51 protein-coding genes, 1 tRNA gene, 1 other RNA gene and 2 pseudogenes (1 of these 55 running past the window's edge) are annotated in these 54,247 nt (G+C 29.3%); 19 read left to right on the top strand and 36 right to left on the bottom strand.

Annotated elements, in window-relative coordinates; all coding sequences use genetic code 11:
• Positions 1-2,293 (top strand): hypothetical protein (locus CAMP5053_RS01180; RefSeq protein WP_337217123.1); only part of this gene is annotated, 2,293 nt, incomplete at its 5' end.
• 24 nt (positions 2,294-2,317) lie between these two features.
• Here CAMP5053_RS01180 and CAMP5053_RS01175 read toward each other — a convergent pair.
• Together CAMP5053_RS01175 and ruvB are read right to left on the bottom strand one after the other, a co-directional pair.
• Entirely contained in the window at positions 2,318-3,361 is a 1,044-nt protein-coding gene (locus CAMP5053_RS01175) for an AI-2E family transporter (RefSeq protein ID WP_337217122.1), read from the bottom strand.
• Complete coding sequence (gene ruvB, locus CAMP5053_RS01170; RefSeq protein ID WP_220566281.1) at positions 3,351-4,361, bottom strand: Holliday junction branch migration DNA helicase RuvB; 1,011 nt, start codon at positions 4,359-4,361, stop codon at positions 3,351-3,353. Before ruvB ends, CAMP5053_RS01175 begins: the two co-directional genes overlap by 11 nt.
• A gap of 87 nt (positions 4,362-4,448) precedes the next feature.
• Here ruvB and CAMP5053_RS01165 point away from each other — a divergent pair, with 87 nt between their 5' ends.
• Positions 4,449-4,859, top strand: coding sequence for a hypothetical protein (locus tag CAMP5053_RS01165; RefSeq protein ID WP_039619086.1), 411 nt, complete (start codon positions 4,449-4,451; stop codon positions 4,857-4,859).
• 1 nt (position 4,860) lies between these two features.
• Positions 4,861-5,219, top strand: a transfer-messenger RNA (tmRNA) gene (gene ssrA, locus CAMP5053_RS01160).
• A 196-nt stretch (positions 5,220-5,415) separates the two neighbouring features.
• Here ssrA and CAMP5053_RS01155 read toward each other — a convergent pair.
• The 3 genes from CAMP5053_RS01155 to CAMP5053_RS01145 all read right to left on the bottom strand — a co-directional run bounded on the left by CAMP5053_RS01155 (position 5,416) and on the right by CAMP5053_RS01145 (position 7,167).
• Complete coding sequence (locus CAMP5053_RS01155; RefSeq protein ID WP_337217121.1) at positions 5,416-5,652, bottom strand: hypothetical protein; 237 nt, start codon at positions 5,650-5,652, stop codon at positions 5,416-5,418.
• Positions 5,653-5,768: 116 nt separating this feature from the next.
• The gene (locus CAMP5053_RS01150) at positions 5,769-6,698 is read right to left on the bottom strand and encodes a ribose-phosphate pyrophosphokinase (protein WP_139470980.1); all 930 of its coding nucleotides are present in this window, start codon (positions 6,696-6,698) and stop codon (positions 5,769-5,771) included.
• Positions 6,699-6,762: 64 nt separating this feature from the next.
• Positions 6,763-7,167, bottom strand: coding sequence for an acyl-CoA thioesterase (locus CAMP5053_RS01145; protein WP_012661971.1), 405 nt, complete (start codon positions 7,165-7,167; stop codon positions 6,763-6,765).
• 64 nt (positions 7,168-7,231) lie between these two features.
• On the opposite strand from CAMP5053_RS01145, the gene ciaB reads away from it, so the two are divergent.
• Positions 7,232-9,067, top strand: coding sequence for an invasion protein CiaB (ciaB, locus tag CAMP5053_RS01140; protein WP_337217120.1), 1,836 nt, complete (start codon positions 7,232-7,234; stop codon positions 9,065-9,067).
• A 19-nt stretch (positions 9,068-9,086) separates the two neighbouring features.
• Here ciaB and CAMP5053_RS01135 read toward each other — a convergent pair whose 3' ends face one another.
• The 20 genes from CAMP5053_RS01135 to CAMP5053_RS01040 form a co-directional block, all read right to left on the bottom strand.
• Positions 9,087-9,281, bottom strand: a complete 195-nt coding sequence (locus CAMP5053_RS01135; RefSeq protein ID WP_337217119.1) for a hypothetical protein — start codon at positions 9,279-9,281, stop codon at positions 9,087-9,089.
• Positions 9,274-10,743: a Y-family DNA polymerase gene (locus CAMP5053_RS01130; RefSeq protein WP_337217118.1), complete on the bottom strand. Its 1,470-nt coding sequence runs from the start codon at positions 10,741-10,743 to the stop codon at positions 9,274-9,276. The genes CAMP5053_RS01135 and CAMP5053_RS01130 overlap by 8 nt, the downstream gene beginning before the upstream one ends.
• Before the next feature lie 85 nt (positions 10,744-10,828).
• Positions 10,829-10,918: transfer RNA gene (locus tag CAMP5053_RS01125), tRNA-Ser, on the bottom strand.
• A gap of 49 nt (positions 10,919-10,967) precedes the next feature.
• Positions 10,968-11,522, bottom strand: a complete 555-nt coding sequence (locus CAMP5053_RS01120) for a membrane protein (RefSeq protein ID WP_039619073.1) — start codon at positions 11,520-11,522, stop codon at positions 10,968-10,970.
• Positions 11,523-11,585: 63 nt separating this feature from the next.
• Positions 11,586-12,296, bottom strand: coding sequence for a CDP-diacylglycerol--serine O-phosphatidyltransferase (gene pssA, locus CAMP5053_RS01115; RefSeq protein WP_039628865.1), 711 nt, complete (start codon positions 12,294-12,296; stop codon positions 11,586-11,588).
• On the bottom strand, positions 12,293-12,910 hold the full coding sequence (locus CAMP5053_RS01110) for a phosphatidylserine decarboxylase (protein ID WP_337217117.1): 618 nt from the start codon (positions 12,908-12,910) through the stop codon (positions 12,293-12,295). The genes pssA and CAMP5053_RS01110 overlap by 4 nt, the downstream gene beginning before the upstream one ends.
• Positions 12,910-14,832: an ATP-dependent zinc metalloprotease FtsH gene (gene ftsH, locus CAMP5053_RS01105; protein WP_337217116.1), complete on the bottom strand. Its 1,923-nt coding sequence runs from the start codon at positions 14,830-14,832 to the stop codon at positions 12,910-12,912. The genes CAMP5053_RS01110 and ftsH overlap by 1 nt, the downstream gene beginning before the upstream one ends.
• The gene (locus CAMP5053_RS01100) at positions 14,832-15,668 is read right to left on the bottom strand and encodes a 50S ribosomal protein L11 methyltransferase (RefSeq protein WP_337217115.1); all 837 of its coding nucleotides are present in this window, start codon (positions 15,666-15,668) and stop codon (positions 14,832-14,834) included. Before CAMP5053_RS01100 ends, ftsH begins: the two co-directional genes overlap by 1 nt.
• 12 nt (positions 15,669-15,680) lie before the next feature.
• Entirely contained in the window at positions 15,681-16,058 is a 378-nt protein-coding gene (locus tag CAMP5053_RS01095; protein WP_039619063.1) for a chemotaxis response regulator CheY, read from the bottom strand.
• Between the two features lie 113 nt (positions 16,059-16,171).
• Positions 16,172-17,935, bottom strand: a complete 1,764-nt coding sequence (gene pglF / locus CAMP5053_RS01090; RefSeq protein WP_337217114.1) for a UDP-N-acetylglucosamine 4,6-dehydratase (configuration-retaining) — start codon at positions 17,933-17,935, stop codon at positions 16,172-16,174.
• A gap of 1 nt (position 17,936) precedes the next feature.
• Positions 17,937-19,097 (bottom strand): UDP-N-acetylbacillosamine transaminase, encoded by a 1,161-nt coding sequence (gene pglE, locus CAMP5053_RS01085; RefSeq protein ID WP_133319738.1) that lies wholly within the window; start codon positions 19,095-19,097, stop codon positions 17,937-17,939.
• On the bottom strand, positions 19,094-19,690 hold the full coding sequence (pglD, locus tag CAMP5053_RS01080; protein WP_337217113.1) for a UDP-N-acetylbacillosamine N-acetyltransferase: 597 nt from the start codon (positions 19,688-19,690) through the stop codon (positions 19,094-19,096). The genes pglE and pglD overlap by 4 nt, the downstream gene beginning before the upstream one ends.
• Positions 19,677-20,279: an undecaprenyl phosphate N,N'-diacetylbacillosamine 1-phosphate transferase gene (pglC, locus tag CAMP5053_RS01075; RefSeq protein WP_047208557.1), complete on the bottom strand. Its 603-nt coding sequence runs from the start codon at positions 20,277-20,279 to the stop codon at positions 19,677-19,679. Before pglC ends, pglD begins: the two co-directional genes overlap by 14 nt.
• Positions 20,272-21,399 (bottom strand): N,N'-diacetylbacillosaminyl-diphospho-undecaprenol alpha-1,3-N-acetylgalactosaminyltransferase, encoded by a 1,128-nt coding sequence (pglA, locus tag CAMP5053_RS01070; protein WP_337217112.1) that lies wholly within the window; start codon positions 21,397-21,399, stop codon positions 20,272-20,274. The genes pglC and pglA overlap by 8 nt, the downstream gene beginning before the upstream one ends.
• Complete coding sequence (gene pglB, locus CAMP5053_RS01065; protein ID WP_337217111.1) at positions 21,396-23,534, bottom strand: undecaprenyl-diphosphooligosaccharide--protein glycotransferase; 2,139 nt, start codon at positions 23,532-23,534, stop codon at positions 21,396-21,398. The genes pglA and pglB overlap by 4 nt, the downstream gene beginning before the upstream one ends.
• 1 nt (position 23,535) lies before the next feature.
• A complete protein-coding gene (pglJ, locus tag CAMP5053_RS01060; RefSeq protein WP_337217110.1) occupies positions 23,536-24,636 on the bottom strand; it encodes an N-acetylgalactosamine-N,N'-diacetylbacillosaminyl-diphospho-undecaprenol 4-alpha-N-acetylgalactosaminyltransferase in 1,101 nt (366 codons plus the stop codon).
• A gap of 1 nt (position 24,637) precedes the next feature.
• On the bottom strand, positions 24,638-25,702 hold the full coding sequence (gene pglH, locus CAMP5053_RS01055) for a GalNAc-alpha-(1->4)-GalNAc-alpha-(1->3)-diNAcBac-PP-undecaprenol alpha-1,4-N-acetyl-D-galactosaminyltransferase (RefSeq protein WP_214135956.1): 1,065 nt from the start codon (positions 25,700-25,702) through the stop codon (positions 24,638-24,640).
• On the bottom strand, positions 25,699-27,393 hold the full coding sequence (pglK, locus tag CAMP5053_RS01050) for a BC-type lipopolysaccharide transporter PglK (protein WP_133319731.1): 1,695 nt from the start codon (positions 27,391-27,393) through the stop codon (positions 25,699-25,701). Before pglK ends, pglH begins: the two co-directional genes overlap by 4 nt.
• On the bottom strand, positions 27,387-28,373 hold the full coding sequence (gene galE, locus CAMP5053_RS01045) for a UDP-glucose 4-epimerase GalE (RefSeq protein WP_039626879.1): 987 nt from the start codon (positions 28,371-28,373) through the stop codon (positions 27,387-27,389). Before galE ends, pglK begins: the two co-directional genes overlap by 7 nt.
• Positions 28,374-28,431: 58 nt before the next feature.
• Complete coding sequence (locus tag CAMP5053_RS01040) at positions 28,432-29,211, bottom strand: 3'-5' exonuclease (RefSeq protein ID WP_337217109.1); 780 nt, start codon at positions 29,209-29,211, stop codon at positions 28,432-28,434.
• A 65-nt stretch (positions 29,212-29,276) separates the two neighbouring features.
• Between CAMP5053_RS01040 and waaC the strand changes: the two genes are divergently transcribed.
• The 4 genes and pseudogenes from waaC to CAMP5053_RS01020 all read left to right on the top strand — a co-directional run bounded on the left by waaC (position 29,277) and on the right by CAMP5053_RS01020 (position 33,928).
• Positions 29,277-30,296, top strand: a complete 1,020-nt coding sequence (gene waaC, locus CAMP5053_RS01035; protein WP_337217108.1) for a lipopolysaccharide heptosyltransferase I — start codon at positions 29,277-29,279, stop codon at positions 30,294-30,296.
• Entirely contained in the window at positions 30,293-31,165 is an 873-nt protein-coding gene (locus CAMP5053_RS01030) for a lipid A biosynthesis lauroyl acyltransferase (protein ID WP_337217107.1), read from the top strand. Before waaC ends, CAMP5053_RS01030 begins: the two co-directional genes overlap by 4 nt.
• An 8-nt stretch (positions 31,166-31,173) precedes the next feature.
• On the top strand, positions 31,174-32,721 hold the full coding sequence (locus tag CAMP5053_RS01025) for a glycosyltransferase family 2 protein (protein ID WP_337217106.1): 1,548 nt from the start codon (positions 31,174-31,176) through the stop codon (positions 32,719-32,721).
• A gap of 3 nt (positions 32,722-32,724) precedes the next feature.
• Positions 32,725-33,928 (top strand): annotated as a pseudogene (locus tag CAMP5053_RS01020) (glycosyltransferase family 2 protein).
• Here the strand turns inward: CAMP5053_RS01020 and CAMP5053_RS01015 are convergent.
• Complete coding sequence (locus CAMP5053_RS01015) at positions 33,882-34,877, bottom strand: capsular polysaccharide synthesis protein (RefSeq protein WP_337217105.1); 996 nt, start codon at positions 34,875-34,877, stop codon at positions 33,882-33,884. The pseudogene CAMP5053_RS01020 and the gene CAMP5053_RS01015 sit on opposite strands and share 47 nt — an antisense overlap.
• A gap of 58 nt (positions 34,878-34,935) precedes the next feature.
• Here CAMP5053_RS01015 and yibB point away from each other — a divergent pair, with 58 nt between their 5' ends.
• Positions 34,936-35,874, top strand: coding sequence for a protein YibB (gene yibB, locus CAMP5053_RS01010; RefSeq protein WP_337217104.1), 939 nt, complete (start codon positions 34,936-34,938; stop codon positions 35,872-35,874).
• Here the strand turns inward: yibB and CAMP5053_RS01005 are convergent.
• Positions 35,869-36,777 carry a glycosyltransferase family 2 protein gene (locus CAMP5053_RS01005; protein WP_337217103.1) on the bottom strand — a complete coding sequence of 303 codons (909 nt, stop codon included), beginning with the start codon at positions 36,775-36,777 and terminating at the stop codon, positions 35,869-35,871. The two genes, yibB and CAMP5053_RS01005, sit on opposite strands and share 6 nt — an antisense overlap.
• Positions 36,778-36,865: 88 nt before the next feature.
• On the opposite strand from CAMP5053_RS01005, the gene CAMP5053_RS01000 reads away from it, so the two are divergent.
• Positions 36,866-37,978, top strand: a complete 1,113-nt coding sequence (locus CAMP5053_RS01000) for a hypothetical protein (RefSeq protein ID WP_337217102.1) — start codon at positions 36,866-36,868, stop codon at positions 37,976-37,978.
• Here the strand turns inward: CAMP5053_RS01000 and CAMP5053_RS08590 are convergent.
• Together CAMP5053_RS08590 and CAMP5053_RS00985 are read right to left on the bottom strand one after the other, a co-directional pair.
• A pseudogene (locus tag CAMP5053_RS08590) lies at positions 37,971-38,714 on the bottom strand (glycosyltransferase family 25 protein). The gene CAMP5053_RS01000 and the pseudogene CAMP5053_RS08590 overlap by 8 nt on opposite strands.
• Entirely contained in the window at positions 38,711-39,526 is an 816-nt protein-coding gene (locus CAMP5053_RS00985) for a glycosyltransferase family 2 protein (RefSeq protein WP_337217100.1), read from the bottom strand. The pseudogene CAMP5053_RS08590 and the gene CAMP5053_RS00985 overlap by 4 nt, the downstream one beginning before the upstream one ends.
• 52 nt (positions 39,527-39,578) lie before the next feature.
• On the opposite strand from CAMP5053_RS00985, the gene waaF reads away from it, so the two are divergent.
• The 4 genes from waaF to CAMP5053_RS00965 all read left to right on the top strand — a co-directional run bounded on the left by waaF (position 39,579) and on the right by CAMP5053_RS00965 (position 43,284).
• Positions 39,579-40,493, top strand: coding sequence for a lipopolysaccharide heptosyltransferase II (waaF, locus tag CAMP5053_RS00980; protein WP_337217099.1), 915 nt, complete (start codon positions 39,579-39,581; stop codon positions 40,491-40,493).
• 92 nt (positions 40,494-40,585) lie between these two features.
• Positions 40,586-40,888 carry an HU family DNA-binding protein gene (locus tag CAMP5053_RS00975; protein WP_039619003.1) on the top strand — a complete coding sequence of 101 codons (303 nt, stop codon included), beginning with the start codon at positions 40,586-40,588 and terminating at the stop codon, positions 40,886-40,888.
• Positions 40,889-40,983: 95 nt separating this feature from the next.
• Complete coding sequence (cysK, locus tag CAMP5053_RS00970; RefSeq protein WP_337217098.1) at positions 40,984-41,886, top strand: cysteine synthase A; 903 nt, start codon at positions 40,984-40,986, stop codon at positions 41,884-41,886.
• 12 nt (positions 41,887-41,898) lie between these two features.
• Positions 41,899-43,284, top strand: coding sequence for a replicative DNA helicase (locus tag CAMP5053_RS00965; RefSeq protein WP_087699265.1), 1,386 nt, complete (start codon positions 41,899-41,901; stop codon positions 43,282-43,284).
• On the opposite strand, the gene tpx is transcribed toward CAMP5053_RS00965, so the two are convergent.
• The 3 genes from tpx to CAMP5053_RS00950 are packed head-to-tail and all read right to left on the bottom strand — an operon-like array spanning position 43,281 to position 46,314.
• Positions 43,281-43,799, bottom strand: coding sequence for a thiol peroxidase (gene tpx, locus CAMP5053_RS00960; protein ID WP_337217097.1), 519 nt, complete (start codon positions 43,797-43,799; stop codon positions 43,281-43,283). The genes CAMP5053_RS00965 and tpx overlap by 4 nt on opposite strands.
• A 12-nt stretch (positions 43,800-43,811) precedes the next feature.
• Positions 43,812-45,155, bottom strand: a complete 1,344-nt coding sequence (gene mgtE / locus CAMP5053_RS00955; RefSeq protein WP_337217096.1) for a magnesium transporter — start codon at positions 45,153-45,155, stop codon at positions 43,812-43,814.
• A 1-nt stretch (position 45,156) separates the two neighbouring features.
• Positions 45,157-46,314, bottom strand: coding sequence for a peptidoglycan DD-metalloendopeptidase family protein (locus CAMP5053_RS00950; protein WP_263726870.1), 1,158 nt, complete (start codon positions 46,312-46,314; stop codon positions 45,157-45,159).
• Positions 46,315-46,440: 126 nt separating this feature from the next.
• Here CAMP5053_RS00950 and CAMP5053_RS00945 point away from each other — a divergent pair, with 126 nt between their 5' ends.
• Genes CAMP5053_RS00945 through CAMP5053_RS00935 form a run of 3 tightly spaced genes read left to right on the top strand, consistent with a single transcriptional unit; the run spans position 46,441 to position 49,345 of the window.
• Positions 46,441-47,151: a plasminogen-binding N-terminal domain-containing protein gene (locus CAMP5053_RS00945; protein ID WP_337217124.1), complete on the top strand. Its 711-nt coding sequence runs from the start codon at positions 46,441-46,443 to the stop codon at positions 47,149-47,151.
• Entirely contained in the window at positions 47,151-48,533 is a 1,383-nt protein-coding gene (locus CAMP5053_RS00940; protein WP_337217095.1) for an FAD-linked oxidase C-terminal domain-containing protein, read from the top strand. The genes CAMP5053_RS00945 and CAMP5053_RS00940 overlap by 1 nt, the downstream gene beginning before the upstream one ends.
• The gene (locus CAMP5053_RS00935; RefSeq protein WP_087685400.1) at positions 48,533-49,345 is read left to right on the top strand and encodes a YihY/virulence factor BrkB family protein; all 813 of its coding nucleotides are present in this window, start codon (positions 48,533-48,535) and stop codon (positions 49,343-49,345) included. Before CAMP5053_RS00940 ends, CAMP5053_RS00935 begins: the two co-directional genes overlap by 1 nt.
• Here CAMP5053_RS00935 and CAMP5053_RS00930 read toward each other — a convergent pair.
• Genes CAMP5053_RS00930 through CAMP5053_RS00915 form a run of 4 tightly spaced genes read right to left on the bottom strand, consistent with a single transcriptional unit; the run spans position 49,292 to position 53,223 of the window.
• Positions 49,292-50,548, bottom strand: a complete 1,257-nt coding sequence (locus CAMP5053_RS00930) for a ComEC/Rec2 family competence protein (RefSeq protein WP_337217094.1) — start codon at positions 50,546-50,548, stop codon at positions 49,292-49,294. The genes CAMP5053_RS00935 and CAMP5053_RS00930 overlap by 54 nt on opposite strands.
• Positions 50,545-51,108, bottom strand: a complete 564-nt coding sequence (locus CAMP5053_RS00925) for a DedA family protein (RefSeq protein ID WP_261545193.1) — start codon at positions 51,106-51,108, stop codon at positions 50,545-50,547. Before CAMP5053_RS00925 ends, CAMP5053_RS00930 begins: the two co-directional genes overlap by 4 nt.
• 8 nt (positions 51,109-51,116) lie before the next feature.
• A complete protein-coding gene (gene rny / locus CAMP5053_RS00920; RefSeq protein WP_263667240.1) occupies positions 51,117-52,670 on the bottom strand; it encodes a ribonuclease Y in 1,554 nt (517 codons plus the stop codon).
• Entirely contained in the window at positions 52,594-53,223 is a 630-nt protein-coding gene (locus tag CAMP5053_RS00915; RefSeq protein WP_337217093.1) for a 5-formyltetrahydrofolate cyclo-ligase, read from the bottom strand. The genes rny and CAMP5053_RS00915 overlap by 77 nt, the downstream gene beginning before the upstream one ends.
• A 67-nt stretch (positions 53,224-53,290) precedes the next feature.
• Between CAMP5053_RS00915 and CAMP5053_RS00910 the strand changes: the two genes are divergently transcribed.
• Both CAMP5053_RS00910 and ftsY read left to right on the top strand, forming a co-directional pair.
• Positions 53,291-53,836 carry a TlpA family protein disulfide reductase gene (locus CAMP5053_RS00910; RefSeq protein ID WP_337217092.1) on the top strand — a complete coding sequence of 182 codons (546 nt, stop codon included), beginning with the start codon at positions 53,291-53,293 and terminating at the stop codon, positions 53,834-53,836.
• On the top strand, positions 53,836-54,247 hold the 5' end (the start) of the coding sequence (gene ftsY, locus CAMP5053_RS00905) for a signal recognition particle-docking protein FtsY (protein WP_261545191.1). The gene runs 455 nt beyond the window's last position; only the first 412 of its 867 coding nucleotides appear in the window; it begins with the start codon at positions 53,836-53,838; the stop codon falls past the right edge of the window. Before CAMP5053_RS00910 ends, ftsY begins: the two co-directional genes overlap by 1 nt.

The raw sequence follows: 54,247 nt of genomic DNA, 5'->3' as shown, positions 1-54,247 counted from the left end.
TAATGTAGTTAATATGGGTAATATTAATGCTAATAATGTATTACTTATAGGGAATAAGGTAGATATACAAGGTGGTAAAGTTGGAAATAAAAACTCTACTACACATTTGGTGGGAAAAAATGTGTATATAGACGCAGATAGTACAAATTTAAATTCTACTATAAATGTAACAGCTACAGAAGGTGGTTACATACAAAGACAAATGATAAATTTTGCAAATAGTGGTTATAACTTTGGTAATAATGTAAAAGTAAATATAGTAAATTATAAAGATTCTAGCGGCACAACTCATACAGGAAGCTCTAATTTTAAAAAAGCGTTAACTATAGGTAATATGGGAAATGAAAAAGATAATGCCATAGAGTGGTGGCACTTTGCAAAAGGTTGGAATGAAGGTTTAGGTGTTACTAGAAGTGTTGATGAGTTTAGATTGGTAGGGAATATTGATTTTAGTAAAATAATTGTAGATCCAATTGCATATGATTACAATAATGCTTTTAATAAAATATTTAATGGAAATGGGTTTACATTAAAAAATATTACAATTAATGCCAATAAAAATTATAATGTAGGATTATTTGGAACTACTAATGGAGCTGAAATTTCTAATATCAATATTGATACTATAAATTTTAAATATGAAAAAGATTTACCATTTAGAATAGGTGGTTTTGCTGGATATATACGAAATAGTAAGATTTCAAATATCACACTAAGTAATATTGGAGTTATTAATGCAGTTAGGATAGCGGGAGGATTTGGTGGAAGTATTAGTGATTCTTATATTGATAAAATTAAACTAGATGGTATAAAAGAAATTATTGTTGTAAATGAGGGAGAGTTAGCAAGTAATGTTACTAGTATTGGTGGATTTACTGGACTTGGATCATCTTCTAGCTACAATAATATTATTATAAAAGATATTGGAAATTTGTCTTTAACTAATAAAATTGGAGAAGTTTATACAACTTATATAGGTTGGTTTATTGGAAGATCTGATCAGCTTGCTCAATCTAAAAATATTAATACTTTTAATAATATTGCAATCTATGATATTGGCAATATCTCAGTTAATGGCTATTGGGGTAATTATGATTTATATATTGGATCTTTCGCTGGAGCCTTGTACGGAAGCAAAAAAGAAATTATGCAGAATATCTATATGTTTATAGATGATAATTCTCAAATATCATATAATAAATTTTTTAGATTTTATTATCTAGGTAAATTTGCTGGAACGCTAAATGCGGAATTAAATAATGTTCATATATATTCCAATAATAGCACTCTATCTGATATGAATAATGATTCCTCTCTAATTAACAACTTTAATAACAATGGCTATGTTTCAGATAAAATAAACATTCACACTTATAATAACTCTACTCAAAGTGATGCATATGAAGACTTTTTATCTAAAGCTGACACTATAGAAAAACCATCTAAACCAACAGATCCTACCGATCCGAGTAATCCTGATGTTATCTTAGATAGTGATGATGTAATTAGTGCAGAAGATTTAAATAAATGGCTTGATGAAATATTTGGTGGAGATTACTGGGTAGATATAAAAGATCTTGGCAAAATTCAAGGTCTAAGTGAAAGCATAGCTCAAAGTATATCTTTCTTGGAAGCTTTATATGGTCAAAAAGGTATGAAAGAAATATTAGAAGGAATTAGCAATGAGTATAAAAATATTTCTACCAAATATGATAAATTTGCAATTAATAAAGCAAATCTTTTAGCATTTATTAATGATAAATTAAAACCCCTAGTTGAATCTTCTAATAATGCCTTAGCTCAATTAAAACTCATACAAGATCAATTAAAAATAGCTATAGCTAAATACAATGATTATGTTAAAAAAATCAATGAAAACCCTGCTATAAAAAATGAGGAAACTTTAAATGCTTTAAAAGCTGAAGTGGATAGATTAAACCAACTTAGCGGAGAATTAGCTACCACTATAGCTAAAAATCAAATAATACTAAAAGATTGGCAAGATAAAGCTAGTACTGATTCTAATGAACATTTTACTATCAAAGGACAATTTGATAATGTAGCATTGTTAATACCTAATTTAGAAAAAGTAACAGTTAATGGTAATGAAAACGATGACTATGAAAAAATATCTCACCAAGTAGCTAATATTCAAAAACAAACACCTATTTTTGAATATGAAGAGGAAGAAACTGAAGAGGTGGATGAAATTTCCTTACTTCAAAAAAGTAAAATCTGCATAGTCAGCGATAATTATAAAACTATGAATCCTTGTGTGGTTGAAAGTTTTTAATCTATACTGCTTTAACAGTATAGATTATAGGAAATGCTTTTCTTTTAAAATCACATATAATTTTAAAGTAGAAATAAAGAAAGTTAAAATAGCAGGTCCAAGGATAATACCCCAAAAGCCAAAACTTGAAATTCCTGCTATCATCGCAAAGAAAATTAAAAGTTCGTTAATTTGCGTTGGAATTTGAACAAGTTTTTCATTGATCCATTTAATGATGTAAGGCTTTACTAAAGTATCTGCGATAAAAGATATCATTATCACACTATAAATGAAAATCACTAAAGCACCGCTTAAATTGTTATTTGCAAATTCATATAAAGAAACAGGCACATAAACTAAGGCCCCACCTACCACAGGGATTAAAGAGCTAAAGCAAAATAATATTCCCATTAAAATCGCATCATAACCATAAAATTTAGTAATGATAGCAAAAAGCACTCCTTGTAAAATAGCATTTAACACCATAGAGTAAAACACCACAGACATTACATTACTCACTTCGCTTAAAATGCCTTGAGTTTCTTCTTTTTTCATAGGTACTATGGTTTTTATATAGCCAATGAGTTGGGCTCCATAAAGATTAGCAAAGAAATAAAACACACAAATTAACACCATATCAGTTAGAAATTTGGTGCCAAATTTAGTTGCGCTTGAAAGATAGGTTAAAACATTTTTAGAGATAGAATTTAAGTCAATACTTGCTAATGCTTCTTTGATTTTAGGTTCTATAAAACTTAAAGATTCAGGTAGGTGTAGGGAATAATTTTTAAAATATTCTATGGTATTGTGAAAATAGCTCATATCAAAACCTTTTGCAGCCTTTGCTAGTTCTATAATAGCATATACAAAAGGGATGAAAAATAAAGCTAACATAAAAACAGTAGTAGCTGCTGCAGCAACGACTTTTTTACCTTTGAAAATACTTAAGAATTTAACATTAACATTAGAAGTAGAAACAGCCATTAAACTTGCTATAGCTATATTCATCAAAAAAGGTTTGAATAAAAAAAGTACCCAAAATAAAATGATTAAAATAAAACTAATCAAGAAAAAATTACTACTTTTCATCAAATAAACCTTTGTTGTATTTTAATTTTAAAACATCAAAACTTTTTAAGCTTGCAATGCGACCTTTGGCTGTTCTTTCTATATAACCATTTGCTAGTAAATATGGCTCTATTACATCTTCTATTGTATTTTCATCCTCGCTTAATGCTGCAGCTATACTAGAAAGTCCTATAGGTTTTCTTTTAGCTTCAGTTAAAAGCTCTAAATACCGCAAATCCATCGCGTCAAAACCAAGCTCATTTACCCCTAAGGAATCAAGTGCTTGTTTAGCTCTTTTTTCGCTAATGATTTCTTCATCATTTACATCAGCAAAGTCTCTTACACGCTTAAGCAATCTTAATGCTATTCTTGGGGTTGAGCGACTGCGTTTGGCTATTTCCAAAGAAGCTTTTTTTTCACAAGTTTTATTAAGCTTTAGAGCTGCTTTTTCTAAAATGATAGCAAGTTCTTCATTTTTATAAAATTCCAAGCGAAATTGCATGCCAAAGCGATCGCGTAAAGGATTACTTAGCATACCTGCTCTTGTAGTAGCACCTATTAAAGTAAATTTAGGTAAATCGATTTTGATTGTTTGTGCAGCAGGGCCACTACCGATGATAATATCAAGACGAAAATCTTCCATAGCAGGGTAAAGCACTTCTTCTATGGCAGGACTTAAGCGATGAATTTCATCGATAAATAAAATATCTCCCTCGCTAAGATTAGTTAAAATCGCAGCTAAATCTCCGCTTTTTTCTATCATGGGTGCAGCGGTAGTTTTGATATTTGCATTCATTTCATATGAGATAATGTTTGCTAAAGTTGTTTTACCAAGTCCTGCAGGCCCACTAAAAAGGATATGATCTAGACATTCATTTCTTTTTTTAGCAGCTTTGATGAAAATTTCTAAATTTTTTTTAATATTTTCTTGTCCTATGTAGCCGTCAAAATTTGAAGGTCTAAGGCTTGTTTCATAAGTTTCATCAGGGGAGAATTTTTCAATCTCTACGATTCTATCCATATTTTTTCCATTTTATTTTGTAAGAAATTTTAATTTTATCTAAAATTTGCTAAAATAAACATTTAAACTTAGATTATAGAAGTTTTTATGGGAATTTTAGAGCAATTAGAGTTAGATTACGAGCTTGAAGAAATCGAGCGTTTTTTGTATTTTTTTAGAAGTCTTTGTGATGTTTTAGAGCCTTTGATAGTAAAGCTAAGCAGTGATAGCTCAAAATACAAAGAAGCTTTAAAAGACTTAGAACAAAATATTCACAATGTAGTTTGGGCTGCTAAAAGATTAAATTTAGATGAGATTGCAAATTTTTGCACATTCTGTGAGGAAATTATGCAAGAAGCAGCTAAATTTGACGGGCCTGCTAGTGATGAATTTGTGGATTGGATGTTTTTAGTGGGTGAGCAGCTTGATAGATATTGCAGTGATTATGAAAAAAATGCTTCTTTTTTAAGTGTATTTAACCCTCAAATTGCAAATGTTCCTGATAAAATTTCTAAATAACGGGGACGACTTGGCTTCGACAGGAGTAGAGTGGCCTTGGTGGCATGTCGCTTTGAGCAAAGCGTATAAAGCTCAAATTAAAATTAAACGCAAACAACGTTAAATTTGCTCCTGCTTACGCTAAAGCTGCGTAAGTTCAGTTGAGCCTGAATTTTAAGTCATACTATCTAGCTTAGAATTTGGTCATTTTTGATAGTGTAGATTGAAATTTGACAAGTTTTGATTGAAGTTAAAGTCTTAGTCTAGCTTGAAATTTTGGAAGGTGAGTTTGGCTAGATGAAATTTTCACCTTTGCTAAGCATGTAGATGCCGTGGTTGTTTTATTTTTGGACAGGGGTTCAATTCCCCTCGTCTCCACCAAATTTAATCTTTCATAAAAACTATATCGTTTTTTTGTATTTTTACTAGTTAAGTTGTTTTTAATATAAAAAATTATGGGAAAAAATGTAGATTTTGTTTATAAAATAGTAGATTTATAGGCGATAATATAATTCTTAAATAAGGAAATAAATAATACTCTTAAATCATAGAGTATTATTTTGTATTTTTTAGATGTTTAATCATCCTTATGCTGATTATTCTTGACTAGTGCATCTCTTATATCGATGATAAGATAAATTAGAAAAAAGCTTAAAAATATTACTATAAAAAACCCAATAAGTGCTGCCAAGCCTGCTGCAAAATCTTGCGTAAACATTATTGCAATAGAATAACCAATCGCTGTAATAAAACTTAATATGGTTATTATATCTAGCAAAGTTCTACCAAATTTTATGATTAAATTTTTAATCATGATTACTCCTTGATGAAAAATTGCTAATTATAGCAAAAACATAATTTTAATTAATGGAAGATTGTAAAATTATTTGAAGTTTAGATTTTCTTTGCAAGGCTATCCTTGCAAAGAATTTATACAAATAAAGAATTTACACTTTCATTGTGATAAACTCTGCGTATTACCTCTCCAAAAATAGGTGCTACGCTTAGGACTTTGATTTTATCCATTTGTTGTTTTAAAGGTATAGTGTCAGTTACTACTAGCTCATCAAGCGCATCTTTAGCTATTCTTTCATAAGCTACACCACTAAGCACAGGGTGAGTACAGCAAGCTATAACTGACTTTGCGCCTTTGTTTTTAAATACTTCAGCAGCTTTTACTATGGTTCCTGCTGTATCGATAATATCATCTACTAAAATCACTTCTTTATCTTTTACATCGCCGATGACATTCATCACTTCGCTTTCATTAGCTTTTTCGCGTCTTTTATCTACTATAACTATATCAAGTCCCAAAGCTTTTGCCACGCTTCTAGCTCTTGCTATACCACCTATATCAGGACTTGCGATGATAGGATTTTTATAGTTTTTATTTTTAATATAATCATTAAAAATAATACTTCCATAAAGATTATCCACAGGTATATCAAAAAAGCCTTGAATTTGTCCAGCATGTAAGTCTATGGTAGCTACTCTATCCACTCCTGCTGATTCTATAAGATTTGCTACTAATTTTGCAGTAATAGGCACCCTAGGGCTTGCTTTTCTATCTTGTCTGGCATAGCCAAAATAAGGGATGATAGCTGTGATAGAGCTTGCACTTGAGCGACGCAAAGCATCTGTCATGATTAAAAGCTCCATTAGATTATCATTCGTTGGAGCACAAGTACTTTGTATGATAAATACATCTTTACCACGCACGCTTTCATCTATTTGAATGCTAATTTCACCATCGCTAAAACGCTTTACACCTGCATTGCTAAGAGGCAGTGAAAGGTATTTTGAGATTTTTTTAGCAAATTCCTCATTTGCTGAACCAGAAAATATTTTATATCCACGCATATATAAGCCTTAGAAAGTTTTTTGTGATGATATAAAAAGTTTTTTAAAAATACAATAAAACATATTAAAAGCCGTGCAATCTTTTTAAATCCGCATCAATAGGAAATTTATTTCCATCTTTATCTACGCTCACATAAGTTACTACAGCTGAAGTTACATGCATACAATACACACGACCATATTCATTAGCTCTTTGTGTAACTACTTCTACTGCTACGGTGATAGAGGTATTACCTGCTTTGATTATTTTTGCATAGCAAGATACCAAATCGCCTACGAAAATTGGCTCCTTAAAAATGATTTTATCCACTGCTACGGTTACTACTCTTTGCGGAGAAAGCTCCCTTGCGGCAATGGCTCCAGCTAGATCAATTTGTGACATGATCCAACCACCAAAGATATTACCAGCGGGGTTTGTATTGCTTGGCATAGCTATAACTCTTAGCTTAGGTTCTCCCATATCTTTCATACATTCTCCTTGTGTTTTAAAAAAAACATTATAATTAAGTTTTAAAAATAAAGAAAGGTAAAAAATGAATGATTTTAAGCAAATAGCAAAAATTGTGAAAAATAGGAAACAAAATATTAATAGTCTTTATAATATACTTCAAACTAATCAAAGTCATCCTTTGATAGATAGAGCTTTAGAACTAGCTAATCTTGAAAATGAAAAAAGCAATGTTTTAGCAATGTTGCGTCGTTTGGTGGATTTAAAAGAGGAAAATTTAGTCCAAGAACTTGAGAAAAAAGGTTTAAATGAAGAAGAAATTTCTCAAATAAAATATAAAGTTTTTTCTTTGGTAAGAGCCTTTTATGAAGTAGAACACCAAGATTTAATCGATGAGATTAAGAGTAAAAATTTACTTGATGAGTTTTATTTGGCTTTAGTTCAAGGTGTGCATAATATAGGTGTAGTTATGAATTCTTTTGAGCTTGTTTGGAGTAAGCAAATTTTAGATACAAATAATAAAATTTTAAAAGAACAATTTCCAAATTTAAGCGATGCTTTGGAGTTTTTAAAACAAAATGAGCTTTATCAGCTTAATCAAGATGGCGAAATTTGTGAAAGAAGCTATGGGGCTTTAGTTAAAATAGGAACACTTTGGAGATTTTTACCTTATGCAAAAGCTTTTGAAAATGAAGTTTTAAAGCTTGAATATGAGTTTGATAAACTTTTAGAAAAACTAAGAAATTGTGCGTTAGATGATGAAAAAAATGCTTATATTGACTATATAGAAAAATTAAAATTTGCTTTTTGTGAAAAAGATAATAATGAAGTGGTTAAAAAATGGCAAGAAGCAGAGCTTGCGTGGATGGAAGTAAAATGCCCATTACAAATTGGTCATCCTTTAGAATACTATGAAGACTCTTACACACATGCAGTAGCACTTGAGTGGGATATACGCTTAGAAGATGCGAGTGATTTTAATGCGAGTGAGTTTAAAGATAAAATCAAAGAAAGCTTTGCAATGGTGTATGCAAATTTAGATGAAGAAGATGAAGCTTTGTTTGATGAAGTGAATTTTAATCTTGAAAAAACTCAGCTTTATATTTGTATGCCTATGATTTTTTATGGAGCAGAGCTTAAGGGACTTTTTTCTGCTCAAGTAGTACCAAATGATGAGTATGTAAGCAATATAGCAGGCAAAAAGATCTTTGCTTTTTTAAATTATGTTTATGAAAATGCTAAAACCAAGCCTTTTATGAAGCTTTCTTCTATGGTATTTGAAAAAGAATTTTTAGATTATGGTAGAGAAATTTTATTTTATAATGAAAAATTATGGAAAAGAATTTATGAAGTTTCCACTATAGGTCATGAGTTTGGGCATATTTTCTTTGTGGCAAATGATAGCGAAAAGAAAATGAATGAAAGTGGTGTGTTTAAAAATATAGAAGAGTTTAAAGCTACTGCGGGTGGGCTTGTAAATTTCTTTTTGCATGAAGAAGATGACTTAAAGCTTCCTGTGTTTTATGAGCTTATTAAAAGGGCTATAGGATTGATTGCTTGGCAAAGAGTAGAGGAGGTTAAGCCTTATTATACAGAAGGTTTGATTCATTTGTCATTGTTGTTTAAATCAGGGGTGTTATCTTTTGCAAATGAGAAATTAAACATTAAATTTGATGAGGAAGCTTATGAAGCCTTTAAAGCTGTGTTTATGCAAAATTATTATAAGTTAGCAAGACATTATATGTTAAAAGAAGATGCTAAAAATTATTTAGATGAGTTTTGTGTTTTAGAAGATGAGGTATTTTTACCACTTGATGAAGAGTGTAAGGAATTTGTAAAATACTACTATGAATTACATAAACTTTATGGTAATGAAATCGATGAAAGTGGAGAGTTTGAAAAATACTCTAATATAAAATAAAATTTTTATCAAGAAGAACTTAGCTTTCTTCTTGATATTTGCTATTTTCTAATGCTTTTTCCATATCTTTTTGCGTTTTTAAAATCGCTTTACTAAAACCATTTAGTACTGAAAATGGAGCAAATTGTGCCGCTCTTTTTTCTCTTGACATTAGTGGGAATTGTTTTGATTTTTGATATTTTTTATCTATTATATCTTTATACTCATCATGCATTATGACCTCCTATTAAAGAAGTAATTTCTTTAGTTTCATTATCTAAGCTTGAAGCTTTTAAAATAGCCTTTTTACCAAATTTTTGCATGATTTGAAGTCTTGCTTTTTGGAGTTTTTCTTCTTTTTCAAGTTGATTTTTTTCTTGTGAAATTGCATTAAAATCACTAAATAAATTTAATTCTTGGAAATTTTCTTGTGCTTTATCTGTGATATTATTTAAACTTAGGCTGATTTTTCTAATGCTTAAGTTTTTATCGCTGATTTTGCAAAAAAGCTCTAAGGCTTTTTTATTGATGATTTTTAAAGAATGGGTAAAATTTTCTAAATTTATACTTCCATGAGCATTTTTAGGTATAGTTCTTCCATAACTATCTTTAGTGATAGCTCCTTTGTAAGAACCTAAAAAACTTGAATTTTCTAAATTGCTTTTATCATATTGTATATCTAGTGTGATATGGTTTGTTTTAAGGTTATTTTGAATAAGTTCAAGTACTAAATGATCCACAAGTTCTTTTAAAACTTTTATTGTTTGATTATTATCATATGCAAAAGGCAAAACCTTAGCCATGACTTTAGAGTGATTTTGTGATTTGTAGTTTTTAATATCTTTCATCGTGCAAGTTTCAACGCCCCATGCATGATCGATTAATAATTCAGCATTAACACCAAAGTGTTTATAAAGCAAAGCTTCGTGTTTTAAAGAAAATCTTGCAAGATCTCCCATAGTATGAATGTTTAAATTCGCAAGTTTTAAGGCAATGCCTTTACCTATACGCCAAAAATCTTTTAAAGGTTTATGCTGCCATAATTTATATCTGTATAATTTTTCATCTAAAAAGGCTATAAGCAAGCCATTTTCATCTACTTGTTGTCTTTTAGCAAGTATATCCATGGCAATTTTAGCTAAGTATAAATTTGTACCTATGCCTGCTGTTGCAGTGATTTTACTTGTATGTAAAATATCAAGTAAAACCTTAGTAAGTAGCTCATAAGCTGATAGTTTGTATTTTTCAAGATAAGAACTAAGATCGATAAAAACTTCATCAATAGAGTATATATGAATATCTTTAGCATCAAAATACTTCAAATAAATGCTGTATATTTTTGTACTAAATTCTATATAAGTAGCCATTCTAGGTTTAGCGATGATGTAATCTAGTTCTAAATTTAAATCATTTCCAAGTTCTAATGTATCAAAACTTTTAGCTTTAAAGCGGTGTTTTTGAGCCTGTTTTAATCTTTCTTGATTGATTGAATGGATTTTTTGTTTAAACTCAAAAAGCCTTAATCTGCCGGGTATATTGTAAGTTTTCAGCGCAGGTGAAACTGCTAGTATGATGGTTTTATCTGTTCTTGATTCATCTGCTACAATGAGATTAGTTGTTAAAGGATCTAGATTTCTTAAAACACATTCAGCTGAAGCATAAAAAGATTTCAAATCAATAGAAGCATAAATTTGCATAGTATGTGAAGCTTGCCTTTAAATTTATTATAATTATAACAGTAAAAATTATTAAAATAGATGAAAGGAAATGAATTTTATAAGGTGGCGGACAGAGAGGGATTTGAACCCTCGAGACCCGTTAAGATCTGCACCCTTAGCAGGGGTGTGGTTTCAGCCACTCACCCATCTGTCCGTATTAAAAGGGAAAGTATATCTTATTGTTTATAAGATATACCTTAAATTTATACACTAAGATAAGCTATGATTAAAGTTATAACAAAACCAGCACCTAAAACCGCTATTTGTTTACCTCTGTCTTTGCGTATAGCTATGATAGTGATTAAAAGTCCTGAAATATAAAGGATTATCATAGCAAGTGCAAAAGCCAATCCAAGCACAGAAAAGTACCACATACCTTTGTCTTTATGAAGTAAAATCATATTACCAAGTAAGCTTCTTTCTTTTGTAATAATTTCATAGTTATTTTCATCTACTTTAACAATACTTGCAGTATAGTTTATGGCACCAAGCTCTATACCATCACCTTTTTTATTAAGTTTTGGTTCTAAAGATGAAGGAAGTTTTAAGTTATTTTTCTTTAAAAAATCAATTAAAAATTCAGCTTCAGCACCTTCTTGAATAATGGCTTGAACTTTTTGACTTTGAATTTTAGCTCCACTTTCTCCATCAAAACCAGCTATATAAGCAAAACCAGTAACAGCGTATAAAAATGCTAGTGGCAAGAAAAATAAGCTAATGTAAATGTGAATTTGTCTGAATAATTTGTTCTTATTCATTTTTTAACTCCTTTTTTAAAATAATAAAAAGTATATTATTAAAAAATGAAGTGAAAATAAAATTTAATCTTTTTTAAATTTACGGGCTAGGGTAAAAAAGCTTCGTATAATTCCATAAAGTACATATAAACTTGCGATGATCAACGCACTTTCTAAAAAATACAAATAAAGCATAGAAAATAAGACTACCAAAAGGATTAACACTTTTAAAACATTTGCACGTTTTAAATCGATTTTTTTAAAACTAGGGTATCTTATATTACTTACCATTAAAAAAGCTAAAAGTATTTGAATGCATACTATCATTAAAGAAAAATCATGTAAAAAATCATAATATAAATAAGCACTTACCCATAAAGAACTTACAACTGCAGCTGTTGGTATGGGAAGTCCTATAAAAACTGAAGGCTCATAAGTGCCTGTGGTAACATTAAATCTTGCTAAGCGTATGGCACCAAAAACTACAAACAAACCTGCTATTAAGGAACCAAAACGACCATATTCATAACCTATGCTCATATAAAAAAGCATAGCAGGTGCAACACCAAAGGCTATTAAATCTGCTAATGAATCAAACTCAACTCCAAATTTAGAAGTTGAATTTGTAGCTCTTGCAACGCGTCCATCTAAGCCATCGCAAATTAATGATAAAATGATATAAATTAATGCTTTATCAAAATTTTGATTAATAGAAGCAATCACTGAAATAATGCCTAAAAATATAGAAGCAGCTGTAAAAAGATTAGGTAAAATATAAATTAGTTTAAAATTCATGGATTTAAATACCCTATCAATGCACCAATGCGTACTTTGTCATTTTCATTTACACAAATTCTAGTATCTTTTGGAAGCAATAAACTCACACTACCATCAAACATAAAACCTATATTTTGTCCATGGTTTAAATGATGGCCAAAATCATCAATATGAGTTTTTCTATTTAAAGCACCAAAAATGATGCGTAATGCCCATTGTTTGCCTTTAGAGCGTGCTAAAAATAGCATTCTTTCGCCCATTAAATTTGTATTTTTCATAAATGGACATAAAAAAAGCCCATGTCTTAGTCTAGTTTCTTCTATATCCATATCAAGTGGAGCTATGATATTGCCTTGATAAACGATATTATTTATAATTTGTACTTCTATGCATTCGCCAAGATCTTTATATGAGCTTGTTTTAATGCTTTTTATTTTTCCTTCTATGGGTGCTATGATAGTATTTGGATCTGCTATATAATCAACTTTACTAGTTCTAAAAAGACAAGCAAAAAGTATAAAAATACACCATAAAAGCCAAGAAAATCCCCATATAAATTGAGCTATTGCAAAAACTATAGCTAGGACTATGAGTAAATTCCAGCCAGCCTTTGCAATAAAATTTGTTTTCATTAGTTATCCTTAGTAGCTTCTTGCTCTTTTTCTTCTAAGCGCGTTGGAAGATTATTTTCTTCTTCATAATTTTTAATAATCTCTCTTACTTTAGTGCCATCAATAGTTTCTTCTTCATAGAGTGCTTGTACCATTACTTCTATAGCACCGCTATAAGCTTTTAAAATTTCTTTTACACCCGCATAGCGTTCATCTAAGGTTTTCTTTACATACTCATCTAAATCTTGAGCCATTTTATCAGAATAATCTTTGATAGTTTGTCCACCACTTAAGAAAGTATTTCTTTGTTTTTCAAGCACCATTAAACCCGCGATTTCACTCATACCATACATAGAAATCATAGCTTTTATGATGTCAGTTGCACGTTCAAGGTCATTGCTTGCACCAGTTGAAATTTCTTTAATGAAAATTTCTTCAGCTGCACGCCCACCTAAAAGCACATCAACTTCAGCTAAAAGTTCATGTTTTTGCATTAAAAATTTATTTTCTTCAGGGGTATTGAGTGTATATCCTAAAGCTGCTAAACCACGCGGTATAACAGAAACTTTACTTACTTTTTTAGCACCTTTTGTGGTTTCAGCGATTAAAGCATGGCCGCATTCATGATAAGTTACGATTTTTTTCTCTTTATCATTAATTCTACGTGATTTTTTCTCAAGTCCTGCTATAGCTCTTTCTACTGCTTCAACTAAGTCTTTTTGTTCTACATGTTTTTTAGAATCCCTACCTGCAAGTAAAGCTGCTTCGTTAATGATATTTGCTAAATCAGCACCCGCAAGACCTGCTGTTAATCTTGCGATATCTTCTACCTTTACTTCGGGCGAAATTTTAACATCTTTCATATGAACTTTTAAAATATCACATCTACCTTTAAAATCAGGCTTATCTACTAAAACTTGTCTGTCAAAACGTCCCGGTCTAAGCAATGCTGCATCAAGTACTTCAGGACGATTTGTCGCTGCTAGTACGATTACTGGTGAACTTTCAGTACCAAAGCCATCCATTTCTGCTAGAAGTTGATTTAAGGTTTGTTCTCTTTCGTCATTTCCACCCATCATACCACTTGCTGCACGTGATTTACCTATGGCATCAATTTCATCTATAAATACAATAGCTGGAGCTTCTTTTTTAGCATTTTCAAATAAATCTCTAACTCTGCTAGCTCCAACACCTACAAACATTTCTATAAAAGATGAGCCTGATACACTAAAAAATGGTACATCAGCTTCACCTGCTACTGCTTTTGCAAGCAAAGTTTTACCTGTACCTGGAGGGCCTACAAGTAATAGTCCTTTTGGAATTTTTGCTCCAAGATTGATGTATCTTTCAGGGTATTTTAGAAAATCAACAATTTCTTTAACTTCTTCTTTTGCTTCCTCGACACCTGCAACATCATTGAATTTAACTTTTGGTTTTTCCGAATTTACAAGTTTTTTAGAGCTTCCTATACCAAGTATGGATCCACCCATATTTTTTTGCATACGAGAGGCTAAAAACATCCATATACCAAAGAAAATAAATACCGGTAAAACCCAAGAAAGCAAGATATCTATAAACCAATTACTCTCATTAAAAGCTCCATAAGAAACGCCTTTTGAATCAAGCAAAGGCACAAAAGTAGCATCATTTGGAACTTTTTTAGTAATATATACCATATTTCCTGCTTTAGACACAGCTTTTATAGTGGTTTGACCTATATTAACTTGGGCAATTTGATTATTTTCAATTAAAGTTTTTAATTCAGAATAAGTAACTTTTTTGGTATTTTCTCCACCCATAATACCCATGCTACCATCATCTGAAAATCCTTTAAATAAAAGAATCATCACAATGGCAAAAATAGCAAAAATAAAAATAGGGTTTTTATTGAAAAAGCTATTATTGTTTGGATTATCTTTTGGTTCGTTTGGTTTTTTATTCATTATTTTGTTTCCTTTTTGTAAGCTAAACTCAACCATTCTCCTTTGTGTTTGCATTCTAACAAAGTCAAATCTTTGAATTTATCTTTAATTCTTTCTTCATATTTGTTTAAAATACCAGATAAGATTAAAATTCCACCTTCTTTGGTTTTTTCTTTAAGATCTTTTTCTAGTATGATTAAAATATCAGCAATGATATTTGCCACAACTATATCATATTTATGTAAGCTTTTATTAATAGAACCTACCCAAATATCATCAAAGCTAACTTGATTTAATTTTGCATTTTCCTTGCTTGCAACTATGGCTAGCTCATCTGTATCGCAAGCTTGTACTTTAGCTCCAAGCTTTGCCATGATAATGCTTAAAATCCCACTTCCACAGCCTACATCTAAGCAAAATTTGGAATTATCTGTGTATTTTTGTAAAAATTCTATACAAGTATAAGTACTTTCATGATGTCCTGAGCCAAAAGCTAAGGCAGGATCTATAATGATATTGATTTTATCTTGCATAGGTTTTTGCCAAGTAGTATGAATGTGAATATTGTCAATAGTTAAAGCTTGTATGCCTTTTTTATACTCATCTATCCAGTTTTTATTTTCTTTTTTTTCTAAAGTAGAATAAAAATAAATTTTAGTGCTGAATTTTTCACATAATTTTTGATGAAAATTTTGTAAGGCTATTTGAATAAGTTCTATATCTTCTTCTGATCGTATATAAATACCATCATTTTTTTCTTCTATGGCATCTATATCTAGAGAAAAAATAAGATCAAGGAATAAATCTAAATATTCCTTGTCTGTTTGAAAAAAAAGTTCGTAATAATGTGTTTGCATAAAAACTTATAATTAGCCTTCGTTTGTTCCTAAAACATCTTCAAGTTTTTCTTTTAATACTTGAGGTGTAAAAGGTTTTACGATATAGTTGTTTACACCTGCTTTTAAAGCTGTAATAACTTCTGCCTTACCGCCTTCTGTGGTTACCATAATAATAGGCATATCAGCGTATTTTTCTTCCGCTCTTACTTTTTTTACTAGTTCTAAGCCGTTCATTTCAGGCATATTCCAGTCGGTAATTAAAATTTTAATATCATCATTTTGTGAAAGCAAATCCCAAGCTTCAACTCCATGTTCAGCTTCTAAAACATCTTTATGGCCTAATCTTACAAGAGTGTTTTTGATTATTCTTCTCATGGTAGAACTATCATCAACTACTAATAACTTCACTTTTTTTCCTTTGTCTTGATATAATTACATAAAAGTGTAATTGTATCGTTTTTATTTTTATTAATCAATTAAAAGTATGTATTATATCATTTAAAAATAAAATTAGAATTTAATCACTCTCCGTTTTTGTTATGATTAAACTCAGGCACAATTTCCTTTAAAACTTTTGAAGGATCTGTACTTTGGAGTAATCTTTCTATTTCTTGATTTAAAATTTTCAAATCTTTAATTTCACTAGTGGTAACAAATATACTTTCATATTGAGTTTTTAAATCATCTTCATGGATTAAAAGTTCTTCATAAAGTTTTTCGCCTTTTCTTAGTCCAGTGATTTTAATTTCTAACTTTTTATTAGAAAGTAAAAGCATTTTTTTAGCTAAATCCATGATTTTAACAGGCTCGCCCATATCAAGCACAAATAACTCCCCACCTTTTGCAATAGCCGCAGCTTGTAAAACAAGTTGCACAGCCTCATCTACTAGCATAAAATAACGTACTATATCAGGATGAGTAAGAGTAAGTGGTTCATTAGCTGCAATTTGAGCTTTAAATTTAGGTATAACACTTCCACTTGAGCCTAAAACATTACCAAAACGCACACAAGCTACTTCAAAATTTTCGCAACTTGAACTTAGTGCATAAAGCTCACAAATTCTTTTTGTACAACCCATGATATTAGTTGGTCTTACAGCTTTATCAGTACTTATCATAACAAATTTGGCAACCTTGTAAGTTTTTGCAAGATCGATTAAATTTTTAGTACCTATGATGTTATTTAAAATAGCTGAATGTGGATTTTGCTCACACAAAGGCACGTGTTTATAAGCTGCCGCATGTAAAATCAAATCTATGTTTTTTTCTTGTAAAAGTTTTTCTAAAGCTTCTTTGTCTAATATACTCATCATAATAGGTTCAATTTTTTCTTTATGTAAGCTTAATTCTTCATTGATTTTATATAAATTATACTCACTATGATCAAGCATGATTAAGTGTTTTGCGCCAAATTTAATGCATTGTTTGCAAAGCTCACTTCCTATAGTTCCACCAGCTCCACTAACTAAAACTACTTTATCTTTGATAAAATCAATTACGCAAGCATTATCTAAATCTTTTGGCTTACGTGCTAATAAATCTTCGATACTTATATCTCTTGCTTCATTTTGCGTAAAAGAAAAAAGTTTTATATCATTAATCCCATAAGCAATAAGCTCATCAAAAAGCTTTTTTAATTCTTCTTGCTCAAGTTTTAAAGCAATGATAGCAGTATGAATTCCTTCAGCGGTATATTTTCTGATTGCTTCTTTTTCTTCAACTATAAATTTATCACAATAAGTACCTATTAAATTTTTACGCTCATCTACTACAGCTACAGGAAAAAGTCCTAAGCTCCCTTCTTTAGCTCCTTTTAATAAATGTAAAGCCTTTGAAGTAGCACCAACTACTATACAAGGATGTTCTTCATTATATTTTGGCTTTCTAAAATCAACTATCATTCTTTTGCTTATACGCAAACTTCCAATTAACATACAAGATAAAACGAAGTCTATTCCTATAACGCTTCTTGGAAAAGGATTAAAAAAATCATCATAAAAATAATAAATTGCTAAAAATACAAGTTCAGCCAAAGCTAAAGCAATAACTAATTTACGCGCTTCATTAAGTGAGAAAAATCTCCAAGCAACTTGATAAATTCTAAAAAAAGCTAGAAAAATGATTTTAAGTAAAATCAAAATCACAGCACTTTTAAACATACCTTCATAAAATTCGCTTGGGATGTCTGCACTAAAGCGTAAAGAAAAAGACAAATAAATACTTATAACAAAAAGTAAAATATCAGCGCCTAGGAAAAAACCTAAGCGTTTGCTTTTATAATCCATCTTAGTCCTTTAAGGTGTTTAAGATTAAAGTAGAAACTTCCTCTACATCGGCTTTACTCATAGTAGTTGCGCTTGGAAGGCAAATTCCATTACTAAAGAAAAACTCACTATTACCATTTAAGTAAGCATCGCAACCTTTGTAAAGTTCTTGTAAATGCATTGGTTTCCAAAGCGGGCGACTTTCGATTTTATTATCTTTTAAAACTTGTATGATTTTTAAAATTTTATCTTGAATTTGAACATTTTTATTTTCACATATACAATGTTTTTCATAAGTATTAAGTTTATTTAAATCAAAATCAAGTAAAGCAGTGCTTAACCAGCGATTTGACTTGGTATTTTCAAGCTCATCTAAAAAAGTAAAAGTTCCACTTAAAAATTCTTTATACCAGCTATAAATTTCACGCTTTTTACTCACTCTTTCTTCTAAAACTTCCATTTGAGCAGTACCGATTGCACCTAAGATATTGCTCATTCTATAATTATAGCCATATTCTTTATGCTCATAATGAAGGCAATTTTCTCTAGCTTGGGTACTATAAAATCTTGCTTTTTCAAGATTAGCATGATTTTCACTCACAAGCATGCCACCACCACCTGTTGTGATGATTTTATTACCATTAAAAGAATATACTCCAAAATCCCCAAAAGTACCTAAAGCTTTATTTTTGTAAAAACTTCCCAAAGCTTCAGCAGCATCTTCGATTAAAAAAATCTCATTTTCTTTACAAATTTGGACAATCTCATCCATTTTAGAAGCATTACCATAAAGGTGTGTTAAAATGAGAGCTTTCGGCTTTTTAGGACTTTCTTTGATAGCTTTTTTTAATAAATTTACATCTAAATTATAAGTTTCATCGCAATCAATAAATACAGGCGTAGCATTCATGTAAGAAATAGGTGCTACTGAAGCAATAAAGGTAAAACTTGAAGCTAGAACTATATCGCCTTCTTTGATGCCCAAAACTCTTAAAGCTAGATGAATGGCTGCAGTGGCTGCATTTAGAGCAAGTGCGTTGGAACTTTTTGTATAATCTTTAATACTTTGTTCTAAGGCATTAACAAACTCACCCAAAGGTGCTATATAATTACTTTCAAAAGCTTTGTGTATGTATTCTAATTCTTTTCCACTCATATGTGGCGCTGATAGAAAAAATCTCATTTTACCTCCTTTATTTTTTTAGCAGGAACTCCAGCATAAATACCTTTAGAAGTTAGGTTTTTAACCACAACTGCTCCTGCACCTAAAGTTATATCATCATTTAAACTCATACAAGGAATAACACTTGAATTAACTCCCAAAAAACAACGCTTTCCTATTTTTACATTTCCTGTTAGTTTAGCTCCAACGCTAATATGGCTAAACTCATCTACAAAACACTCATGCTCAATCACACAAGCAGTATTTAAAATCACACCTTTTGCAATGCTAGCTTTAGCATTAACTACGACATTTGGCATGATTAAAATACCCTCATCATCTAAAAAAGCACTTGGACTAATAATAGCACTTTTGTGTATCAAATTTACTAATCTAAATCCATCATCTTTTGCTTTTTTGAAAAGTTTTTCTCTAATAGAGTTTGCACCAATAGCAATAAACATATCGTGTTTTTCTAAATTGGAGTGATATTTTAAGCCTTTATTGTCATCTAAAAAGATGATTTTTTCATATCCTAAATTTCTAGCTACATCAGCACAGACTAAACCATGCCCACTAGAACCATATATATAAATACTTTTAGTTGTGTCCATTGAATTTATCCGTTGTAGCTACTCCTTCTTTATTAACCCCACTTCTTTTTAGAACTTTAACAATGGTCATAAAAAAGATTTTAAGGTCAAATAAAAAAGAGCAATTTTGCACATATTCTACATCATATTTAAATTTTTGCTCCCAAGAAATAGCATTGCGTCCATTAATCTGAGCCCAACCTGTAATGCCTGGTCTTACATCGTGGCGTTTTTTTTGCTCTTGATTGTATAAGGGCAAGTATTCTACAAGTAAAGGTCTTGGGCCTATGAAGCTCATATCGCCTTTTAATACATTAAAAAGCTGTGGTAATTCATCTAAACTCAAGCTTCTAACTAGCTTACCAAAAGGCTTTAAGCGTAATTCATCAGGAAGTAATTCTCCATTTTCATCGGTTTCATCACTCATAGTTTTAAATTTATAAATATAAAAAATTTTTTCATTTAATCCTGGTCTTGCTTGTTTAAAAAGCACACTTCCTTGAACGATTTTTAAAACAATACCTATAAGCACTATAAAGGGTAAAAAAATAATCAATAAAATCAAAGCCAAAAAAAAGTCAAAAACACGCTTTAAACCATTTTTATACATTTATAAAACCCCTATAAAAGTCAAGATATTTCAAAGCTATGATATTTTCATCATAATTTTGCGCTCTAAGAAAAGCATTTTGTGCTAAAGTATTTTTTAGCTTTTCATCTTCTAGTAAAACTGCGATTTTTTCAGCTAAATCCTTGCTATCTTTGCATTTGCAAATTAAACCATCTATGGCATTATCCACTGCTTCAATGCAACCTTCAGCATCACTAACCACACACGCTTTTTTACAAGCTTGTGCTTCTAAAACCGTTCTTGGATAGCCTTCTTTATAACTTGGTAAAACAAAAATATCGCATAAATTTAATAAATGTGCAATATCACTTCTTGCACCAAGATAAAAAACATCATTTGAGTTTAAAAATTCTAATGGTGCGCAAGATTTATTATCATCTCTTCCACCCACTAAAACAAAATTTGCCTTATCTTTTAAAATTTGGCTTACTTCATAAAATTCTTTAATTCCTTTATGCCAAAGCGCTCTTGAAATCATTAAAATGATGGGTTTATCAGGCATATTGTGTTCTTTTAAAAAAGCTTGTTTTTCTTCTGTGCTAATTTTTAAAGGTAAAAATTGTTTTAAATTTAGTCCTACGGATTTTATGATTTTGATTTTTTCTTCTTTTAAGCCTAAATTTTTCATAAATAAAGCATTGCTTTCATTGACAAAAATAAAACCATTAGCAAGTTTAAAAGAAATTTTATAAAGTAAATTAATACTCATTCTTACTAATTTGCTTTTAAAATCATCATCTATATAAAAACTTCCTAAGCCCTCAACTAAACCAAAAGTGTATTTAACACCCGCCATTTTAGCCGCTATAAGACCTGTTGTATTGCTTTTGTGAGCACTTGTTTGTAAAAGATCTAAATTTAAACTTTTGAGTGTATTTTTTAAACTAAGTAGATTTTTAAAAACAATTAAAGGATTAACACTTGATCTAGCTAAATCATAAAAGCAAACCTTATAGCCTAGCTCTTGTAATTTAATAGCAAAATCATCTTTTGGAGTGATGATTATAACTTCATGATTATTTTTTTCTAAAGCCCTAATGAGTGCAAGACGAAAATAATACACACTCATTGCACTATGGGTTAAAATTCCTATTTTCATCTTTTTAACCTATAAATTTTTGCTCTTGCATCATTAGTGACTTGTTCAAATAAATCTTGATCGTATTGATTTAATAAAAACATTTGTATGTAGGCACTATTATAAAGATTTTCATCTAAAATCACAAAGCTTTTGTATTCTCTTAAAAAGAGTAAATAAATTTGAGCCTTTGAATCAATTTCATTGTAATAAAATTTACCATTAGTGATGGATTCTATATCTACAAAAGCTTTTAAAGGTATGCTTGCACCTTCTACTTTTAAGGCTCTAAAATCATTAATAATTTCTACTCCATTATCAAGCATAACAGAGCCTGTTGTTTTATCTTGAGCTATGGCATTAGCTTGGGAGAAAAATAAACTTTTTTCTTGCTCTCCATTGTCAGGATTTGTATTTGCAAATTGTGCCACCACAGGCATGATACGCAACATTCTATAAGGCATATAAATATATACATCTCTTGTTTTATTGGTATCAAATTTAAAATCTTTATCATTTAAACTTTCTAAAAAATCTTTAGCACTTGTTTGGTTATAATCTTTAACCATAGCTTTTAAAACATCAGGGTAGTTTTCTTTGAAAGATTTTTCAGTGTATTCTACGCTAAGTCTTGCCATATTAGCTGCTGGAATTTGTTCTTTGCTTAATACAAAAGATGAGAAAAAATTATCTTTTCCTAGGTGTTTTCCACCATCGATCAAGGTTTTTACATCGCTATAATAGCGTATTGGATAACCATAATCCCACCAAGCAACGACATAATCTTCTCTTTGAGCTTTATTTTTTAAATCATTTAAAATACTAGCTTCATAAGAAGTAAAAACAGTAGAGGATTTATAATAATAAATATGCATCAAAGCAGGGCTTATACTAAAAAATGCAATGAGTATGAGTAAGATATTTTTATTTCTTAGACTAAGTTTGATTTGTTTTTTTTCTAAAAAATTAAAAAAAGCATATAAAAAATACCCAAAACCCAAAGCCATCACAGGAACTGCATAAATGGTAAATCTAAGTCCAGCTCTTAAAGCCATAAAACCTAGTGCAAGCATAGGTAGAGCCAAAAGCATACTTTTGTGATCTTTGCAAAGCAAGATAAAACCTATAAAAGAAAGGATAAATACTAAAACACTAGAACTAATTCTTTGCATAAACACTTCAGGATCGATAGTATTTACTTCCATAATGGTTTCATTGACATTAAAATACATAAAGGCAGCATCTTTTAAATTTTGCACATCAGAAGCTTTAAAAACATAAAATTTAATTTGATATAAAACAGGATCTAAGCCACCACTTAAATGTAAAATCAAAATGCTAATAAAAATCAAAGCCCAAATCATATAAAAATTAATTTTTTCTTCTTTAAAAGCAAAAATAGCAAATAATAATACAATCAAAGCAAGTTTATATTGCCATGCTAGCATACTTAAAGCTATGATCATCAAAGCAATAGCTAGATAAAAAATCTTTTCTTTTCTATGAAATACTAAAGTATAAAGTCCAAAAAGTCCTATCATGGCAAAATTTAAAGAATAACTCGATGGATACCACCACAAATAAATCATGATGAAAACCGGACTTAAAAGTAGGGTAAAAATGTCTTTATTAATAGTTAAGCGTATAAAGGTAAGCAAAATAAGCATTGGTAAAACTAACACTAGCATATCTGTATCATAATACCCACTCATAGTGCGGTTATAATAACTATTTGCAATGCTTCCAAGTAAGGCTGCTATAAAGCCATAGGTAGTGAGTTTATACTCTCTTGCGATTAATATAATAGGCACAACAATCAAAGAAGCAAAAAAAGTACTCATATATAAAATAATACTTTCAAAGCTAAAAGGTAAAATACTATAAAGCCAATAAGTTAAAGTAGAAAGTGAGCTTCCAAAATAAGATAAGTCATTAGGTTGATGAAAACCTGCTATCATATCCCTTGCACCTTCTGCAAACGCATAGCCATCATTAGTAGTAATCATAAGTTGATCATTAAAGAAAAACTCATAAAACTCACTTGCCCAAGCTACCCAGTATAACCTACACAAAACACTAAAAGCAAAGGCTATAAGGATTAAAATACAGGTATATTTTATAGAATTATTATCAGTGAAATTTTGTTGTAGTTTCATTTTATGCCTTGTTGAAAAATTCAAATAATTGCTTTGCTATGCTAATTTTATCAAATTCTTTTGCACGCAAAAAAGCCTTTTGTCTATATGAAGCTTTTAATGCTTCATCATTGCACATTTTCTCTAAGCCTTCTTGCATGGCTTTTTCATCATCTACTTTTACTAAAAGTCCAAACTCATCATCTAAAAATAGCTCCCTTGCGCCACTTTTATGATCAGTGCAAAGTACGGCAGTATTACAAGCTAGGCATTCGATTAAAACATTAGAAAAGCCTTCAAAACTTGAAGCAAAAGCAAAAAAGTCACATTTGCTCATGTATTTATAAGGATTTTTATCAAAACCTAGTAAAAAGACTTTATCTTTTAAATTTAAAGTTTCTATTAAAGCTAAAAGCTCATCTTTTAAAATGCCCTCGCCTAAAATGACTAATTTTAAATCAGTTTTAACCTTTGCATAAGCTCTTATAAGCATAGCATGATTTTTACCACGATCAAGCCTACCAACGCTTAATATAAAAGGATCTTTAAAGTCTATTTTTTCTTTAGATTTTTCTATAATGTTTTCTAAGTCTATGGCATTGTATAAAATATCGCATTTTTTAGCCTCTATATTGAAATTTTGTATTAAATCTTCTTTGTTTCCTATAGAATTTGCTAAGATTAAATCTGCTTTGTTATAAAGTTTTTTAATAAGAAATTTATTGATAAAAGAATTTAGATTATTATATTTATAAATTACACTTGGAGTGGTGCATTCATTGATAATAAGGGTTGATTTAAGTCCCAGGGATTTTGCCATTAACGCAATATAATTAGGTCTATTTAATAATACAAATTGCAAATTGATTTTTAAATCTTCACAAAGCTTTTTGTATTTTATAACTAGCAAGGGTAGTTTTAAAAATTTAGCTAAGTTACTTTCACTTGGATTTGATTTTTCAAGGTAGTGGATATTAACTTCAGGAATATCATATGATATTTTATCATTCATTAAAATTAAATGTATTTCATATTTTAAATTTAACACAGGTAATAGCGTAGATACAACCCTTTCAGCGCCACCACTTCCTAAAGAATAAATAAAAATTGCTAGTTTTTTCATTTTAAACCCTTACTTCTTTGATTAAATCAAGCCATTTTTGTGCTACATTGGTCACTTCATAATCTTTACATCGCTGCTGTGCATTAAGCGCTAGTGTTTTTCTTAAATTTTCATCTTGCATTAAAAGGGCGAGTTTTTCGCTTAAAGCTTTTTCATCATCTAAATCTACCAAAAATCCATCTTTTCCATCATCAATTAAATCTTTATGGCCACTTGTGTATTTAGTGCTAATGCGTGCTACTTGATAATATAAACTTTCAAGCAAAACCGTTGGCAAGCCTTCTATGAAAGAGCAAAGGCAGATTATTTTTGCTTTTTTATAAAGTTCTTGCATATTTTCAACTTTACCTAGAAAATTAACTTTGATATTTAAATTCTTGGCTTCTTGTTCTAAATCTTGTCTTAATTCTCCATCGCCTGCTATGAAAAAGTTGTATTGTTTTTGTAAATTTGTATCTAGTCTTGCTATGGCTTTTAAAAACATAGAAGCATTTTTATTATGATCAAGTCTGCCTACAAAAATGACATTATTTTCTTTTTCTAAATTTTCTTTAATAGGGCTAAAATGACAAGGATTTGGCATATTGATAACTTTTTTAACAAAGTTTTCATAGTAATTTTTATCATCATTACTTAGCACAGTTAGAGCATTTGCATGAGGAAAACTTATACGGCGTAAAAACTTCCAAATTTTAGATTTTAAATAAGTATAAGAGCTATGCTCGCTAATAATTAAAGGTATATTGGAGCCTTTATTTGCCCAAATGCAAGCAATATTAGTTGTATCTAAAAATGAGATAAAAACATCGCTTTTGTGGTCTTTAAGTGCTTGTTTTAAGGCTTTGAATTTTTTAATGCGTGAGGCTATTTTATTATAAAGAGTGGAAAAGTCAAACTGCTCTAGGGTAAAAAGTTTGATTTTTGGCTCAAGCTTGTAAAAAGAGTCTTCTTTGTGAAATTTAATAATATTTATTTCATGATTTTTGCAAAGTTCATTAGCTAAAGTGACTAATACTCTTTCAGCACCGCCTGAATTTAAAGTAGCTATGATGAAAGTGATTTTCATACTTGTTCCTTTAAATGCCCATGTTTTACTTCAAATACTCTATCACAACCTTGTATAGTTGAGAGCCTATGGGCTATGATGATGAGGGTTTTATCTTTTGAAATTTTATAGATTTCTTCCATGATTTTTGCTTCACTTTCTTGATCAAGAGCACTAGTTGCTTCATCTAAAACTAAAATTTCAGGTTGTTGATAAAGTGCTCTTGCTATGGCTATTCTTTGTCTTTGGCCTCCACTTAAAAACGAACCTGAATCACCTACCTTAGTATGCACTCCATCTTCAAGTGAATTTACAAAGCTTTCAAGATTAGCTTGTTTGATCACTTTGTGTAAAAGCGCTTCATCTACTTCTTCTCCAAAGCTAATATTTTTAGCAATAGAATCATTAAAAAGATAAATTTGTTGAGGTATGTAGCCAATTTTACTTCTAAAACTTTTTATATTGCTCTCATCAAGCTTAATTCCATCTACAAAAATAGCTCCATCACTTGGTTTTAAAAGTCCTATGATAAGATCAACTAAAGTACTTTTACCACTTCCACTTTTACCTATAAAAGCGATTTTTTCATTTTTATTAAGCTCAAAATTTAAATTTTTAAATAAATTTTTCTTACCCTTATAAGCAAAGAAAAGATTTTTCAAAACGATTTTTTCTTTAAATTCAATACTTTCATCACCTAGCTTTTCTTCTTTTTCATTAAGCATGTTATAAATAATATCTAAAGAGTTTTTATAATATGTGATTTCATTATAACTTGTGATGATACGATTAGCACTTGGCATAAGCCTATAAAGAGCCACCACAAAAATAGTAATAGTTGCTAAGATAGATGAAATATCACTTTCATATCTTAAAACTAAATACACCACAATAAAACAAAGCATACAAAAACCTATACCTTCAAGGTAAATTCTAGGAATGCTTGACATGCTTTCATTGCTAATGTTTGCTTTGGCAAAAAGCCCACTTTGAATTTCATAAAGTTTTTGTGTGCTTTGTTCTTTGGTTTTAAGTTTGATGATTTTAAGGTTGTTTAAATTTGCATTTAAAATTTCAAAATAATTTTTCATCGCCTCTTCTCTAGCTATGGAAGCTTTTTTTACCAAGGGTGAGAGGATTTTAATCAAAATAAAAGCATTTAAAAGTAAAAAAGCACTTAAAGCTAGGGTGATTTTATAGTTGATAATTAGCAATAAAGTATAAAGTAAAAACACCACAAAGCTTTCACTTAGCATAAGTAAAAAAGCACTAATTAAAGTGCTTAAATGAAATACTTCTTGAGTGATAGTTTTTAAAAGTTCTGATTGATTTTTGTTAGTAAAATTTTCATATTCAAGGTGTAGGTATTTATCAAAAATACGACAAGCAAGGCTGTGGTAACGCCCTTTAGAAAAACGCGCAAGCAAATGAAAATAAAAGGCATTTAAAAAGGCTCTAAAAATATAAAAGGCGATTAATATACAGCCAAAATAAGCAATAATCTTATAACTTGGTAAATTTAAATACTCATATATAGGTTGAAAATAGGAACTTTTTTCTAAAAGCTCAAAATTACTCGCTACCGATACAAAAGGCATGATTAAAGAAATAGCAAAGCTTTCTATAAATCCTATAAAAATAGAAAAAATTAGCAAAGCAAATAAAAATTTCTTATCATGAGCATTGAGTATGAAAAAAAGTTTTTTTAACACTGCTTTTCCCACTCATAAGCACTTTTGCAGATTAATTCTAAATCATCATATTTTGGTTTCCAGTTGGTTAGAGTTTTGATTTTATCCGCATTTGAAATAAGCACAGAAGGATCCCCAGCTCTTTTTGGTGCAAGTTCTACTGTAAAATCTACCCCACTTACTTTTTTCATAGTTTCAATAACTTCTTTTACGCTAAAGCCATGTCCATAGCCTACATTGAAAATATTACTTTCATTGTTTTCTAAGTATTCTAAAGCAGCTAAATGCGCACTTGAAATATCATCAACATGGATAAAATCTCTAATACAAGTGCCATCTTTAGTATTATAATCATCGCCAAAAATATAAAGTTTTTCTCTTTTTCCTGTGGCTACTTCAGCAGCAACCTTGATGAGCAAAGTAGCTTTTGGATAGCGTTGTCCTATAGGATAACTCATACAAGCACCTGCTACATTGAAGTATCTTAAAATGCAATATTTAAATTCAGGATTAGCCATATTAGCATCTTGTAAGACTTTTTCACTCATTAGTTTGCTTTGTCCATAAGGATTAATCGGTGCTAATGGACTTTGCTCATCTACGATAGGAGTTTGTGGCTCTCCATAAGTCGCTGCGGTTGAAGAAAAAATGAATTTTTTCACACCTGTTTCTAAACAAGTTTGGATTAGATTACTTGTGTTTGCGGTATTGTTCATATAGTATTTTAAAGGATTTTCCATACTTTCAGGAACTTCAATGCTAGCTGCAAAATGCACAATCGCATCAAATTTTTCTTCTTTGAAAAGTTTTTTAATCCCAGCATAATCGCTTAAATCTTGCTCAAAAAACTTAAAAGGTCTGATTTTAGAAAGTTCATCTAAACTTTTTTTACTGCCTTTTGAAAGATTATCTAATACACAAATTTCATGATTTGTTTCTAAAAATTGTTTTAAAGTATGAGAGCCTATGTATCCTGCGCCACCGGTGATTAAAATTTTCATTTTTATCCTTTTTGTGATATTTAATAATAGTTATTTTAATATACTTTTCTTAATTAATTTAAAACTTGCTCTTTTCTTTTTCTATGGCTTCTAAAAATGGCTTTTGATAGCTTTTATCGCTGTGTTTTTGCAAAAGTTCTTCTTTGAAATTTTCTAAAATATTAAGATAATCTTCTTGGGTTAAATTAGCTTTGATGAGTTCGTATTTTAAAAATAGCATATAGGTGTTTAACACATCGCTTTCACAATATTCGTGAATTTTTTCTAATTTGTTTTGATAAAAAAGTTCTAATACTTCATTTCCATGCACATCAAACTTTCCAGGAAGTCCTGCCATAGCGCAAAGCGTGTCAAGTCTTAATCCTTTTTGACCAAAACTTCCTAAAGATTCTAATAAATCACAATGTTTATTTTCTACAAATTTGCTTTTGTAGTTATTCCATTTATCGCTTGCGTCCAAATAAGCACTTGCGTTGATATTGTATTTTAATGCTCTTATAACAAGCAAAGGCATGTCATAGCTTTTACCATTAAAACTTACAAGGCGGGGTTGGTGTTTATCTATGAAGTTAAAAAACTCTTCTAACATTTGCTGTTCATTTTCGCCTTTGATTTTATTGACTTTGATGAAATTTCCAAATTTATCTGCAATCACTGCACAAATGCTTACAACTTTATGAAAAGGTAGGGGTAAAAATTCACTTCCACTTTCTTCTTTTTGTCTTTCTAAAGCTTGCTTGCTAATGCTTAAATCATCGCCATTAAAATCATAAAGATGTTTTATCAATTCTACATCAGGAATGCTCTCACAATCAAAAACGCAAATATATTCTTGCATGATAAACCTTTTTTTAAAAAATCTTTGTTAAAATCATAACAGAAAATTTAAAAATAAAGTAGTATATGAAAATAGGTTTGGTTAAATTATCCGCACTTGGAGATATCATCCATGCGGTAATTGTTTTACAATTTATTAAAAAGCACTATCCTAAGGCGAGTATTGATTGGTTTGTAGATGCAAGATTTGCAGGATTATTGCAAGATCATCCAATGATCAATGAAGTATATGCCCTGCCTTTAAAAGATAGAAAATTCAAAGAAGTTTTTACTATGCTTTTTGAAGCAAGGCAAAACAAATATGATGTTGTGATTGACTTGCAAGGTTTGATTAAATCTGCTTTGGTAAGTAAATTTTTATGTGCTAATACTTTTGGTTTTGATCAAGAAAGTATCAAAGAGGGCTTTGCGAGCAATTTTTATACACATAAATTTGCGTGTAATTATGAAGAAAATATTATCGTACGTAATCTTTCTTTGGTAGCTTATGTGCTAAATGAGCATTTTGATCATAGCGATATAGAGTTAAAACAAAGTTGTTTTAGCGTAGATGATGAGTTAAAAGAAGAGCTAGAACAAAGACTTTCTTTAAATGAAAGTACGCCAAATATACTTATACATGTAGGCTCATCTATGCCTAATAAAATTTACCCAAAAGAGCGTTTGATACTACTTTGTAGAATGCTTTTAGAGTATTTTACTAGTGCAAAAATCATGCTTGGTTGGGGTAATGTTAATGAGTTTAATTTTGCTAAAGATATAGTTTTAAATTTAAAGCATTTGAAAATAGAACTTGCGCCAAAATTAAGCTTAAGTGAGCTTTGCGCTTTAACTAAGGCAAGTGATTTGATTATCGGAAATGATAGCGGGCCTACTCATTTAGCCTTTGCATTAAACAAGCCTTCTATAACGATTTTTGGCGCTACTCCTAGTCAAAGAAATGCTTATGAAACAAATATCAACAAAACGATCAATGCAGGTAAAAAAATATTGCATTCAAAACATATAGATAAGAGTGATTTTTGCATACAAAATATCGATGAAAAAGATATTTTTAAACTTGCTTGTGAGCTTTTAGAAAAATGATAAATTATGTATATCTAAGCCTTTTTTATATATTAAAAACTCTTGTGAAGATTTTACCTTCAAGACTTTTAAACTCTTTTGCAAATTTGGTTGCTTTAATCACTTACAGACTTAATCACAAACACCGCAAAATCATTGATACAAACTTAAAAATTTGCTTTCCTGAAAAAGATCAAAAATGGCGTGATGAAACTAGTCTTAATATTTATAAAAATTTTGCTAAATTTGGGATTGATTTTATTAAAAATCAAAATGCAAGCAAAGAAGAAATCATCAATAAAATTTACTTTGATGATGAGGAGCAAATTTTAAATATAATGCAAAGTAAAAGACCCTTGATCGTAACTACGGCTCATTATGGCAATTGGGAACTTTTAGCTTTGTCTTTTGGAGCTAAATTTCAAGGAATTTCCATAGTTGGAAGAGCGCTTGATAGCGTGATAATGGATAAAATTTTAAGTAAAAATCGCACGCAATTTAATATAGAACTTATAGAAAAAAAAGGCGGGCTTAAAAAAATGCTAAAAGCCTTAAAAGAAGGCAGATCGCTTGGAATTTTAACCGATCAAGATGCAGTGGATAGTGAAAGTGTAAAAATACAATATTTTAATCAAGAAGTAAATTTCATAGCAGGTGCAAGTGTGCTTGCTAAAAAAACACAAGCGATGGTTTTACCTTGTTTTGTGTATCAAAAAGATGAGAAATTTTTTGTAAAAACTTTTAAGGCTTTAGATGCAAGTAAGGTAAGTATAGAAGAGCTTACTAAGTATCAAGCAAAGTGTTGTGAAGAGATGATTAAATTTAAACCTGATGAGTATTTTTTCTTTCATAAGAGATTTAAAAGATACAATCATGAGTTGTATTTATAGGATATAAAATGGATTTAAAGCAAATTAGTGTAATAATGATTGTTAAAAATGCTCAAAAAACTTTAAAAGCTTGCTTGGAATCTTTGCAAGAATTTGGCGAGATAGTTTTAATAGAAAATGATAGTAATGATGATACTTTGAAAATTGCTTATGAGTTTAGTAAAAGTTATAAAAATATCAAGATTTATCAGCATAAATTTATAGGTTTTGGACCTTTGAAAAATTTAGCCATAAGTTATGCTAGTAATGATTGGATTTTTAATATTGACGCAGATGAGCTTGCTAAGAAAGAATTTTTACAAGAGTTAGGGCAAATTGAGCCTAATAAAGAAGATATCATAGCTTTACCAAGAGAAAATTTATATAATGGAGAGTGGATTAAAGCTTGTGGGTGGTGGCCTGATTATGTAATGCGTGTGTTTAATAAAACCCATACTAGTTTTAATGAAAATTTAGTGCATGAGAGTTTGATTTTACATAAAGATAGTAAAAAAATTAAGTTGCAAAATGGTTTGAGGCATTTTGCTTTTGAAGATATCGATGGTTTGTTAGATAAACTTCAAAAATACTCTAAACTTTGGGCTTTGCAAAATTTACATAAAGAAAGTAGCATTTGCAAGGCATTGTTAAGAGGAATTTGGACTTTTTTTAGAAATTATGTTTTAAAAAAGGGAATTTTTTATGGCTATAAAGGCTTTATTATAAGTACTTGCAATGGCCTTGGAGCTTTTTTTAAATATATGAAATTATATGAGTTAAAAAAGCAAAAGCCAAAAACTTGCGCTTTAATCATTACAACCTATAATCAAAAAGAAAGACTTGCTTTGGTGCTTGATAGCGTTAAAAACTTAGAACCTTTACCAGATGAGGTTTTAATAGCTGATGATGGAAGTAGGGAAGATACAGCTAAGCTTATACAAGCTTATCAAAAAGATTTTCCTTGTAAGTTGGAGCATATTTGGCAAGAAGATGAGGGGTTTCGTGCTGCGGCAAGTCGTAACAAAGCGATTAGAGCTTCAAATAGTGAATATATTGTTTTAATCGATGGAGATATGATTTTAGAAAAAAACTTCATCGGTGATCATTTAAAATTTGCTAGTTTAAAGACTATTTTGCAAGGCTCAAGAACTATTTTAAATGAAAATGAAAGCAAAGAACTTTTAAGCAAAAATGATTTTAGTTTGACATTTAATAAAAAAGGTTTTAAAAATCAAAGAAATACTTTTTTAGCTCAATGTATATATAAATTTTCAAAACTAACTAAGAAATTTTTTAAAAAATCACAGCTTGTTAAAGGTAGTAAAACTTGCAATATGAGTTTTTATAAAAGTGATTTTGAAGCCATTGAAGGATTTAATGAAAAATTTATAGGTTGGGGCAGGGAAGATAGTGAGTTTGTAGCTAGATTTTTATTTAATAATGGAGTGTTTAAAAGACTTAAATTTAATGCCCTAGCTTATCATATTTACCATGAAGAAAATAGCAAAAATATGCTTGAAATCAATCATCAAATTTATCTTGAAACTATAAAAAATGAAAAAATAACTTGGAGATAAAGCATGAAAAAAGTAGGCGTAGTAATCCCCATATACAATGTAGAAAAATATCTAAAAGAATGTTTAGATAGTGTAATCAATCAAACTTATACTAATTTAGAAATCATACTAGTAAATGATGGTAGTACAGATGAAAACTCACTCAATATTGCAAAAGAATACACTTTAAAAGATAAAAGAATAACTCTTTTTGATAAAAAAAATGGTGGCTTAAGTAGTGCAAGAAATGTAGGTATAGAATTTTTTTATGGTGAATATGAAATACAACATATTGAAAAAGAAAATGAATTAAATATTTTTAAGATTGTTGGCAATAATCCGCAAAATATTTATAAAATTTATAAGCACAAAAATGTTTTAGTTGATAGTAAATTAGAAATTCCAAAGATTGATTATATTATCTTTTTAGATTCTGATAATTATTGGGAGTTAAACTGCATAGAAGAGTGTTTTGTAAGAATGCAAAATGTAGATGTATTGTGGTTTGATCATGCTTGTATTTATGATGATGGTATAGAAGATAAAGGCCAAAAGACAAGGATGAATATATTTAATTTTACTCAAGAATGCACTATCACTCCAAGAGACTATGTTAAGCAAGCTATAAAAGTAGGTTCTAGGGATATTTCATTTAGTTGGGGCGGTATGATAGATTTTTCATTTTTAAAACAACTAAAACTTAAATTTATCAACAAAATTATCAATGAAGATATTCATTTTGGCATGGTTTTGTTTGCGAGTGCTAATCATATTTATATTTTGCCAAAAAGATTGTACTTATGCCGTTTGAGAGCAAATAGCATATCAAATCATGATAAAAAAGTTACAAAGGCAAATGTATCAGAGTATTTTAAAGACTTGTATGAATTTTTTGGAGAAAATGCTAAAGAGGCAAAAAACTATTTAAAAGCAGCAAGTAGGATGATAACAGCTTTAGAGTTGATAGAGTTTTTTAAAGATCAAAAAAGTGAAAATTCTCAAGCCATAAAAGAGGCTTTTTTGCCTTTTTATGTAAAAAAGGCTTTGATGATTAAAAAATTTAAAAAAGATCCTTTAAATTTAAAGGAAAAATTACCTATAATAAAACCTTTTATCCAGACAAAAATCCCTTATGATCTTTGGAAGATTTGCCAAAAAATAAAAGGTATTTTTAGATAAAATCAACTTTGCAAGACGATTTTATCTATCATTGAATCTTTTTTTATAGATTTAAAATGCGTGAGTTTGTGTAAAAAACTTTGTTTTTGAATTTCTTCCCAAAGAGTTGGATTAAATTTTTCTTTGGCGCTAAATTGTAATAAATGGCATTCTATATCACTCATGTTTTTATAAGTATCATTTGTAAAGCCATGTTTTTTTAAAAGTTCAAAGATAATTTGAAAAGTAAAATAATAAAAGTTATTAGAATTTTTCTCATTTAACCAATAATATATAAGTATGCCTTTCATAGCTTGAATATTTTTGTGATGTGATTTTGAGATTATAAAACTATTTAGTATTTTAACTTTAAAATCATCATTCCAATTAAAATATCCATAAGAAAAATATCCACTTTTGATAAATTTTTTCAATTTTTCTTTACTAGGTTTTGTTTTTGATCTTTCAAAGGTAAAAAAGTCTTTATCACAAAGCTCATTAGGAATTTTAGAGCTTAAAAATATACTTGCATCACACCATATGCCACCATAAGTTGCAAGCAAGCATACTCTTAAAAGATCTGAAAAAAAAGTTATAGTTTTTTCTCCAAAAAAATTATTTTCTAATTTTTCTATAACATATGGTGGAAAATCAAGGTAATCTTTTATATTATCTTTATCTAAAATGATGATTGTGTAATCATCTTTCATTTGACTTTGCACTGAATTGAAACATTGTTGTACCATAGGTGAGGCTTGATCTTTACCTTGGTACCAAAATTGCCAAATGATTTTATCGTTTTTAAAATGATGTTTTTTTTCAAAATCAAAATGAGGAATTTTTCCTTCTAAAAAAGGATTGACATAGTTTTTTGAAAGATAACTAGCTACTTTAGGGTGTTCTAACTTATATTGGATATGATTTCTTAATTTTCTTCTTATTGGTTTTATAGGCACAAGCGAACTTAGTTTTTTTGTTAAATTATTATAAAGCAAGTGGTTGTTTTGGTATATTTGCATAATAAATTCCTAAAAAGTTTTTTTTGATATAATATCAAAAATAATCAAGGTATATTATATGCAAAATGAAATTACTATTGTTACAGCTTTTTATAATATTGGTAGAACTACAAGGGGTAATGATCAGTATTTATCTTATTTTGATTTTTGGTCAGGACTTAAAAATTATGTGGTTATTTATACCACAGAAGATATGAAAGAATTGATTTTAGAAAAAAGAAAGCAACATCATTTAGAGGGTAAAACTACAATTATTGTAAAAGAATTAAATGAATTTGATTTCCAAACTTTAAATAAAATCAAAGAGACATTTAAGAATTACAATCAAGCTTTACATCGTAAAAACCCTAACAATATAGAGTGTATTTCCCCGCTATATTGCTATCTTATGTACCTAAAACCCTTTTTTATTTGTGACGCAATAGAAAGAGGTATTGTGAGTGAAAATATAATGTGGCTTGACTTTGGTTTTAATCATGGTGATAGCTTTTTTATTAACAAAGACCAGTTTCGTTTTTTACTTGAAAAACAAGAAAATATAATTAACGATAAAATCAACTTTTTTTCTATAAAAGATCAAGAAGCAAACACTATTCCTGAAATTTATTATAATATGGAACCATTTTTAATAGGTGGTTTAATATATGGGAGCAATAGAGCTTGGAGTAGTTTTAAAAAAAATTTGTATGAATGTATGCAGTGTTTTTTATCGTTTAACATAGTAGACGATGATCAAATTATGTTTTTGTGGTGTACAAGAAATTATCCACAAAACTATAATATAGTTAGATGTTATGAATGGTTTGACTCGTTGTTTAATTTCATACCTAAAGAAATCAAAAATACTATTCTATTCAAAAGAAAAAATAGCCAATATTATAAACTAATTAAAGAAGAAATAAAAAATAAAAAAAATATAAATTTATATAATAAATCAAGATTATACTTTAAATATTTTTATTATAAATTTATCAACAAAAAATATATAGAACTATAGATTCTTTATTTTATAAAAGATATTTTTTCTAAATTTTTTTATTTTTTTTCGTTGTAGTCTTAAAATGAATTTGTGAATAAAATTTTTGGCTATATTTTTATAATACAAGTCATATTTATGAATTTGAAGACAACTGATAACATACTGACAGAATAAATAGTGATGAGTATTGTAATTATAAGCAGAAAGTTTTTGAATGCAGTATTCTAAATCTTTAAGATAACTTTTTATTTTGCTGATATTTTTTTGATTTGTAGTTGAATTGATATTCTCACAATTGTAGTTGTATAAGCATTCTGAAATTGTTTTGATTTTTGTTATATTTTTAGTGTAACTTGCAAAAATTAAGGCGTCTTCGGCCATTGTAATTTTATTATTTCTTAAATCAAGATCATTAAAAGCTTTCAATAAAATATCTTTTTTAAATAACTTGCTCCATGCATTCCATATAAAGTTATCTTTATTGATTAGATAAATAAGGTAATCTTTTATTGAGTAGATGTCAATAGAGTGGTTTTTAATAGGAGTTTTTGTTCCATTTACGATATATGTATTAAAACAAATCATTTCAATATTGGTATTTAAATTTTTAATACACTCTTCACAAGCATTAAGTTCTAAATAATCATCAGGATCTAAAAACATGATGTAAGGCGAAGTTGCTATTTTAACACCTTCATATCTTGCTTTTAAAAGTTTTAAATTTTCTTCATTATGTATGATTTTTATTCTATCATCTTTACTAGCATATTCTTTAGCTATATCTATACTTTTATCGCTTCCACAATCATCTACCACAATGATTTCTATATCTTTAAAAGTTTGGTTAATGCAACTTTCTAATGCTCTAGCAATATATTTTTCCACATTATAGGTTGGTAGTATGATGGAAATTTGACTCATTTTTATCCTAAATTTTATATACCAATATATTATATCAAAATATGATAAAATATACAAAACATTTACTAAATAAAGGCATATCATAATTATGAACTTATATTTACATATAGGCACAATGAAAACTGGCACATCAACTATTCAAGATTTTTTATTTTTTAATAGAGAGTTGTTAATAAAAAATGATTTTTTATATCCTATTTCTATTAAAAATAAAGGTATACTGAATGATCATAATGTAATTGTAGATATAATAGAAAATAATCAGATTTGCAAAATCAAAGCATTTAAAAAAGAACTTTCTAAATTTAAATGTTCTAATGTGATTATTTCTGCTGAGAATATACAATGGAAATTTAACACTATAAGACATGTAAAAAAAATGAAAGATTTTTTTGAAAATATTGGTTTTCAAAATATTTATATTTTAATATATTTAAGAGAACCTTCGGAGTTGTATCTTTCAATGTCTTCTCAAGCTATTAAAGATAATCACTATGCTGATTTTATGTTTTTAGAGCCATGGAATAATAAAAAAGCATTAGATTTATGCAATTATAAAAAAACTATTTTACGATATGAGAAAATTTTTTCAAAAGATAAGCTGATTGTCAGGCTTTTTAGTAAAAATGATTTTATCAATAATAGTTTAATAGAGGATTTTACAAATTCTCTTAAGTTAAAATGGAATAAAGAATTTAAAATTCCTAAAAATAGCAACGGTTCGCTAAATATTTTGGGTATAGAATTGGTTAAGGCTATTAATCAATCTAATGCTTGGGCGGATGATTATCAAATGAGATATGAGGATATATTATTATTCGTGGATAAGTATTTTTCAAAATCTACTACTGATGTATTAAAATTTTTTCCACCAAAAGAAATTATGTTTTTGTATCAATCTTACTTTAAACAATCAAATGAGTATGTTAAGAAAACTTTTTTTCCGCATAAAAAAATATTATTCTTGCCAAAAGATAAACAAAATTACAATGAAAATTATCAGTTATATAATATTAATAAAGAAGAAATTGAAAATATTTTAAGATTTATAGCCGAGATTCTTAGCTATAAAAATCACCAAATAGCTAGCTATAGGAAAATGATGAGAAAGAAAGAATTTAGAATTGCAAGATTATTTTTTAATTTTAGATTAAAAGCAAAAAATATAAGAAAATACTTTAGATTTTTTATTGCTATTTGACAATTTTTGTAGGTATTATCATATTGTATATAAATTTTAAAATCAAAAAGTAAAATCTTATAACCTCTCTTATAATTTTGGAAGGTATATTAAGTTTCTTTTTTCTTTGTGTTATGGTAGTTTCTACATGATTTAAGTCAAGTAAGAATGGTTTATAGATGATGTTTTGCATTTTATTATAATAATCATATCCATATAATCATCTACGGGCTTAAACCAATATTTTGCCTTTTTAACAAACTTTTTTGCAGCATTTGGGCGTATAAAATATCCTTGCGTGCCACCAGTATTCTCGTAACTTATGTAAAAATTGTTATTTAAATGGTGTATTCTTTTATCAAAAAGGTAATAAAATCTTATGTATTCATAGTTGCTATTTAGTAATTTTTCAATGATATTTGAGTTGTTTAAAAGCTTATCACTAAAGACGATATCATCTTCTAAAATGATGATAGGACTATTAAGTTTTTGACATTTTTTTTCATAAACTATAATGGGATGCAAAGCATGATTTTTCACTATCGCTAAGTTCGCGTCCAAGTACAAATTGACACCACCATGGGAAGTGACTTCTAAATTGCAAATATTCATTTTTAGAACCATCGATGGCTTTAAAAAATTCAAATTCTAGTTGATTTTTTAAATTCGGATTGCATGTGAAAAGTTTTTGAATTTGTTCTTGCATAAAATTTTTTCTATCTTCTGAGCGTTCTAGATTGATGATAAAAACTTTTATTTTTTCCAAACTCTACTCTCTAACCCTAAAATTTCTTTCTCTAAAACTTCTAATATTTTTTCATTGAAATGCTTATATGGAAAAATATTAGTTAATTTTTTAATGCATTTTAAACTTTGCTTTTTATGCTCGTAATTTTGCCATAAAATTTCTTTATTTTTGTTTTCATATCTACCATTTTCATTAAATTCATAGTGGTATATACATTCTTGCGATATAAAAAAACTTTCACCAATCATAAAATTTATATAGTTAAAAAGCACATCTTCTCCATAACAAAGTTTTTCTTTAAAATCAAGATATTCAAAACTTTTTAAAATCAAATTTTTCCTATATACTTTTGCCCAAACACTCCAGCAAAAATGCTTTTGATTGAGTAAGAAATTTAAAAAATCATCTTTATTAAAAAGCTCATCTTGTTTAAATCTATAAAATTTTTTAAATTTCACTCTATGCACATATGCATCAAACGCTACCATATCTACATTTTTAATTTTTTCAAGCCCAACTTCACAAGCATTAAGTTCTAAATAATCATCAGGATCTAAAAACATTATATAGGGTGAGCTTGAATTTAATACACCTATATTTCTACTAGCAAAGGTTCCTAAATTTTCTTCATTATGTATGATTTTTATCCTATTATCTTTACTTGCATATTCTTTAGCTATATCTATACTTTTATCATTACCGCAATCATCTACTACAATGATTTCTATATCTTTAAAAGTTTGGTTAATACAACTTTCTAATGCTCTAGCTATATATTTTTCTACATTATAAGTTGGTAATATGATGGAAATTTGATTCATTTTAGCTCTTTATTTTTTGATATAATTATAGCTTTTATTTTTAAGGAAAATCATGAATATTTTTATCAACCTTCCTACTTGGCTTGGCGATGCAGTGATGGCTAGTGCGGCTATTTATGCTATAAAAGAAAAATATCCCCAAGCTAAATTTACTTTTTATGGTTCTTTTGTGAGCACAGAGCTTTTTAAACGCTTTGAAAATACTCAAATTTTAGTAGAAAATAAAAAGCAAAGATATAGGCAAATTTTACAAGCTAGAAAAAACCTTGGTAAATTTGATCTAGCTTTTTCGTTTCGCTCGGCATTTTCAAGCAAGATCATTTTAAATCTAATCAAAGCAAAAAAAAGATTTTATTTTGATAAAAATATTCTAAAAGAAGAACACCAAGTCTTAAAATACTTAAATTTCATAGAAAAAGCCTTAAATTTTAAAGCCACTTCAAATTCTTTAAAACTCCCTATAAAAGCAAAATCAACTCAAAAAATTTTAGGTATAAACCCGGGTGCGCATTTTGGAAGTGCTAAAAGATGGGAAGCGAGCTATTTTGCAAGGGTAGCAAAAGAATTTAGCTCCACGCATCAAATTTTAATCTTTGGAGTGGAAAGTGAGAGAGAAATTTGTAATGAAATTGAACATTTTCTTTTAAAAGAAGGCATAAAAGTAAAAAATCTTTGTGGTAAAACTAGCATTTATACTTTATGCAAAAATATTTCTATGCTTGACTTGCTCATCACAAATGATAGTGGTCCTATGCATATAGGCGCAGTTTATGGGGTGAAAACGGTGGCTGTTTTTGGCTCGACTAAATTTAGTCAAACCTCGCCTTGGCAAGAAAATGCTAACATAGCACATTTAAATTTAGCTTGTATGCCTTGTATGCAAAAGATCTGTCCTTTAAAACACCACAAATGCATGAAAGACTTAAAGCCTGAAGTGGTAATAAATTTAGCAAAAACATTTTTTTAGTATATTTTTCTTTGTGGTTTTGGTTTAAACCTCTTGCAAAAGCTTGATAAATGTGTTAAACTTAACAATCATTTTTAATCAAGGAGCTTTTTATGACTAAAGCAGATTTTATTTCTCAAGTTGCTCAAACTGCTGGGCTAACTAAAAAAGATGCAACTGCAGCTACTGATGCAGTAATTGCTACTATTACTGATGTATTAGCTAAAGGTGATAGCATTAGCTTTATCGGTTTTGGTACATTTTCTGTAGCTGAAAGAGCTGCTAGAGAAGCTAGAGTACCAAGCACTGGTGCTACTATCAAAGTACCTGCTACTAAAGTTGCTAAATTTAAAGTAGGTAAAAACCTTAAAGACGCAGTTGCTGCTGCTAAAACTGCTAAAAAAGCTAAAAAATAATTCTTTGCGCAAAAGTTTCTAACTTTTGCGTTTTTCTTCGTAGTTAAGTATTAATTTTCTTTTGATATTGTTTTTAAAAAATTAGAAGGAAAACAATGTCAGTTTATAATAATATTTTAGATTGTATAGGTAATACCCCGATTATTTCTTTAAAAGAATTTGCTCCAAATCTTTATGCTAAATGTGAGTATTTTAATCCAAGTCATTCTATAAAAGATAGAGCGGCTGTGGAGATGATAAAACAAGCTTTAAATGAAGGTAAGATCAATCAAGAAACAACTATTATAGAAGCCACAAGTGGAAATACCGGTATAGCTTTAGCAATGATTTGCGCAAGCTTAAAGCTTAAACTTATCATAGCTATGCCTGAGTCTATGAGTATTGAGCGTAGAAAAATGATGAGTTTTTTTGGCGCAAAGATAGAGCTTACTCAAGCAAGTAAAGGTATGCAAGGAGCGCTTGATAGAGCTAATGAGCTTTTGAGTGAAATTCCAAATTCGTTTATGGTAAGTCAATTTGAAAATATCAACAATAAAAACACACATAGAAAAAATACTGCTTTAGAAATTTTAAAAGCCTTACCCGATCTTGATATTTTTTTAGCAGGTTTTGGTACAGGTGGGACTATAAGTGGGGTAGGAGAAATTTTAAAAGAACATAATCCTAATGTCAAAATCATAGCCTTAGAACCCGCATCTTCACCACTTTTGAGCCAAAATATTGCTGCAAGTCATAAAATTCAAGGTATAGGTGCAAATTTTATCCCTAAAATTTTAAATCAAAAAATCATAGATGAGATAGTTTGTGTAAGTAATGAAGATGCTATAAATACAGCCTTAGAGCTTGGTAAAAACGGCATAATGGCAGGAATTTCAAGTGGGGCAAATGTGTATATGGCTATAAAAATTGCTTTAGAAAATCCTGATAAAAAAGTCTTGACTATGCTAAATGATACAGCCGAGAGGTATTTATCAACTGATTTATTTGCAAATTTATAATTAGGAGTGAATATGAGTCAAAATAATGAGCATTTTGATTTAGATCTTGAAAGGGCGATTTTAAGTTCTTGTATATATAGCGAAGATTCTTTTTTTAGTATTTCTTCAGATATTGAGATTAATGATTTTTCACTCAAAGCTCATCAAGATATTTATAAAGCTATTTTAGCTTGTGTGAATGCAGGCGAGCCTATAAGTGCAAGTTTTATAAGAAAACACAAAAAAGTAGACGAGCAAATTTTAGCTGAAGTTTTAGCCACTACTTCCATAGCAGATGTGAGCAAATACGCTTATGAGCTAAGAGAAAAGTCCATTAGACGCCAACTTTTAAATTTTGCTTATACTATACCTACAAGGGTAAATGAAGATAAAAGCATTTCTCAAATTTCAGATGAAATAGGCAAAGAGATTTTTAATCTTACTAACCGTGTAAATAGTAATAGTATTAAGGATATGACTATGGTGATGTCTGAACTTATGGATGAGTTTAAAAAGCAAAAAGAAGCAGAAAACAAAGATATTTTGGGACTTGATACAGGTTTTAGCGAGCTTAATAAAATGACAAAAGGCTTTAAACCTGGCGATCTTGTAATCATTGCTGCACGCCCTGGTATGGGAAAAACTACAATTTGTCTTAATTTTATAGAAAAAACACTAAGGCAAAATAAAGGTGTTGTAATGTTTTCACTAGAAATGCCTGCCACGCAAATCATGCAAAGATTAATCAGCGCAAAAACTTCCATTCCTTTGCAAAAAATTCTAATCGCAGATTTAAACGATGATGAGTGGAGTAGGGTAGGTGATGCTTGTAATGAATATGCACAAAAAAATCTTTATATTTACGATAGTGGCTATGCTAGTATAGCTGATATTCGTTCGATTTTACGCAAAATCAAAGCTCAAGATGAGAGTATTGAGCTTTGCGTGGTAGATTATATCGGTCTTATGATGAGTAATTCAGCTTTTAATGATAGGCATTTACAAGTGAGTGAAATTTCAAGAGGTTTAAAACTTTTAGCAAGAGAATTAAATATGCCAGTAGTGGCACTTTCGCAATTAAATCGCTCATTAGAAAGTAGAGCAAATAAGCGTCCTATGCTTAGTGATTTAAGAGAAAGTGGTGCTATAGAACAAGATGCGGATACGATTTTATTTGTATATAGAGATGAGGTTTATAGAGAGCAAGAAGAAAAAGAAAGAGAAAATAAAGCTAAAAATGAAGGTAAAACTTATGAGAGAAAATTTATGCCAAATCCTGTGCAAGAAAAGGCTGAGCTTATTATAGGTAAAAATAGAAATGGCCCTGTAGGGCATGTGGATTTGCTTTTTTTAAAAGAAAAATCATGTTTTATTGAAGCTCCAAAAGAAGATTTTGTGGTTACAAACTTTGAAGGTTAATTCAAAGGGTAACCATAGTTTTTATGCATAAAAAGTTCTAAATCCTTAAAATCGATTTTTCCCATTAGTTCTTCTACGAGTTGCTTATACACTATTTTTCCATCTTTGACCACAAAGGCTGCTCTTGCTAATAATCCTGCAAATATACTATCGCCTATTAAAACTCCATAATTAGTACCAAAATCTTTAAAAGCAAAATCACTTGCTACAATAATATCATCAACCCCTTCAGTAGCACAAAAACGATCCATAGCAAAAGGTAAATCCATACTAATAATAATAACTTCAATATTTTTCATAGAAGCTAATCTTTTGTTAGTTTCTTTTGCTTGTTTGGAGCATACTTGAGTGTCTAAACTAGGAAAGCTTAATAAAATTTGAGTTTTTCCTGGTGGTGCTATTTCTACTGGGGCGAGGTTTTTGGTTCTTAGAGTTATTCTTGGAGCAGTATCGCCAACTTCTAGCTCATCTCCTATAAGTTCTATTTCTTGATCTTTATATATAATGCTTGCCATAATTTTCCTTTTTTATAATAAAATCATTTTTGCTAAAAGTAAAAAACTAAAAAATCCCAAACTATCGGTAATTGCAGTAATAACTACGCTAGAACCTACAGCAGGATCAATTTTAAACTTTTTTAAAGTTAAAGGTACAAAAGAACCTACAAAACCGGCTAAGGCTAGATTAATTAGCATTGATAAGGCTATAACAAGTCCTAAAAGAGCTGTTTTAAACCATATAAAAGCTATAATACTCATAATACTAGCAAATATAAGCCCATTAAGCAAAGAAATTCCACTCTCCCTTAATATAACTTTTTTAGCGTCTTTAAATTCTACTTCATTGAGTGAAAGTTTTCTAACTGTTACTGCTAAAGCTTGTGAACCTGTATTGCCTCCCATAGAGGCTACGATAGGCATAAGTACTGCTAGAGCTACAAGTTGTTCTATTTCACCTGAAAAAAGGCTAATGATATTAGCTGAGATTAATGAAGTAGTAAGATTGATCATAAGCCAAAAAGCTCTTGCTTTAGCTGCTTTAAAAGCACTTTCTTCTTCAGCATCTTCATCAACTCCGGCTAAGTTATAAATTTGCTCTGTTGCATTTTCTTGGATTAAATCATGAATATCATCATAGGTAATTCTACCTAAAAGCACTCCATCATCATTTACAACCGCTAAAACACTCAAATCATAATCTTCTACTATATCAATAGCCTTTTGTATATCTTCATGATCTTTAATGCTATAACATTTATATTTTTCGCTATTATTTTTAATAATATCTGCAAAACTTAGTTTAAAATCCCAAATCAAAAGATCACTTAAGTTGATAGCATTGCAAAGCTTTCCTTGATTATTTATAATATAAACTTGAAAAATTTGATCCACTTGTCCTGAGTGTTTTAAAATTCTATATCTTTTAATAGCCTTTTCTATACTCTCATCAATAGAAGCTGTGAAAATTTCTGTTTGCATATAAGCACCAGCGGTATTTTCATCATAATTTTTAAGGCGTAAAATTTCTTCTTTATCTTCGGAACTTAAGCGGTTTAAAACGGCTAAAGTTTTTTGTGGATTTAGCTCTTCAAAACGCTTAATCAAATCTGTTGCATCATCACTTTCAAGCTCTTCTACCGCTTTTGCAATCTTTATAATGCTTAAGTGTTCTAAAATATCTTCTAAGATATGTTCAGGTGTTATAGTAGCTACATTTGCAAGTGTATAAGTATCAAAAGATTTAAGAGTTTGCAAATAAAGCTCTTCATTATATCTTTTGATAGTCTTTAGGGCTTCATTGGTTTCATAGGTGCTTTGATCTTTGGAAATATTTTTTAAAAGTTCTTGTGCTTCTAAAAAATCATTCATCATCTCAAAGCTCCATAGAATTTTCTATATTTTGTTCTTTTGGTGGATTTTTATAGTTTTCATCAATGCTTTGCAAGCGGTTTTCATACTCTTTTGCCATTTTTAAAAATTCTTCTTTGTTTTTACCGCTTAGGCTTGATTTTGGAATTTTTACTATGGTTTCAGGATTAATTGCTTTGTTATTTAGATAAAGTCCAAAATGTAAATGTGGCCCAGTACTCATACCAGTAGAGCCTACATAGGCAATTACTTGTCCTTGCTTAACTTTTTGGCCACGTTTGATTTTTGCAAAACGACTAAGATGAGCATATAAAGTCATATAACCTGATACATGCTTTACTTGTACAACCTTACCATAACCACCTTTTGTTCCAACAAAGCTAATCGTCCCATCTCCTGCGCTCTTAACCGGAGTACCCGTTGGAGCAGCATAGTCAATGCCTAAATGCGCTCTATAGCGTTTTAAGATAGGATGATATCTTGCTCTGGTAAAACGATCTGAAATCCTTGTGTATTTAACAGGCTTAGTTAAAAAGAAATTTTCAAGCTCTTTTCCTTGAGCGTTATAATAAGAATCTTTATATAAAAATACAGAATATTCTTTACCTCTAATATTAGCTAAAGCTGCTTGGATATTAATATCGCCAAAAAGTCTTCCTAGTCTTCTTTTTTGTTCATAAATCAATACTACACTATCGCCTTTTCTAACATTTTTAAAATTAACACTATTTTTAAAAGCTCTTACCATGGCTCTTGCTAAGGTTACACTACCACTTTCATCATAAACATCTTGATAAGCTGAGTTGTTAATAGCTACGCGAATGGTTCTTTTTTCTTTAGTGTAAGAAATAGGGGTAAAACTTAATACGAATTTGTTTTCATTATTTTTGTAAATATGAATTTGTAAATCATCACTAATTGGGATTAAAACTTGCTCAAGCTCACCTTGCTCATCTTTAAGCATTTGGTATTTAACACCACTTGTGATTTCTGCACTTAGTTCTTTATCTTCGGTATCAAGATTATAATATAAATTAAGTGGTATAGAATGATCTTGTAAAAAATCAAGTAAAGTTTTGCCATTTTCCCAAGAAAGCTCTTCAACGCTTGAAATAGCAAAAAGTTTTATCGATATAAGTAAAGATATGAAAATTTTTTTCATGATAATTTAAAGCCTTCTAAAATTTAAACATAAATTTGTATTTTACTTAATTTTTCTTACAATTTTGTAAGGAAAAAACAATATAATTTATTTTTTACACTTTTTAAGGAGTATAAATTGTCAAGAATTATCTTAACGCTTTGCTGTTTTTTAGCATTTTTACAAGCTAAAAATTTTGATTTGATACAAACAAAACTTGAAAAAGTAGATGATGTCTATGGTTATATAAAAGATGATCCTAGAATTTTATTGTACTCAAGTGGTATAGTTGTACATGAAATTGATACGCAAAAATCTATCATTGCAAGAGCTAGTGTGATAGGGCGTGAAAATGGCTTAGTTAAATTACAATTTAAAGTTTTTGATATGCTAGCTCAAGATGCTATGCCTTTACCAAATGTATTGCCACAAGTAGGCGATAAAATAGTTTTAAATTATTTATACGATAGAGCTTTGATTATAGCTCCTGATAAAAGTGTGTATGATTTTATAGCGCAAAAATTAAATGGAATTTATTTTTTACACCCTGATTTATTTGGTGCTCATATGATACAAGAATACCGCCAAACTCCAAGAAGATCAGATTTTAGATCTTTTTGTTCAAAAAATGCTGTGGGGCTTTTAGTAGTAGCTTTAGAAAATAAAGCTGAGATAGTTGATTGTCAAGACTTTGGTAAGATTGAAGAATTCGCTATACCGCAAGCTCAAAGTTTGCAAATTCCATTTTATTCAAGAATTACAGGTTATAAAAGTGATATTTTTAGCTTAAATGATGAAGCAATTGGAAATTATTATGTATATTATGAAAAATTAATTAGCTTAACTAGAGAAAAATAATGCAAGAAATTCATCAAAAATTCTTTCAAGATCTTTTAGGGGTTGAAAATGCACATTTTGATCCTATTCATAAAAGAGCGTATAGTTATGATGCTACTAAAAAGCATTATTTACCCGATGGAGTACTTTTTCCAAGAGATGAAAATGATATTAGTCAAATTTTAAAATATTGCAATGAAAATAAAATCATCGTCATTCCTAGGGGTTCAGGTAGTGGATTTACCGGTGGAAGCTTGGCTGTTAATGGTGGAGTGGTGTTAAGCTTTGAAAAGCATATGAATAAAATTTTAGAAATTGATCTTGAAAATTTAGTTGCAGTGGTACAACCTGGTGTGATAAATATGGCTTTACAAGAAAAAGTAAAAGAATATGGTTTATTTTATCCGCCTGATCCTGCTAGCATGGAGTATTCTTCTTTAGGAGGAAATGTAAGCGAAAATGCAGGGGGTATGAGGGCTGCTAAGTATGGTATAACTAAAGATTATGTAATGGCTTTAAGAGCGGTTTTGCCTAATGGAGAAATCATTAGAGCAGGTAAAAAAACCATAAAAGATGTAGCAGGTTATAATCTAGCTGGAATTTTAATAGCAAGTGAAGGATCTTTGGCTGTGCTTAGTGAGATTACTTTAAAACTAGTAGCTTTGCCAAAGTTTAAAAAAACAGCAATGGGGATTTTTAACAGCATTGATGAAGCAATGAATGCAGTTTATAAAACTTTAGCTAAAGGTGTAACTCCTGTATCTATGGAATTTTTAGATCAATTAAGCATACAAGCATTAGAGCAAAAATTCCAAAAAGGCTTACCTATGGATGCGGGTGCGATTTTAATCGCTGATGTAGATGGTAATGTAGAAGAAGCTATTGAAGCAGATTTAAAAATCTTGCAAGAAAGTTTTTATGAATCTGGTGTAAGAGAGTTTAAAATAGCAAAAGATGAACAAGAAGTAGCTAATATTTGGTTTGCTAGAAGAAATTGCTCTCAAAGCATAGCAATGTATGGAAATTTAAAGCTTAATGAAGATATTACAGTGCCACGTTCAAAACTACCTGAGCTTTTAAAAGGCATAGCTGAAATTTCTAAAAAATATGGTTTTAAAATTCCTTGTTTTGGTCATACTGGTGATGGCAATGTGCATACTAATGTAATGGTAAGTGATAAAAATAATCCTGAATTAGTTAAAAAAGGTTATGAAGCTGTGGAAGAGGTGTTTAAGCTTACAGTCTCTTTAGGTGGGACTTTAAGTGGAGAGCATGGCATAGGCATTTCAAAAGCTCCTTTTATGAAGCTTGCTTTTAGTGAAGCTGAAATGGACTTAATGAGAAATATCAAAAAAGCATTTGATCCAAATAATATACTCAATCCTTTCAAAATGGGACTTTGATGAGCTTTAAAAACTTATTTAAAATTCTTTTAGCTTTAAGAGATAAAGAAATTTTAAATTATGCTGCGGCTTTGAGCTTTTATACTATCTTATCTTTAATACCACTTTTGTTTTTGTGTTTTTGGGTTTTTACCCAAATTCCAAGTTTTGAAATGTATCAAGAAAGAATTAAAAATTTAATTTTTACTTTTTTAATCCCAACTCAACAAGAATTAATCATACAATACATCAATACATTTTTAAAAAACAGCGTAAATTTAGGACTTATAGGGCTTTTAGCTATGGCTTTGACTTCTTTGGCTTTTTTTTCAGGTTATGATTATGTGATCAATAAGCTCTTAGAAGAAGATTCTAAAAGTCTTTGGCACAGTATAAGTTCTTATTGGACTTTAGCAACCTTAACTCCACTTGGGCTTGGAGTGAGTTTTTATATTTCAGGTTTTATACAAAAAACCTTAGATGATTTTAATATTGCTTTAAATTTTTTTGAGATTTTACCTTATGTGATTATATGGGCTTTGTTTTTTGTATCTTATTCAAGTTCAGTAAGCAAAAAAGGCGATTTAAAAACTTTACTTATTAGTTCTTTTGGTGCTTCTGTGATTTGGTATATTTCTAAGATGATTTTTGTATATTATGCTGTATATAATAAAACTTATTTAAATGTATATGGTTCTTTTTCTGTAATATTATTTTTCTTTTTGTGGATTTATATTTCTTGGATTATTTATCTTTTGGGATTAAAGGCTTATTTGCTTTTAAATCAAGAAAATAAAGGGAATAAACCCAAGAGAAACTACAAAAAGAGCTAAGTATTTATTAAATATAGCGATTAAAGATAAAATTAAATAAATAAAATAAAACACAAAAGGTATTGATAGGTTAATCGCATGCATTTTAAACTCAAAAAAATGCATTAAATATAAATCTAATAAATTTCCATAAGAAAAAATATGCAAGATTAAAACCAAAGGATAAAATATCACAAAGGTTAAGCTTAAAGGTATGGCTAAAAATTGCTGAAAACTAAGTAGAGGAAAAAAGTATAATACAGGGATAATCATTGCTAAAAAAGTCCAGATATTTAGCAAAAAAATATGAGTAAAATTTGAAAATTGATCTTTAAAATGGTGAAGATACAAATAAATATAAAAAACTCCCAAAATAGAAAATAAAAACCCAACGCTAAAAAGAAGTTTTGGAAAAATGCTAATACAAAATGCTATACTTAAAAATAAAAATTTAAAACTGAGTATTTTAATATTTTTACTAAATAAATAAAAAGCAAAAATGCTCATTAGTAAAGCTCTTGTGTAAGAAGGACTAAAATCTATTAAAAATATATACAAAATTAAAAGCAAGAAAGCAAAAATACTAATATCAAGTTTTAAACTTCTATAAGGAAAATATCGTTTATGAAAAAAAGCGTATAAAGGAGCAAAAATCAAAAAGCAAAAGCTAAATAACAAGCCCAAATGATACCCGCTAATAGCGATTAAATGCGCGATATTATAAAAATTTACATCATTTCTAAGTTCACTTGATACATTTTTTGCAAAAAATAAAGCCCCGTAAAATTCTTTGATTTTTTCATTTTGATGTTGATTTAAAAAATACCTTATTAAGGTATTTTCTTTTTGTGTTTTGGTTTTGTTAAAATCATAACTTGGCACATAAAAACTTTTACTAAGATAATCTTTAAAGTTAATATTTTTAGTAATTATTCTAAGATTTATTATATCGTTTTTACTTAAATTTAGATCTTTATAACTAGTAGTATAAAAAATAAAATCAGAATTTTTAAGTTTTAAAACTTGATATTTTTTACCTTTTTTATTAGTTTTTTCATAAGAAGATAAAACGATGTTGTCTTTAAGTAGTAAATGCTTAGTAAGTTTAAAATTTTGATATTTTTTATACTCATAGATGAAATTTAAACTAAAAATTGCTAAAAAACATAATAATAAAATAAAAAATTCTCTATAAGTTTCTTTTATAGAGAATTTTAAACTCATTTTTTCTTAGAAAAGCGTGATAAATATAACCATATAACAAAAATTAAAGTGATTATAAAAGCAGGAGCTATATAAGGATAGTTGGTAAATACTTCAAAAGCCTCTTTTAGAGTATTTCCAAAAATAAAACCAGCATAGCCTAAAACAACAGCCCAAATCAGACTAGCTAAGGTATTGATGATAAAAAATCTTACAAAGCTAAATTTACAAAGACCTGCTGCTATAGGAATGATAGTTTTTACTCCATAGATAAATTTTTGCACCACTAAAAGCAAGTCGCCGTATTTTTTGATTTTCATCATAGCAAGAGCAATTTTTCTTCTATGATTTTTAAAATAAGGCATTATGTCTTTTTTGTAGTATTTTCCCAAGATAAATAATAAGGTTGAGCCTATGGTATTAGCTAAAAAGGCTAAAAATATACACAAATGCAAATCAAGTTTAGTAGAACTTGCACAAAGCACTCCTGCAGCAAGTATAGCAACCATACCTCCACCAAAAGAATAAAAAAATAAAATCAAATAGCCATAAGTGCTTAGATTATCTATCATTTCTTGCATGAAAAACCTTATCTTGCAAAATCAATAGCTCTAAGCTCTCTGATAACGTTGACTTTTATTTCACCAGGGTATTGTACTTTTTCTTGAATTTCTTCAGCTATTTCTTTAGCTAAAAGCACAGATTCATCATCATTGACTAATTTTGCATTAACAATAACTCTAATTTCCCTGCCAGCATTAATAGCATAAGCTTTTTTAACCCCTTCTTTACTCTTTGCTATATCTTCAAGCTCACTCACTCTTTTTAAGAAGGCTTCTAAAACCTCACGTCTTGCGCCAGGACGTGCAGCGCTTAGTGTATCTGCTGTACAAACTGCAGCTGATTCTATGCTAATAGCTTCTTCATGCCCATGATGAGCATAAATTGCATTAATTACAACAGGATGTTCTTTGTATCTTTTGCAAAGCTCAGCTCCTAAATCCACATGAGAGCCTTCAAATTCATGTGTTAAAGCCTTGCCTATATCGTGTAAAATCCCAGCTCTTCTTGCTAATTTTTCATCCCCACCACACTCAGCTGCTATGATTCCAGCTAAATGTGCCACTTCTAAAGAATGCGCTAGAGCATTTTGACCATAACTTGCTCTATATCTTAATTTTCCTATTAATTTAACAATTTCAGGATGGATATTATTAAGTCCTAAATCCATTACTATAGTTTGACCTTCTTCTAGGATATTATCTTCAAATTCTTTACAAACTTTTTCATGAATTTCTTCTATTTTTGCAGGTTGTATTCTGCCATCTTCAACTAAAAGTTCAATTACCTTTGTAGCAATGGCGCGTCTATAAAGATTAAAACAACTTACTATGATCGCTCCAGGTGTGTCATCGATGATAATATCAACACCCAAAACCATTTCTAAGGTTTTAACATTTCTTCCTTCTTTGCCTATAATGCGTCCTTTTAATTCATCGTTTTTGATATTTACTACATTAATTAATCTTTCAGCAGCAAATTCTCCCGCAAATCTTGAAGTAGCTTGTGCCAAGATAAAATTAGCCTTTCTTTTGGCTTCGTTTCTAGCTTCTTCTTCGTATTTTCTAACAATATGAGCAATTTCAGCTCTTGAGTTTTCTTCTACTTTTTGTAAAACTATATTTTTTGCTTCTTCTTGTGTAAGACCAGCTGAATGTTCAAGGATTTTTAATACTTCATTTAGTTTTGTTTCATAGTTTTGTTTTAAATTTTCATTTTCCTCATGTAAAGCTTTTATGGTTTGCTGCTCTTTTATTAACTTGTTTTTGTTTTCTTCATGAAGCTTTTCTTGATAATGAAGGTTTTGTTCTTTTTTGTTGAGTTCTTCAAGCTTAATAGAATGCTCTTTTTGTAGTTTTTGAATTTTTTCATCAAATTTTTTCTTTGCTGCAAATTCAGCTTCAGCGACTGAATTTTTAGCATCTTTAAGTGTTAGCTCGGCTTCATATTCAATAGCTTTTGCTTTTGCTTTTGCTTGCTCTAAAAAGATATTGAAATTTGCATCATTAATCTTTTTGGCGACTATATACCCAATCCCTCCGCCTATAAAAACGGCTATTAATGCAACTAGTATTTCTATCATTGTTTTTGACTTTCCTAAAATATTTTTTATAAGGGTTTATATAAAAATTTCCTTTTATATCATGATCTTGGCTAAAAATTTGATGAGATTTTGCATCTATCATTTGTGTAAAAATAACCAAAGGTTTTTTATAAGAAATACTTTCAAAAAACCTATCATAAAAACCTTGACCATGACCGATTCTTCCTAATTTTGCGTCTACACCTATTACAGGGATAATTGCAACATCAATATGAGTTTGTAAAAAAGAATCTTTTGGTTCATATACCCCAAAGCTCTTTTTTTCAAGAGCTAACCTTAATTTTACTACCTTTAAACTTTTATCTTGCATAAATGGAACAAAAATTTGATATTTTTTTGTTAGAAAATGTCTGAATTTATAAAGATTGATTTCATATTTTAAAGGGATATATATGAGGATATTTTTGCAATTTTTGTATAAATTTAGAATTTTCTTTATTTCTTGAAAAACTAAAAAATCTCTTTTATATTGATATTTTAATTTTAAATGCATTTTGGATTTTTGTTTTATTCTAAAATTGTTTTTTATCAAGGCTTTCCTTAAAGTTTTTAACTTTTTATGTTATACTTTTAAGCTTAAAAAATCATAAGGATAAGAATTGAAATTTAAATTTTTTTTAGTAATTTTTATCGCGATATTTTTCACTTCATGTTCGAGTGATAAAGAAAATTCCAGCACTGAAAATACAAACAATGCAAGTTTGACTCAAAGTGAAAACACTGATTTTACTTTGAAATTTTTAGATGGTAGGAAAATGTATGTGAAATATCATGAGCAAGTATTTAATTTTGATGATACAGCTAAAGCTAAGTTGTTTGTTTTTTTTACAACTTGGTGTGCACCTTGTAAGGCTCAAATTCCACATTTAAACAATCTAAATAAAAAATATCAAGATAAATTTGAAGTAATAGCGCTTTTTTTAGAAGAGAATAAAGAGCAAGAAATATTAACTTTTATAGAAGATGAAAAAATGAAATTTCCAGCGGCTATAGGGGATAATAATTTTGTTTTTTCTAAAATTTTAAATGTCAATTCTATTCCAACAATGGTGTTGTTTAATGCAAAAGGCGAAAAGTTTAAAGAGTATTTAGGGATAATCCCTGAAGAAATGTTAGATATAGATATACAAAAAGCGATAATGTAATGTTTGGATTTTTAAAAAATGGTTTGAAAAAAACCTTAGAAAGTATTCATTTAGTTAAAGCTTCAAATAAAATCATTACCAAAGATTTGCTTGAAGAAATGCTTTTAGAGGCTGATGTGGCGTATGAAATAGTCGAAGAGATTATTTATTATCTTCCTCCAAATGATGAGGTTAAAAAGACTGATTTAGAGCGTGTTATGGGGACTTATTTTATTTATGATAAACCAGAACTTGCCAATGTCAAGCCTTTTGTGGATTTGATTTTAGGTGTAAATGGGGTAGGTAAGACTACAAGCATTGCTAAAATGGCGCATTTGCATAAAGAAAATGGTGAAAAAATTATACTTGGAGCTTGTGATACTTTTAGAGCAGGAGCCATAGAGCAATTAAAATTATGGGCACAAAAATTAA

Source organism: Campylobacter sp. S4:11, assembly GCF_024723695.1.
Classification (GTDB): domain Bacteria; phylum Campylobacterota; class Campylobacteria; order Campylobacterales; family Campylobacteraceae; genus Campylobacter_D; species Campylobacter_D jejuni_C.
Note: the sequence above shows the minus strand (reverse complement) of the source record. Positions and strands in the feature narration are given on the sequence as shown.

Coding starts and splice junctions, on each gene's coding strand:
- CAMP5053_RS01025 (WP_337217106.1), top strand. CDS start 31,174: ATGGATTTAAAGCAAATTAGTGTAATAATGATTGTTAAAAATGCTCAA.
- CAMP5053_RS01110 (WP_337217117.1), bottom strand. CDS start 12,910: ATGAAAACAAATTTTATTGCAAAGGCTGGCTGGAATTTACTCATAGTC.
- waaC (WP_337217108.1), top strand. CDS start 29,277: ATGAAAATAGGTTTGGTTAAATTATCCGCACTTGGAGATATCATCCAT.
- CAMP5053_RS00975 (WP_039619003.1), top strand. CDS start 40,586: ATGACTAAAGCAGATTTTATTTCTCAAGTTGCTCAAACTGCTGGGCTA.
- CAMP5053_RS01015 (WP_337217105.1), bottom strand. CDS start 34,877: ATGCAAATATACCAAAACAACCACTTGCTTTATAATAATTTAACAAAA.
- CAMP5053_RS01005 (WP_337217103.1), bottom strand. CDS start 36,777: ATGAGTCAAATTTCCATCATACTACCAACCTATAATGTGGAAAAATAT.
- pglE (WP_133319738.1), bottom strand. CDS start 19,097: ATGAGATTTTTTCTATCAGCGCCACATATGAGTGGAAAAGAATTAGAA.
- waaF (WP_337217099.1), top strand. CDS start 39,579: ATGAATATTTTTATCAACCTTCCTACTTGGCTTGGCGATGCAGTGATG.
- ciaB (WP_337217120.1), top strand. CDS start 7,232: ATGAATGATTTTAAGCAAATAGCAAAAATTGTGAAAAATAGGAAACAA.
- CAMP5053_RS01165 (WP_039619086.1), top strand. CDS start 4,449: ATGGGAATTTTAGAGCAATTAGAGTTAGATTACGAGCTTGAAGAAATC.
- CAMP5053_RS01000 (WP_337217102.1), top strand. CDS start 36,866: ATGAACTTATATTTACATATAGGCACAATGAAAACTGGCACATCAACT.
- CAMP5053_RS01120 (WP_039619073.1), bottom strand. CDS start 11,522: ATGAATAAGAACAAATTATTCAGACAAATTCACATTTACATTAGCTTA.
- CAMP5053_RS01040 (WP_337217109.1), bottom strand. CDS start 29,211: ATGCAAGAATATATTTGCGTTTTTGATTGTGAGAGCATTCCTGATGTA.
- yibB (WP_337217104.1), top strand. CDS start 34,936: ATGCAAAATGAAATTACTATTGTTACAGCTTTTTATAATATTGGTAGA.
- CAMP5053_RS00925 (WP_261545193.1), bottom strand. CDS start 51,108: ATGCAAGAAATGATAGATAATCTAAGCACTTATGGCTATTTGATTTTA.
- CAMP5053_RS00940 (WP_337217095.1), top strand. CDS start 47,151: ATGCAAGAAATTCATCAAAAATTCTTTCAAGATCTTTTAGGGGTTGAA.
- pglB (WP_337217111.1), bottom strand. CDS start 23,534: ATGAAACTACAACAAAATTTCACTGATAATAATTCTATAAAATATACC.
- CAMP5053_RS00950 (WP_263726870.1), bottom strand. CDS start 46,314: ATGAAAAAAATTTTCATATCTTTACTTATATCGATAAAACTTTTTGCT.
- CAMP5053_RS00930 (WP_337217094.1), bottom strand. CDS start 50,548: ATGAGTTTAAAATTCTCTATAAAAGAAACTTATAGAGAATTTTTTATT.
- pglA (WP_337217112.1), bottom strand. CDS start 21,399: ATGAAAATAGGAATTTTAACCCATAGTGCAATGAGTGTGTATTATTTT.
- CAMP5053_RS01135 (WP_337217119.1), bottom strand. CDS start 9,281: ATGCATGATGAGTATAAAGATATAATAGATAAAAAATATCAAAAATCA.
- pglF (WP_337217114.1), bottom strand. CDS start 17,935: ATGGATTATAAAAGCAAACGCTTAGGTTTTTTCCTAGGCGCTGATATT.
- rny (WP_263667240.1), bottom strand. CDS start 52,670: ATGATAGAAATACTAGTTGCATTAATAGCCGTTTTTATAGGCGGAGGG.
- CAMP5053_RS01130 (WP_337217118.1), bottom strand. CDS start 10,743: ATGCAAATTTATGCTTCTATTGATTTGAAATCTTTTTATGCTTCAGCT.
- pglC (WP_047208557.1), bottom strand. CDS start 20,279: ATGTATAAAAATGGTTTAAAGCGTGTTTTTGACTTTTTTTTGGCTTTG.
- ftsH (WP_337217116.1), bottom strand. CDS start 14,832: ATGAATAAAAAACCAAACGAACCAAAAGATAATCCAAACAATAATAGC.
- CAMP5053_RS00985 (WP_337217100.1), bottom strand. CDS start 39,526: ATGAATCAAATTTCCATCATATTACCAACTTATAATGTAGAAAAATAT.
- pssA (WP_039628865.1), bottom strand. CDS start 12,296: ATGAATTTTAAACTAATTTATATTTTACCTAATCTTTTTACAGCTGCT.
- tpx (WP_337217097.1), bottom strand. CDS start 43,799: ATGGCAAGCATTATATATAAAGATCAAGAAATAGAACTTATAGGAGAT.
- CAMP5053_RS00965 (WP_087699265.1), top strand. CDS start 41,899: ATGAGTCAAAATAATGAGCATTTTGATTTAGATCTTGAAAGGGCGATT.
- CAMP5053_RS01150 (WP_139470980.1), bottom strand. CDS start 6,698: ATGCGTGGATATAAAATATTTTCTGGTTCAGCAAATGAGGAATTTGCT.
- CAMP5053_RS01030 (WP_337217107.1), top strand. CDS start 30,293: ATGATAAATTATGTATATCTAAGCCTTTTTTATATATTAAAAACTCTT.
- pglJ (WP_337217110.1), bottom strand. CDS start 24,636: ATGAAAAAACTAGCAATTTTTATTTATTCTTTAGGAAGTGGTGGCGCT.
- pglH (WP_214135956.1), bottom strand. CDS start 25,702: ATGAAAATCACTTTCATCATAGCTACTTTAAATTCAGGCGGTGCTGAA.
- CAMP5053_RS01175 (WP_337217122.1), bottom strand. CDS start 3,361: ATGAAAAGTAGTAATTTTTTCTTGATTAGTTTTATTTTAATCATTTTA.
- CAMP5053_RS01145 (WP_012661971.1), bottom strand. CDS start 7,167: ATGAAAGATATGGGAGAACCTAAGCTAAGAGTTATAGCTATGCCAAGC.
- CAMP5053_RS01100 (WP_337217115.1), bottom strand. CDS start 15,668: ATGCAAACACATTATTACGAACTTTTTTTTCAAACAGACAAGGAATAT.
- pglD (WP_337217113.1), bottom strand. CDS start 19,690: ATGGACACAACTAAAAGTATTTATATATATGGTTCTAGTGGGCATGGT.
- cysK (WP_337217098.1), top strand. CDS start 40,984: ATGTCAGTTTATAATAATATTTTAGATTGTATAGGTAATACCCCGATT.
- CAMP5053_RS01155 (WP_337217121.1), bottom strand. CDS start 5,652: ATGATTAAAAATTTAATCATAAAATTTGGTAGAACTTTGCTAGATATA.
- galE (WP_039626879.1), bottom strand. CDS start 28,373: ATGAAAATTTTAATCACCGGTGGCGCAGGATACATAGGCTCTCATACT.
- CAMP5053_RS00935 (WP_087685400.1), top strand. CDS start 48,533: ATGAGCTTTAAAAACTTATTTAAAATTCTTTTAGCTTTAAGAGATAAA.
- ruvB (WP_220566281.1), bottom strand. CDS start 4,361: ATGGATAGAATCGTAGAGATTGAAAAATTCTCCCCTGATGAAACTTAT.
- mgtE (WP_337217096.1), bottom strand. CDS start 45,155: ATGATGAATGATTTTTTAGAAGCACAAGAACTTTTAAAAAATATTTCC.